36 protein-coding genes (1 of these 36 cut by a window edge) are annotated in these 41,348 nt (G+C 43.5%); 19 read left to right on the top strand and 17 right to left on the bottom strand.

Annotation, left to right across the window (positions count from 1 at the left end):
• Window positions 1-1,865: the 5' portion of a valine--tRNA ligase gene (locus tag DQQ10_RS22500; RefSeq protein WP_112749189.1), read on the bottom strand. The gene continues 769 nt to the left of window position 1, outside the view; 1,865 of the gene's 2,634 nt are visible here — the first part of the coding sequence; its start codon is at window positions 1,863-1,865; its stop codon lies beyond the left edge, outside the window.
• Between the two features lie 224 nt (window positions 1,866-2,089).
• Between DQQ10_RS22500 and DQQ10_RS22505 the strand changes: the two genes are divergently transcribed.
• Window positions 2,090-3,226, top strand: a complete 1,137-nt coding sequence (locus tag DQQ10_RS22505; RefSeq protein ID WP_165824062.1) for an MFS transporter — start codon at window positions 2,090-2,092, stop codon at window positions 3,224-3,226.
• Between the two features lie 149 nt (window positions 3,227-3,375).
• On the opposite strand, the gene DQQ10_RS22510 is transcribed toward DQQ10_RS22505, so the two are convergent.
• Together DQQ10_RS22510 and DQQ10_RS22515 are read right to left on the bottom strand one after the other, a co-directional pair.
• The gene (locus tag DQQ10_RS22510) at window positions 3,376-4,731 is read right to left on the bottom strand and encodes a methyltransferase RsmF C-terminal domain-like protein (protein ID WP_112749191.1); all 1,356 of its coding nucleotides are present in this window, start codon (window positions 4,729-4,731) and stop codon (window positions 3,376-3,378) included.
• Window positions 4,724-5,209, bottom strand: a complete 486-nt coding sequence (locus DQQ10_RS22515) for a MarR family winged helix-turn-helix transcriptional regulator (protein WP_112749192.1) — start codon at window positions 5,207-5,209, stop codon at window positions 4,724-4,726. Before DQQ10_RS22515 ends, DQQ10_RS22510 begins: the two co-directional genes overlap by 8 nt.
• 113 nt (window positions 5,210-5,322) lie before the next feature.
• Here DQQ10_RS22515 and DQQ10_RS22520 point away from each other — a divergent pair, with 113 nt between their 5' ends.
• From DQQ10_RS22520 to DQQ10_RS22555, 8 genes are all read left to right on the top strand, one after another.
• A complete protein-coding gene (locus DQQ10_RS22520; protein WP_112749193.1) occupies window positions 5,323-6,363 on the top strand; it encodes an HlyD family secretion protein in 1,041 nt (346 codons plus the stop codon).
• 1 nt (window position 6,364) lies between these two features.
• The gene (locus DQQ10_RS22525) at window positions 6,365-7,939 is read left to right on the top strand and encodes a DHA2 family efflux MFS transporter permease subunit (RefSeq protein WP_112749194.1); all 1,575 of its coding nucleotides are present in this window, start codon (window positions 6,365-6,367) and stop codon (window positions 7,937-7,939) included.
• A gap of 10 nt (window positions 7,940-7,949) precedes the next feature.
• A complete protein-coding gene (locus DQQ10_RS22530; protein WP_112749195.1) occupies window positions 7,950-9,230 on the top strand; it encodes a TolC family protein in 1,281 nt (426 codons plus the stop codon).
• A 125-nt stretch (window positions 9,231-9,355) separates the two neighbouring features.
• Window positions 9,356-10,627, top strand: coding sequence for a fumarylacetoacetase (fahA, locus tag DQQ10_RS22535; protein ID WP_112749196.1), 1,272 nt, complete (start codon window positions 9,356-9,358; stop codon window positions 10,625-10,627).
• Between the two features lie 18 nt (window positions 10,628-10,645).
• Window positions 10,646-11,107, top strand: a complete 462-nt coding sequence (locus DQQ10_RS22540; protein ID WP_112749197.1) for a hypothetical protein — start codon at window positions 10,646-10,648, stop codon at window positions 11,105-11,107.
• A 31-nt stretch (window positions 11,108-11,138) separates the two neighbouring features.
• Window positions 11,139-11,993: a flavin reductase family protein gene (locus tag DQQ10_RS22545; RefSeq protein ID WP_112749198.1), complete on the top strand. Its 855-nt coding sequence runs from the start codon at window positions 11,139-11,141 to the stop codon at window positions 11,991-11,993.
• 40 nt (window positions 11,994-12,033) lie between these two features.
• A complete protein-coding gene (locus DQQ10_RS22550) occupies window positions 12,034-12,678 on the top strand; it encodes an outer membrane beta-barrel protein (protein WP_112749199.1) in 645 nt (214 codons plus the stop codon).
• 1 nt (window position 12,679) lies between these two features.
• Entirely contained in the window at window positions 12,680-13,339 is a 660-nt protein-coding gene (locus DQQ10_RS22555; RefSeq protein WP_112749200.1) for an outer membrane beta-barrel protein, read from the top strand.
• Window positions 13,340-13,345: 6 nt separating this feature from the next.
• On the opposite strand, the gene purU is transcribed toward DQQ10_RS22555, so the two are convergent.
• Both purU and DQQ10_RS22575 read right to left on the bottom strand, forming a co-directional pair.
• Window positions 13,346-14,182, bottom strand: a complete 837-nt coding sequence (purU, locus tag DQQ10_RS22560; RefSeq protein ID WP_112749201.1) for a formyltetrahydrofolate deformylase — start codon at window positions 14,180-14,182, stop codon at window positions 13,346-13,348.
• A gap of 767 nt (window positions 14,183-14,949) precedes the next feature.
• Entirely contained in the window at window positions 14,950-15,723 is a 774-nt protein-coding gene (locus tag DQQ10_RS22575; protein WP_112749204.1) for a class I SAM-dependent methyltransferase, read from the bottom strand.
• Between the two features lie 251 nt (window positions 15,724-15,974).
• On the opposite strand from DQQ10_RS22575, the gene DQQ10_RS22580 reads away from it, so the two are divergent.
• From DQQ10_RS22580 to DQQ10_RS22605, 6 genes are all read left to right on the top strand, one after another.
• Window positions 15,975-16,604 carry an RNA polymerase sigma factor gene (locus DQQ10_RS22580; RefSeq protein WP_245970504.1) on the top strand — a complete coding sequence of 210 codons (630 nt, stop codon included), beginning with the start codon at window positions 15,975-15,977 and terminating at the stop codon, window positions 16,602-16,604.
• On the top strand, window positions 16,594-17,451 hold the full coding sequence (locus DQQ10_RS22585) for an anti-sigma factor family protein (protein WP_112749205.1): 858 nt from the start codon (window positions 16,594-16,596) through the stop codon (window positions 17,449-17,451). Before DQQ10_RS22580 ends, DQQ10_RS22585 begins: the two co-directional genes overlap by 11 nt.
• A gap of 33 nt (window positions 17,452-17,484) precedes the next feature.
• Window positions 17,485-18,684: a hypothetical protein gene (locus tag DQQ10_RS22590; protein WP_112749206.1), complete on the top strand. Its 1,200-nt coding sequence runs from the start codon at window positions 17,485-17,487 to the stop codon at window positions 18,682-18,684.
• Between the two features lie 209 nt (window positions 18,685-18,893).
• Window positions 18,894-20,240 carry an efflux RND transporter periplasmic adaptor subunit gene (locus DQQ10_RS22595; RefSeq protein ID WP_112749227.1) on the top strand — a complete coding sequence of 449 codons (1,347 nt, stop codon included), beginning with the start codon at window positions 18,894-18,896 and terminating at the stop codon, window positions 20,238-20,240.
• Window positions 20,241-20,244: 4 nt separating this feature from the next.
• Window positions 20,245-21,606 carry an ABC transporter permease gene (locus DQQ10_RS22600; RefSeq protein WP_112749207.1) on the top strand — a complete coding sequence of 454 codons (1,362 nt, stop codon included), beginning with the start codon at window positions 20,245-20,247 and terminating at the stop codon, window positions 21,604-21,606.
• Window positions 21,599-23,056 carry a TolC family protein gene (locus tag DQQ10_RS22605; RefSeq protein ID WP_112749208.1) on the top strand — a complete coding sequence of 486 codons (1,458 nt, stop codon included), beginning with the start codon at window positions 21,599-21,601 and terminating at the stop codon, window positions 23,054-23,056. The genes DQQ10_RS22600 and DQQ10_RS22605 overlap by 8 nt, the downstream gene beginning before the upstream one ends.
• 52 nt (window positions 23,057-23,108) lie before the next feature.
• On the opposite strand, the gene DQQ10_RS22610 is transcribed toward DQQ10_RS22605, so the two are convergent.
• Both DQQ10_RS22610 and purB read right to left on the bottom strand, forming a co-directional pair.
• Window positions 23,109-24,059, bottom strand: coding sequence for an IPT/TIG domain-containing protein (locus DQQ10_RS22610; protein WP_112749209.1), 951 nt, complete (start codon window positions 24,057-24,059; stop codon window positions 23,109-23,111).
• Between the two features lie 99 nt (window positions 24,060-24,158).
• Complete coding sequence (purB, locus tag DQQ10_RS22615; protein WP_112749210.1) at window positions 24,159-25,496, bottom strand: adenylosuccinate lyase; 1,338 nt, start codon at window positions 25,494-25,496, stop codon at window positions 24,159-24,161.
• 133 nt (window positions 25,497-25,629) lie between these two features.
• On the opposite strand from purB, the gene DQQ10_RS22620 reads away from it, so the two are divergent.
• Complete coding sequence (locus DQQ10_RS22620) at window positions 25,630-26,745, top strand: ferredoxin--NADP reductase (RefSeq protein WP_112749211.1); 1,116 nt, start codon at window positions 25,630-25,632, stop codon at window positions 26,743-26,745.
• Window positions 26,746-26,789: 44 nt separating this feature from the next.
• Here DQQ10_RS22620 and DQQ10_RS22625 read toward each other — a convergent pair whose 3' ends face one another.
• Genes DQQ10_RS22625 through DQQ10_RS22640 form a run of 4 tightly spaced genes read right to left on the bottom strand, consistent with a single transcriptional unit; the run spans window position 26,790 to window position 30,926 of the window.
• Window positions 26,790-27,776: a cation diffusion facilitator family transporter gene (locus DQQ10_RS22625; RefSeq protein ID WP_112749212.1), complete on the bottom strand. Its 987-nt coding sequence runs from the start codon at window positions 27,774-27,776 to the stop codon at window positions 26,790-26,792.
• Complete coding sequence (locus tag DQQ10_RS22630) at window positions 27,776-28,018, bottom strand: CBU_0592 family membrane protein (RefSeq protein WP_112749213.1); 243 nt, start codon at window positions 28,016-28,018, stop codon at window positions 27,776-27,778. The genes DQQ10_RS22625 and DQQ10_RS22630 overlap by 1 nt, the downstream gene beginning before the upstream one ends.
• A 41-nt stretch (window positions 28,019-28,059) precedes the next feature.
• Complete coding sequence (locus tag DQQ10_RS22635; RefSeq protein ID WP_112749214.1) at window positions 28,060-30,108, bottom strand: ComEA family DNA-binding protein; 2,049 nt, start codon at window positions 30,106-30,108, stop codon at window positions 28,060-28,062.
• The gene (locus DQQ10_RS22640) at window positions 30,105-30,926 is read right to left on the bottom strand and encodes a PorV/PorQ family protein (protein WP_112749215.1); all 822 of its coding nucleotides are present in this window, start codon (window positions 30,924-30,926) and stop codon (window positions 30,105-30,107) included. The genes DQQ10_RS22635 and DQQ10_RS22640 overlap by 4 nt, the downstream gene beginning before the upstream one ends.
• Window positions 30,927-30,961: 35 nt before the next feature.
• On the opposite strand from DQQ10_RS22640, the gene DQQ10_RS22645 reads away from it, so the two are divergent.
• Complete coding sequence (locus tag DQQ10_RS22645; RefSeq protein WP_112749216.1) at window positions 30,962-31,579, top strand: toxin-antitoxin system YwqK family antitoxin; 618 nt, start codon at window positions 30,962-30,964, stop codon at window positions 31,577-31,579.
• On the opposite strand, the gene DQQ10_RS22650 is transcribed toward DQQ10_RS22645, so the two are convergent.
• From DQQ10_RS22650 to DQQ10_RS22675, 6 genes are all read right to left on the bottom strand, one after another.
• On the bottom strand, window positions 31,576-33,039 hold the full coding sequence (locus DQQ10_RS22650; RefSeq protein WP_112749217.1) for a POTRA domain-containing protein: 1,464 nt from the start codon (window positions 33,037-33,039) through the stop codon (window positions 31,576-31,578). The genes DQQ10_RS22645 and DQQ10_RS22650 overlap by 4 nt on opposite strands.
• Before the next feature lie 62 nt (window positions 33,040-33,101).
• A complete protein-coding gene (locus tag DQQ10_RS22655) occupies window positions 33,102-34,220 on the bottom strand; it encodes a prolipoprotein diacylglyceryl transferase (protein ID WP_112749218.1) in 1,119 nt (372 codons plus the stop codon).
• A gap of 91 nt (window positions 34,221-34,311) precedes the next feature.
• The gene (gene nadE, locus DQQ10_RS22660; RefSeq protein ID WP_245970505.1) at window positions 34,312-36,156 is read right to left on the bottom strand and encodes an NAD(+) synthase; all 1,845 of its coding nucleotides are present in this window, start codon (window positions 36,154-36,156) and stop codon (window positions 34,312-34,314) included.
• A 461-nt stretch (window positions 36,157-36,617) separates the two neighbouring features.
• Window positions 36,618-37,352, bottom strand: coding sequence for a ribonuclease III (rnc, locus tag DQQ10_RS22665; RefSeq protein ID WP_112749219.1), 735 nt, complete (start codon window positions 37,350-37,352; stop codon window positions 36,618-36,620).
• Window positions 37,353-37,478: 126 nt separating this feature from the next.
• Window positions 37,479-38,726, bottom strand: a complete 1,248-nt coding sequence (gene fabF / locus DQQ10_RS22670; protein ID WP_112749220.1) for a beta-ketoacyl-ACP synthase II — start codon at window positions 38,724-38,726, stop codon at window positions 37,479-37,481.
• 37 nt (window positions 38,727-38,763) lie between these two features.
• Window positions 38,764-39,003, bottom strand: coding sequence for an acyl carrier protein (locus tag DQQ10_RS22675; protein ID WP_025537672.1), 240 nt, complete (start codon window positions 39,001-39,003; stop codon window positions 38,764-38,766).
• Window positions 39,004-39,117: 114 nt separating this feature from the next.
• On the opposite strand from DQQ10_RS22675, the gene DQQ10_RS22680 reads away from it, so the two are divergent.
• Window positions 39,118-39,540 (top strand): IPExxxVDY family protein, encoded by a 423-nt coding sequence (locus DQQ10_RS22680; RefSeq protein ID WP_112749221.1) that lies wholly within the window; start codon window positions 39,118-39,120, stop codon window positions 39,538-39,540.
• A gap of 57 nt (window positions 39,541-39,597) precedes the next feature.
• On the top strand, window positions 39,598-41,028 hold the full coding sequence (gene pyk, locus DQQ10_RS22685) for a pyruvate kinase (RefSeq protein WP_112749222.1): 1,431 nt from the start codon (window positions 39,598-39,600) through the stop codon (window positions 41,026-41,028).
• The last annotated feature ends 320 nt before the right edge of the window (window positions 41,029-41,348 follow it).

The following is a 41,348-nucleotide window of genomic DNA, read 5'->3' on the forward strand; positions in this document are numbered from 1 at the left end:
TTTAGCTGGCTATCAAACCACGTTACACTCGTTTTGTTTTCTTCAGGTGTTTCAATAGGTGCAGTTTTCCAGCCTTTCACCAACCTGAATGCATTCCAAATCTTGTTCGCGAAATTTCTACCTTGTTCGATCAACTTCTCATCATACAACAGGTCGTTTCCAGCAGGCGAACTAAATAACATGCCGGTGCGAACGGCGTCTGCACCATTCACGGCGATGAGGTCTAATGGATCTGGCGAGTTGCCTAACGATTTTGACATTTTTCTTCCCTGGTTGTCGCGAACAATACCTGTAAGGTATACATTCTTGAACGGCATTTGGCCGCGGTACTCATAACCGGCTATGATCATTCGAGCAACCCAGAAGAAAAGAATTTCTGGTGCTGTTACGAGATCGTTGGTAGGATAGAAATAATTCAGATCAGCATTCCCTTTATTACCATCTTTGAAAATACTAGCATCAAAAACTGCGATTGGCCATAGCCAGCTTGAGAACCAAGTGTCCATTACATCTGGATCTTGTGTTAGCCTTTGATTGCTCGCCGAGGGCTTTTTATCCTTCAGTTGTTGTCTTGCTTCTTCTTCTGTTCTGGCAATGTAATGGTCACCATCTTCGTCATACCACGCGGGTATACGATGCCCCCACCAGAGTTGACGAGAGATACACCAGTCGCGTACGTTCACCATCCAATGGTTATAGGTATTCTTGAACTTTGCTGGAATGAGCTGGATGTCATCGTTCATGACATGTTCGAGCGCAGGTTTTGTAATGGTATCCATTTTCAAGAACCATTGCAATGAAAGTCGAGGTTCGATAACAGCATCCGTACGTTCGGAGAACCCAACGCTTGAGTTATAATCTTCAACTTTTGCCAAATGACCCTTTGCATCTAATTCTTTTGCGATCTTCTTGCGTGCGATGAATCGATCGTCGCCAACGAAGATTTGCGCTTTATCATTGAGCGTGCCGTCTTCATTAAGTATGTCGAGTACCGGAAGATTGTGTTTTCTTCCGAGCTCATTATCATTCATGTCGTGAGCAGGCGTGACTTTCAAACAACCTGTTCCGAAGTCCATCGCGACATAGTCGTCTTCAATGAAAGGAATCGCGCGATTGATTAGTGGAATCAGTGCTTTTTTTCCTTTGAGATGTTTATAACGCTCATCATTTGGATTCACACATATCGCGCTATCGGCCATGATTGTCTCCGGTCTTACGGTAGCGACAGTTACGAAATCAGAACTTCCTTCAATTTGATATTTGATGTAATAAAGTTTCGATTGAACTTCTTTGTGAATTACTTCATCATCGGAAAGTGCAGTTTTTCCGAGCGGATCCCAATTTACCATTCGAAGTCCGCGATAGATATAACCTTTTTGATACAAGTCGACAAAAACATCAATCACAGCATCGTAGTATGCTTTGTCCATCGTGAACGTGGTGCGATCCCAGTCACACGATGCGCCAAGTTTTTTGAGCTGTTCGAGAATAATTCCGCCGTACTTCTCTTTCCATTCCCACGCATACTTTAAGAAATCCTCACGTGATAAGTCTGATTTCTTAATCCCTCTTTCACGAAGCATCGCTACAACTTTGGCTTCTGTTGCAATAGATGCGTGATCCGTTCCAGGAACCCAACATGCCTCTTTACCTTCCATGCGCGCCTTACGGATTAGCACGTCTTGAATTGTATTATTCAACATGTGCCCCATGTGAAGTACCCCAGTGACATTCGGCGGAGGAATGACGATCGTGTAGGGCTCCTTGTTCGGATTTGGCTGTGAACGAAAAAATCCATTATCCATCCAGTAGCGATACCATTTGCCTTCGACTTCCGATGGATTGTATTTGGTTGATAGAGACATGCTAGAATTTTCTTGAATCGGCAAAAATAGTTATCTGTTATCAGTTATCCGTTATCGCGCTTGGGTCGAAAATGAAAAAAAATAGGTATGCTCTATATTGCTGAAAGTCAGTGAGTTTTATGCTATCATACACGGGTCTTGGGAAAAGGAATCTTGGAAATGAGTACTTCCTCAAATCCGGGATGGGCTTGCGCTGCGTAGATGAAGGTGTAACCCACACAGAAATGAACACATTCTCAATACCCCAACAGCATTTGACATCGTCATCGACAGCGCGTTGGAAACAACTTTGGAGTTTGGTCGCGCTCTACGCATCGGTAGTCATTGGTTGGATAGCCTATCAAAACTATCAGCCAAAGCTTCTGGTTAAATTCAATTTTACCGATTTTACAATCTTACTGGTTGCTGTTGAAGCGATCATTTTGGTTATCACACCACCATTGGCAGGAAGACTTGGTGATCGATACCGTTTCAAACAAGGTCATCGAATACCGGTGATCATGGCGGGAATTAGTTTTGCCGCGATGATTTTTATGGCAGTAGCCTTCACGTTGTTCAGTAATCCTGGTGAAATTTTTAAGTGGATACTACCTGTGTTGATCGTGCTTTGGCTCATTGCGATGAGCATATTCACGAGTCCAGCGCTTTCAACGATGGAGCTATTTGTGCCTGTGGACAAACTCCCAAAGGCGATGGCGATTATGACCATCGTTGCTAATTTGATTTATGCCATTGAACCGGTTATTGTCGACATCATTGATACACTAGGCGCACCGTTGACATTTATTACGGGTGGCGTTGTTGTGTTGCTCTCAGGATATGCATTGAAGAAAAACTTATTTGATCTGTTCAGCACAACGAACAACAAAGAGTCGTTTCCAGTAGATTCTTTTCAAAAAGATAACCGAAAGTCGAGGTATGGTATGATCATGTTACTTGGAACTGCCCTGGGATTATGCACCACAATTCTGTTCAATGTATTTCCGCAAACACTCGATGCAAAGCTGTCGGACGTTACGGCACTCGATGGTAAGTTACAAGTGGTTATGGTCTTGCTGTTGTCTGCTGTTCTTTCACTACCGGTTAGTACTTGGGTAAATAAACTCGGACTGGAGAAATCCTTTTATGCAAGTGCTATCGTAAGTCTGTTGAGTATGGCGGGGATCATTTGGTTGCCAGGCGTGTGGGTTGTGTTGCTGGCAAGCGTGGTGTTCGCCATCTCTTTTACTGCATTGTCGATTAGTGCATTGCCTCTGGCTTTGAAGAATTCGAACTACTATGAAAAGGTGTTCTGCGTTGGGATATTTTTTAGTGGTGTGGCTCTACCGGATGGTGTAGTAGAACTCTTACAAGTCATTTGAAGGTTAGCTAGATAAATTTTTTAGGAGAAAGATTTTTAGGAGAGTTGCCTTCTGTCTGGCAACTCGGTGCTTGATGCACTGTGAGGTTGGTTCCTTAGGCCGGTCTACGAAAGTAGCCGGCTTTTTCTTTAGACACGATCAAGCGATCACTATTTCATCCTGATCCGCCACTCTGCAGGATAAAGATTGTTGATTCTGTTAGACAATACATTCGCCCAGCCGAGCGGTGTATGTTGGTAGGTGATTAGATTAAATCCAAGATTACTGCCATCCGACGGTAATGTCTCCTTTCTGAGATACTTCAGAGCTTGATCTAACGGCATATCGATCTTTCCAAAATGATCGCCATTTAGTGCATTCGACATGGCAAGTGCGTGCTCGGGAATGAGTTTTTCTTGTTTGACGTTCGCTGTAAACGTACCCGCGATGACGAGCTTGAAATTTTTGGAGAAGAATGCGATCTCATCGGTAAATGCTTTCGGGAAAAATTGAATGAGTTCGTCGCGTTGAATGAATTGTTTTTCTTCCGCATGACGGATCCATTTCACCAGCGAATCCATTACTTTCTTCGTTGGTGTGCCGAACGTGTTCTTAGACGCCTTTATTTTTGTGGTGTCTTCAGACTCCTTTTTTCGAATAATAGACATGAAGAATCCTTCTCCAGCTACTTTGTGTGGATAAAATCTATATCCTTTGACTTTGTCTTCAATAATTTCTTGGACACCCCAAGATGAGTCTGTGTCAACAGCAAGAAACTCGACATCATGTTCGTTTTTTATCCATTGGAGATTTTCTTCGTTCTCAAGCCTGTTGTATGTACAGGTCGAGTAAATCAGGATACCGTCTTGTTTCAGTGCAGGCCAAATGTCTGCAACAATTCGTCGTTGACGTTTCGAACAGAGGTCAACATTTTCTTCCGACCACTCTTTCATCGCGTCAGGATCTTTTCGGAAAAGTCCTTCCCCAGAGCAAGGCGCATCAACAACAATGACATCAAAGAATCCATTCAACGTTTGAAAATCTTCGGGATCGTTGTTGGTAACCACGATATTGTCATTACCCCATTTCTGGAGATTTTCCGCCAGTATAGACGCGCGCGATCGGATAACTTCGTTTGAAATCAATAGACTATTTTCGTTTATAAGGCTCGCAAGTAATGTAGACTTTCCGCCAGGCGCAGCGCAGAGGTCAAGTACATTTAATCGCTTTTGAAAATCTACATTTTTTTTCAGTGCATGTTCGATAAACATACTGCTTGCTTCTTGCACGTAATATGTTCCCGCGTGAAAAAGAGGATCGAGCGTAAATAGAGGACGTTCGGAAAGATAAAATCCAAGGGATGTCCAAGGAATAGGTTTTAGATTGGGGACCGATTCTATTTTTGAAGGATTGAATCTAATGCTAATCGGAGATGGTTTTTGAATCGCTTCTGCAAATTGCTTCCAGTTCGAACCAAGCTGCTGTTGCATAGTCTGCGCAAAAGCTGCCGGAAGAGTATCACTCATGATGTTCGCGTTGTAATTTCTGATCTGTGTACTCCAAAATACGTAATAATGTCTGTAATGTCTTGTCGTAATCTTCAGCGCCGATTAAAATTCTGTATTCATCCATTAAGTCCTTGACACACAAGCGCGCTTCAATCACTAATTTTTTTCCTTTTTCTGTAAGAATAAAGATGGTACTGCGCTTATCTGTCGGATCTGTTTTCGTCTTTATAAATCCCAGGTCGATCAACTCTCGTGATACTTTGCTCATCGCTTGTTTTGTTACGCGCGCTAACTTCGCCAACTCATTGTTGTTGGTACCATCGAGACTGATATTCATCAACACAGGCATATAACCGGTTTTGAATTCGTCGTAACCGTTTTCGGTGAGCTTTAGTGTTGCCCAATGATCAAACTGACGTTTTAGCAACGTGATTAGTTTGCCCCAACTATGGGTTCTTAAATACTCCGTATCCCTTAATTTCTGATCCAGACTCATTTTTCAATCGCTTGTGACAAAAGTAGTAAAAAAAATTTAGTCAATAAAGTTGACTAAAATAGTCAACTTGGTTTACCTTTGTCCGTATAACGGTTCAGAAAAGCAAAAAGTTTATGGAAAATACTACCCCTCCAAAAAAGAAAAGCCCAGCAATTTTTATCGTGCTTGGCGTATTGGCGATTGGAGCCTTCTTTGGCGTTCGATCATTAATTCACCGCATGCAATACGAGTCGACCGACAATGCACAGATTGAATCGCGGTCAGTTCCGGTCATCTCGCGTGTTCCTGGTTTTATCGATTCTCTGCAAGTAGATGACTATGGGCACGTACAGGCGGGTACTACCTTAATTAAAATAGACGATCACGAATATCGTCTTGCGGTTATGCAAGCAAAAGCAGACTTGATGAATGCCGAAGCAGATTTGGCGAATGCACAGGCTGCGTATCAAAATAGTTTAGCAGCGAAACGTGTTGCTGCAGCAAATGCCGCGGTTCAAAAGACGAGACTTGATAAAGCGCAAAACGATCTTAAACGCGATGAGGCACTCGTAAAAGAAGGGGCAATCACGCAAAAACAAAGTGAAGATTCACAATCGAATTTTGATGCAACAAGCAAACAATACGCCGTAACTTTGGAGCAGGTTAACTTAGCATCTACACAGGTTGCTACAGGAGAAGCACAGATCAAGAAAGCACAAGCGTTGATTGACATTCGTCGTGCGGCATTAGAAACAGCAACGTTGAAACTCACCTATTGCACCATTACGGCGCCAGTGTCAGGAAAAATCGGAAAGCGTAATGTTGAACGTGGACAATACATTAATCCTGGTGCGCCGTTGTTCTCTATCGTAAATGATGAACGCTTTTGGCTTGTCGCGAATTTTAAAGAAACGCAGCTCGAGAAAATGAAAGAAGGTCAGCATGTATCCATTAAACTTGATGGCTATCCGGACCTCGACATTGAGGGGAGCATCAGTTCGTTTAGTCAGGCAACGGGTGCAAAGTTTTCTTTATTACCACCAGACAACGCTACTGGGAATTTTGTGAAAGTAACCCAACGTGTTCCTGTTCGGATTGATATTGTACATCCTGAAAAATATAAAAGATTGCTTCGTGCCGGACTGAGTGCAGAAGTAGAAGTTAAAGTTAACTGATATGGCCGTTAAAGGTTTTGCAAGGGTTATCATCGTACTCACAACGATTTCGGCAGCGATCATGGAATTGATCGATACGTCGATTGTGAACGTTGCGCTTGCGCAAATTAGCGGTAACCTCGGTGCTACCATCGAGGATACATCATGGGTGATTACCGCTTACGCTATCGCGAACGTGATCATCATTCCTTTGACCGGATTTTTTGCACGATTGTTCGGTAGAAAAAATTACTACCTCTATTCGATCATCTTGTTTACGATCGCATCTTACATGTGTGGAAATGCGGGAAGCCTATTGTCATTGATCATCTGGCGATTTGTACAAGGTGTTGGTGGCGGCGCATTGCTTTCGACATCACAAGCAATTTTGTTTGATGCATTTGAGCCAGAAAAACGTCCGATGGCAGCAGGCATGTTTGGAATGGGCATTGTACTCGGCCCAACGATTGGTCCAACATTGGGCGGTATCATCGTTGACAACTACTCATGGCCATTGATCTTCGATATCAATATTCCTTTTGGAATTGTTGCAGCGCTGTTAACCTTACGTTTTGTTCCGAACGATACAGAAGAACAACTGGCGGCGCGGAAAGATGTTTACATTGATTACCTGGGAATAATATTCTTGGCTGTGGGCATTGGAAGTTTACAGTATGTGTTGGAGCGCGGTGAAGCAGAGGATTGGTTTCAAGATACAGGAATCATTCTCTTAACGGCAGCGGCAATATTTGGACTGGGTTCTTTTATCTATCGCCAACTTACAGTAGCCCAACCGTTGATCAACTTACGGGTATTGAAGAGCCAGAACCTGATCGCGAGTAATATCCTGACATTTGTTTTGGGATTCGGTTTATTCGGCTCTGTTTTCATCTTCCCAGTGTTGGTGCAACGTATCCTTGGATACACGCCAACGGATGCTGGGTTTGGATTGGTACCGGGGGCAATTGTTGCAATCTTTTGCATGCCCATTATTGGCAAAACATTGCAGAATGGCTTGTCGCCAATTTATTATGTCGTGGTCGGTTGTATTTGTTTCATTCTTCATGGTTATACTTCTTCGTTAGCGGACTTAAATGCTGGCTTAGAATTTTTCACCATGCCGCAAATATTTCGTGGTATCGGTACAGCATGCTTAACCGTTCCGCTGATTAACCAAGCTGTAATTGGTATCAATCCGAAGGACTTGCCATCGGGTATCGCGCTCACCAATATGATTCGTCAACTCGGCGGTGCTTTTGGTATCGCAGTGATGAACACCTACGTAGCACACCGCTACATTGCGCATCGCACTGACCTCGTGAGTAACCTTCAGGAATCAAGTCCCGAAATGTTAGAGCGACTTGCCGGTTATCAGGCGAATTTAGGTGTGCAAGGTTTCGATCCGTCGTCGGCACAACGGTTGAGCTATGGGATTTTAGATTCGGTGGTGATGAAACAGAGTTACTTGCTTTCATACCTCGATGGATTTAAACTCATTAGTATATTTTTCTTGGCTGCCATTCCAATCATGTTCTTGCTGAAGCGGCAGAAGATGGATAAAGCCACCATGCAGAAAATTTCAGAAGAAAGTCATTAGTCAAAAGATTATGAAAAAAATATTGTTTTCAATTGTCGCGCTAGCTTTTACAACCCATGTGTTGGCACAGACCAACGCAGAATTGCGAGCGCTTATTCAAGAGTCATTTCAATATCAACCGAAGCTGCAAGAGCTTAGCAAAGCTTCTGAGATCGGGGAGATTCGTGTAGGAATGGCAGAGAGTGGATATCTCCCCGTAATCAGTGGCAATGCATCGTATAGTTACATTGATCCGGTGGGTGAAACGAAATTCCCAGTGAGTGCAACGGAAACACGTACAATACAATTTCAGCCGAACAACAACTACAATGTTAATGTTGGTTTGAATCAAGTGATCTGGGATTTTGGTAGAACACAAGCTCAGATTGAAAAAGCAAAAGTTGATTTACTTGTTACGAAGCAAAACACAGAGGCCGCAAAGCTGCAACTCGCCACACAAGTTGTTAATATTTATTATTCGCTTGTTTACTTGAAGAAGGCGGTGATTCTTCAAGACTCAGTAATCGCGTCCTATACTAAGAACAGAACGCTTATCGAGAACAAACTTAAGCAAGGGGATGCGCTGAAAGTAGATCTTTCTAATATTGATAATACTATTCACCAAGAGTTGAATCGCAAAGTGGATTTTCAACGTCAGTACGATCGTCAGCAAGCGCTGCTACAGTATACAACAGGCAGAACTGCGGAACTTTCGGGCGTTGAGTTTGATTTTCAATTTGCATCCACTACTGAATTTTCGGCGGTTGCCAACCCTGATCTCATCGCCGCAGATCAGCGAATCACAGCATCTTCAGCGGATTTTAAATTAGCACAGCGTAACCGCATGCCCAGCTTAAATTTTCAAGCGAGTGCAGGTATGCGTAACGGATATCAACCCGATATCGACGAGTTCAGGTTCAACTACTTGGCGGGCGTCACCTTGTCGATTCCTATTTTCCAAGGAGGCCGTATTCGTCAGAATGTTTCGCTTGCGAGAAAGTCGATGGAGTTAAGCGAGATTTCAAAACAAAATCTGAATGCGACACTGCTAAAAGATTGGCAATCGGCCAATGCAGATCTGTGTGCTTATAATGAACAATTAAAAAATGCGATGATACAAATTGAAACCGCGCAAGAGGCGCAACGTCTTACCCAGGTGCGTTACGACCGCGGCGTGGCAACGTCTGTTGACCTGGTGTTTGCAACCACAAATTTGCAGCGCAGTCAGTTAAATCAATTGCAATATCAATATCAAGCTTGCCTTGCCAATGCGGAGTTGGCGAGAGTTGAAGGGCGAAAGTTTTGGGAATAGGGATAGCACATGCAAGGTGCGCTTATTACTAACAAGAGCGATTGTAAGTTGAAGAAAAGCAGCGGAATGTTGTACGAACCGTTAAAAGTTTGGAAAGCGCTCGCTGCTTTTTTCTATCTTTCCAAATGCTTTCATCAAACGATCCAAACCGCAAAAGCTGGGTGGAGGTACCACCGCTGTCTGATTTTCCTATTCAAAATCTTCCCTTCGGAATTTTTAAAACTTCCAATCGCAGTCCAGTTGCTGGTGTTGCGATAGGGGAGTACGTTGTTGATCTTGCTCATTTGCAAGACCATGGATTCCTAGATTCTGTGGATTTGCCCAATAAAGTTTTCCATCAAAAATACCTCAATGATTTTCTTTCGCTGGGAAGAAAAAAAATCCGAGAAGTTCGGGAATGTCTTAGCAATTTATTGAAGGCAGAGAATCATATTCTGCGCGATCATGCGTCACGAAAGATTGCCTTGGTTCCCATGCACGATGTAGAAATGATAATGCCGGTGCGCATTGGAAACTATACAGACTTCTATAGTAGCGAGGAACATGCTACCAACGTCGGCTCGATGTTTCGTGATCCTAAAAATGCGCTGTTACCAAACTGGAAACATTTACCGGTGGGATATCATGGGCGTGCGTCGTCAATCGTCGTTACAGGTACACCAGTTCGTAGACCGAAAGGACAAATTAAACCACCTGATGTAGCCTCGCCAATCTTTAGTCCTTCTCGGAAATTGGATTTTGAATTGGAGGTTGCATTCATTACCTGCGGCGAGAATGCACTGGGCGATCGCGTTACAACGGAAGGCGCGGAAGATATGATTGCTGGCTTGGTGTTATTCAACGATTGGTCTGCACGCGATATTCAGCAATGGGAGTACGTTCCGCTTGGCCCATTCCTTTCTAAAAACTTTGCGTCGACGATCTCCCCGTGGATAGTCACACTGGATGCGCTCGAACCTTTTCGTGTTGAAGGGCCAACACAAGATCCTCCTGTATTACCATACTTAACTTTTACCGGTATACGGAATTTTGATATTCATCTCGAAGTATTTGTTCTACCGAAAGCAGGGAAAGAGACCTCGATCAGCAAATCGAATTTTAAGTATATGTATTGGAACATGGCGCAGCAATTAGCGCATCATACCGTGAATGGTTGCAATATACAAGTCGGTGATTTGTACGCATCGGGAACCATTAGTGGACCAACACCGGGATCGTATGGATCGTTGCTTGAACTGAGTTGGAATGGTGAAAAGCCTTTGACATTGTCGGATGGCACGTCGAGAACATTTCTTCATGACAACGATACGTTAATCATTCGTGGCCACGCTGAAAAGAATGGTGTGCGTATCGGGTTCGGTTCGTGTTCGGGTAAGGTACTTGCTTCGCATGAGTAGCGTGATAATGTAAGTTGTATGAAAAATAGATTTGTGTTTTATCTGTTCGTAGCCGCATTGGTGGTTCTCGACAGTGTACTGCTGCGAAGTCCAAACGTGCTAGGTAAAATTGGATTGATCATTTACAAGTATCATTACCTCCGAACTTTTCCAAAGACCTTACTAACCGTGTCATGTGTGGTTGGCGTCGCGGTTTTTATTGGAGAAATCGTACGTTGGCTTGTGCGCAACGGTACCCTTAAGCGTACAGTATCGCTAGCTATATTTCTGATACTGATTGTTGCGGCATCGGCGGTTGTTGCGAAAACAGGTATCGACTTTTCTTCCTGGACTTACAGCCACACAGGAAGTCGATTCAAGTACGGCGCATACCTCTTGCCATGTATCTTGATTCTCATTTTTGTTTATCATCTAATCACCTTACCGAAAGCAGTGCAGCCAGTTGATGTTGTGGAAACAACGACGTCGGAAAAAATGTGATTGCAACTGCTTACTTCTAACTTCATTTCATATGACAGTCGATTTCAAAGATCTTTCAATTCCGAAAATACATGCCTTGCTTCTTGGTGCCGTAACGCCACGTCCAATTGCGTTTGCGAGTACCGTCGATAAAGATGGGAATGTTAATCTTAGTCCGTTTAGTTTTTTTAATTGCTTTGGGTCTAATCCACCATTGTTAATTTTTTCACCTGCGCGCCGAGGCCGAGACAATACTGTAAAGAACACATACGAGAACGTGCAGGAAGTTGCCGAAGTAGTCATCAACATCGTTTCGTATGATATGGTGCAACAGGCGAACCTTGCAAGCGCAGAATTTCCGAAGGGTGTAAATGAATTTGTAAAAGCTGGCTTTACAGAAGTACCGTCTCTAAAAGTAAAGCCACCTCGGGTGAAGGAATCTCCTGTATCGATGGAATGTAAAGTTTTACAAGTGATTCGCACTGGCGATCAGGGTGGCGCAGGCAACTTGGTCATCTGCGAAGTGGTAATGATGCATGTGAAGGATGAAATCTTAGATAACGACGGAAGAATAGATCCTTTTAAGCTTGATGCTGTCGCGCGACTTGGAGGCGACTGGTATTGTCGCGTGCAAGGTGATTCGATATTTAAAGTGCCGAAGCCATTGGACCGCGCGAGTTTGGGCTTTGATAATATTCCGGAAGCAGTTCGCAACAGTTCCGTTCTAAGCGGAAATGATCTCGGTATTTTAGGGAATGTAGAAAAACTTCCGACAGATATTTCGGTAGCGCATTTGCCTGCGTATGCAAATGCAAAAGCGCGGGGGACAGATGAAATTCATCGCTTGGCAAAACAATACATTGCTGAGGGGCGCGTTGAGGATGCGTGGAGGGTACTGCTTTCGTAGTTATTGTCAAATATCTATCTTTACGCATTATTGAACCCTAATGAAAAATAAAATCTTCTGGATGACAATCGTCATCATGATGTCCACGATAAGTCTAACGGTGGCACAACTTAAGCGTGTAGATGTGTTTGTAGGACCTGGATTAATGTCTATTCGCTCTGAAATTCCAATCGATCTTTACGACCCGAAAATTGGTATCGGCGGCGGCATAAGTGCTTCTTATGGTATATCCGATGACCTATCGCTTAATGCCCAATTGCTTTATGAAAGAAAGGGCGCACAGGAGAAAGTTGCATTTAGAGATAACAACAACATCTCGTTAGGCGAGGGTACGATTTATACCCGGTTGAATTCGATCTCCATTCCCGTTACACTTGGTTATGAGTTTGGCGGTAGCGTCCGAATGCAAGTCGCGGGTGGATTCTTTGTAAGTAGTCTCATTACTCAAAAAACCGTTACGAAAAACGGACATGGTGAGTCATTCAATGGCGACGGAAATCCGAATTTCAAGAGTTTTGATTTTGGTGCAACAATTGTGTACACGTTATACATTCCCGTTAGTGACAAATGTGACATTCGGATTGGGTTGCAAGACAACTTTGGATTGAAAGATTTATCAAAGGGAAACTGGAGCTTTAGAACAAACGCATTGAATTTATTTGTCGGTACGTCGTTTAAATTTTGAAATGATGTTAAGGGGAATTGTAAGTCTGGTTTTATTTTGCTCGACGGTCTCTGTGATTTCGGCGCAAGTTCGTGTTGAAGCTGTAATTGGCCCGAATCATAGTTTTACCTGGGGCGCCGACGGATCTGATGATGGTCCATCTTCAAAATTTGGTTTCACAGTTGGTGGTGGCGTTAGCTTTAACCTCCGTCGTGATGGAAGATTTCTCTATGGACAATTGGTGTATGAGCAGAAAGGCGATGTGTTAAAGTCTGGGCAGTACCGGTACATTGATGGTGGTGATCCAATGGTAGATGCAGGTACTGCTAAAATAATTCGTCGATTTAACTATTTGACTATCCCTATTAATTATGGTTTTGAGGGTGGAACGCGAGTACGATGGACGTTTTCATTCGGGCCTTATGTTTCCGTGCTGTTAAATGCTGTGAGCTTTTCGCGTGATGATCGTGGTAGTAAATCAAATCTCGATCTACAGTCGTTAGACGCCGGATTAAGTTTTAATGCCGGTATGTACATCCCTTTAAAACAAAATGTCGATGTTAAAATTGGGTTGCAACAAAATGTGGGACTCACGAACGTGTACGAGGATGTCAACTTAAAGAATCATAGCCTAAACCTGCAAGTTGGACTTTGTTACAAAATCAGTGATAAGATTTTGTAATGGAACTCAATCAAAAATAATCGTTCGGTTTTTGTAAACGAAAACACTGTCGCTTAAGACAAGCTTCAGTGATCTTGCCAAAACAATTTTTTCGACATCTCTTCCCGCTTGTGCCATTTCTTTTGCGCTGTGGCTATGTGCTACAGGAATGACACTCTGCGCAATGATTGGTCCTTCATCAAGGTTATCATTCACGAAATGAGCGGTCGCACCAATGATTTTCACGCCACGTTCATACGCTTGATTGTAAGGATTTGCGCCGACAAATGCCGGTAAAAATGAATGGTGGATATTAATGATTCGGTTGTTGAACTTGCCAATGAATGTCGGTGATAAAATTCGCATATACTTCGCGAGCACCAGAAATTCAGGATTATAATTTTCGATGATCTTTAGCAGCGCCACTTCATGTTCGGTACGCTCAAGACCTTCTGCCGGTACATAATGAAAAGGGATGTTGAACTTGTTGGTAAGGTCTTCGAGGTTTTGATGATTGCTGATGACGCATTTAATATTTGCATCGAGGTCGTTGAAAGCATGTCGTACCAAAAGGTCGCTCAAGCAATGGTATTCTTTGGTTGCAAGAATGGCGATGTCGCGTTTTTTCCGTGGAGAAATTTTGATAAACGCTTCGTCTGATAAAAACGCTTTTAGCTCTTGTGTGAACAATGCCACATCGACGTCTCCTGAGAACTCAGTACGCATGAAGAAATAGTTAAAATTTCTTTCCACAAACTCACCGTTACTAATGATGTTGAGGTTGTGTTTGAAAATGACTTGTGTGATTTTGTAGATGAGTCCGGGCTGGTCAGGACAAGCAATGAGGAGAATGGTAGCGTTCATAATGCAAGCTTCGCGTTTTGAGCTGCGAGCTTCGAGTTTTTGCAGCTGGTCGCGATAAATGCTTTGTTAATAATACGATGGGTTTACCTTATTGGCAAATGAGGTTGCTGGGATGTGGTAACGGATGCCTAAAAGACGCAGGTTTTTTGACCGCCATGAGTTGCCGGAGCGGAGTTGCGCTGAGTAATGCTGCAGAAAATGCAATAGGGATAGCAGCGGTACACCGCAGTAGCGCGAGAAGGCGTGCTGGCACGAGGAGTTTAGCGGATAGCCCGGCCCGCCGCGCGGGATTGCCCCAATTCATAGCTTGTAACCCACAGCTTGTAACTTGAAGCTATTAAGTGTCCGGAGAAAGTTTTTCATAGCGGCCCGAAAAACCGGATCGCAATCTACTCTTATCAACTTTTGAACGTTCTACTGAGTCCGTCTGATTATTTCATGCATCATCCTCTTCTTACTTTTCTTTTTGCTTCCCCAAATAGAAAAGTAACAAAAGAAAAAGGGGAAACTTAAACATGCTGCCCATCGCACATGCCGGGGCTCCCCCGCGTTTAAGTTGGGCCACGCGCACGCTGTATTAAATTTTAATTTTTTGAGCCCCTCTTTTTTACGCACTTCAAAAAACATCTATTAGTGATAAAAACGTGGGTTATTTGCAAAACTAAAAATTCACCGGACACTAGTAGCTTGAAGCTTGTAACTTGAATCTTTTAACTTGAAGCTTGTAACTTGAAGCTTGTAACTTGAATCTTTTAACTTGAAGCTCTCTACAACGACTTTCTGCCAACAAAAATGATTTCGCCTTTTACCAATCCAAATTTCTGACGGACGTCGTCGCTAAGTTCGTTCACAAACGGATCTTCAATTGCGTTCAAACCCGCCATTTGCATACGCTTGCCGTAGTCGTGACCATATTTCCGAACGTGATCATCTTGTCCGAAGATTTTTTCGCGTTCGCGTGGATCGGTGATGGTGTTATCTTCGAACGTCGTAGCAGGGACGGGATTAAAAAAAGGAACTTGTTGAATGGAGAATCCACCGGGTTTAAGTACGCGGTGAATTTCGCGCATCGCTTGGATGTCGTCACGCACATGCTCGAGTACGTGGTTGCAAAGTACCGCATCGAATGTGTTTTCAGAAAAAGGAATTGAATGGATATCCATCTTCACCTTTGCCAGCGGTGATTCAATGTCAGCGGTGATGTAGCCCTCGCCATGAATTTTTTCGAACGGCGTAATGAAGCATGCTTCAGGGGCAATGTGTAGCACTTTCAGCTTGCGTTTGAAAAAATCAGTTTTTTCATTGAGATACACCCAGATCAGTCGATGTCGTTCGAGGGAGAGGCAACTTGGGCACAAGGCGTTTGGTCTTGGATTGATACGCCCGTATGGGAGAAACGTTCTGAAACCAGTGTTGCATACAGGGCATTGAACGGCGCTTCCACGATAGAATAGGGATGCTATTTTTAAGCCTACACCCGCTACTCTTTGGAGATATTTCCGCGGTACATAACGGATAAGAAAGGCGATTATCTTTTTCATAAAGCGGGCAAAGATAATAGAAAGTGTTCAAGTGTTCAGGTGTTCAAGTGTTCAAGTTGGTTAGGGCGCAATAAGGGAATAGGAGCGGCACCCGCGCCCCGAGAATTCTGGGTAGCAGTATAGCGGATAGCCCGGCCCGGTTTGTCGCGGAGGATCGCCCTAAAAAATCTCTTTAGTGTTAAAACTTTCCGAGCAAGGTCATCATCTTTGTATTAGAAACCGGTAAAACGGCGCAAAATCAAACCTTTTCCATGGCGGAAACTTTAGTCGACATCGCGATGATGCATTCTGATACCCTTATTACCCGGGCAAAACAAGGGGACCAGAACGCCCAAGGAAAGCTGGTGCAGCTGTGGTACAAGCGAATTTATAACTTCAGCTATAAGTTCTTCTTGGATCACGACCTGGCCATGGAAGCAACTCAGAAAACATTTATCTCGATGTGCCGCAGTTTGGCAGGTCTCCAGGATGTGGCCCGTTTCAAGTCCTGGCTCTATAAAATCGCCGTAAACTACTGCCGCGAAGAAGCCCGCCGAAGAAAAGGTAGTCGCGCGTTATCATTCGACATTGTGTGGAATAAAGAAGCTGAAGATTCACCACAATGGGAAGGTTCCGGACACCGTCATCATAATCCTGAGAGTCAATACCATCAGTCTGAGCTTTCAGAAATCTTGCAAGAGGCCTTGTTAGAACTCAGTGAAGAGCAGCGTGAGGTGGTGATCATGAAAGAGTACGAGGGACTGAAGTTTCGGGAGATCGCTGAGGTGTTGAACATATCTGAAAACACAGTGAAGTCTCGAATGTATTATGGACTTGACGGATTGAAGAAAATTCTCGAAAAAAAGAACTTGACAAAAGATACATTAGGCTATGAGTTATAAACCACAAGAACACGATTGGCTGTCATACCTCTATGGCGAACTCGAAGGCGTTGAACGCGAAAAAGTAGAACAATACCTGCTAACGAATGCCGCGGCCCGAGAGGAGTACGAGTCTTTTAAAAGATTGCGCGGGGTAATGAGTAGCGTAAGCGACAAAGAAGTAATTGCACCTCCGATATTTGTGGGCGATAATAGTAGACAAGTCTACTTCTGGCAGTCGTCCGTATTTAAGACGGTAATGAGCATAGCCGCTACGTTGTTACTGCTGATGATCGTGGGGCGATTAACCGACATTCGTGTAAGCACTGCTGGGAATCAGTTTACCCTCAGCTTCGGAGAGCCGACGAAACCTCAACGAGAAGTTCCTGTGCAAGTAGCATCGATCAATGCTGAAGACGTGCAGAAGATGATTAATACATCGCTTCAGCAGAATAACGCGGCCATGCAAACATCATGGAATGCGTCGCAAGAAAAATTAGATGCATCGATTCGTCATAACTTAGCGACGAACTCCGGTAAGATCGATCGGTTGGTACGCGAAGCGTCGACAGCCTCACAGGATCAAATTCGATCGTATGTAACATCACTGCAAACAGAAAATGTTGCTATGGTGAAAAATTACTTCGAGCTCACAAACTCGGAGCAGAAGGAATACATCGAGAACCTACTTGTGGATTTTGCGAAGTATTTGAAGCAGCAACGTAATGACGACCTTCAATTGGTAGAAACCCGATTGAATAGCCTTGAGCAAAACACAAGTGTGTTTAAAGAAGAAACCCAGCAAATTCTATCGAGTATTATCACAACGGTAGGGGCACCGGTCCAAACAAAAGAAACAAAGTATTAAGCAATTATCAGAGCATTTAAGAATAAATTAAGTATGAAAGCAATGCGATTATTGATCAGTGCGGTTCTCTCGATTTTCATGGTGACTGTTGGATTGGCCCAACAAACGAATGACGATCGGATGAACCGTGATATAGAAGTAGCAGAAAATGTGTTGGCGACGTTGATCAAACAACAATTCAGTAAGGAACGCAATTTTCTTGCGATCGAAGTAGATGGCAACTATCAGGCTGGATACGGAATCACCTTTACAATTCCCACAGACTTTACAGTGCCGATAATTTTCTCGGATCCGGGCGATATGATGATCTACAACAGTGGTTCAAATGGAGGACAATTTCAGGTGAGTAATCCAAATAATGAAGACGTGATCATCGGCCAAAATCCAAGCAACAACAACGCTTCAGGGAAGGACACGGAAAAGTTACAAGACAGAGCTTCTAAGAAACGTAGACTTGATATGGACAGTGTACGCGAGTCGTATCATACACGTGTGCTTGACGCTGCGAAAACATTCCTTGCCGATTACAGTGACTTGCTAACGGCAGTGCCTACCGGAGAAAAGATCATGATTACCAATCAAGGTGCGCAGCAACGCATGTACAACTTGCGAATCTTTGGCGCACAGAAAAGAACATTGCTTTCAGCGGAAGCACAGAAGTCAGATCTCGTCGCATACAAACAAGGTAAACTAACCCGTCCGCAGTTGTTGGCGAAGATCAAGTTGACCAATACGCAAACTGTTGACGAAGTAGAGCCAGATCTTGAACTCCTGAGCAGCATCTTCAACAGACTTTACCGTGCAGATTTATCCAAAACCTATTTTACTGAGGATAACATCTATTACGAGCATTTGAAGAATTTCGGCGTGATCTTCTACATGCAAACCTTCAGCACCAATGGGCAACAAGGCTATGATCGATATGATATGCCAACGGTAGGGCTAAGCAATATTGACCTGGATACCCGTAACAAAAAGGTTACTGAGTTATATCCTAAGTTCGAGCAGGAATTAAAAGAAAATATACTTGAATACGGTAAAACGGTGAAAAGCTTAAAGGATGATGAATCATTGATCTTTCAGGCACGCATTACACGTTGCCCAGAATGCGGAATTCCAGCGTCGTTAGAGTTAAATATTAAAGCAACGGTGCTCAAAGATTTGGCCGCTGGTAAAATTGATAAGACCACAGCATTGTCTAAGATTATCGTCAAAAAGGGCGCAAACCAATAGTTAAAGTGTTCATGACGCTTAAAAGATGCCGGTTTGAGAAGTCAGACCGGCATTTTTGTTTAAGATTTGTTTACAAACGTTGCCGTTGAACGTTTCTTTCGGCCGATGGTTAAATATATTCTGTAACCTATACAATCTTTTTCAGTACTTAGAAGTTGTATATCCTAACGTTGTTCGGTTAACTATTTATGCCTCAACCTCAATTTGTCATGAAGAAAAAAAATCTAATCATTGGTGCAAGCGCGCTCGTCGTTGTCATTCTGGTCTTATTATTCTATTTCAGGAATAAGCAGGCAGGGGCGGCAGAGGCGTTAATGGCAACGGTGAAACGCGGGCCGTTTAAAGTTGAAATCGAAACTACGGGCGAGCTCGAAGCAAAGAACTCGGTTAAAATCTTGGGGCCGACTCAGCTTCGTGATTTCAGAATCTGGAATGTTACCATTCAAAATATTATAGACGAAGGTACGGTTGTTAAAAAAGGAGAATGGGTGGCCACACTTGATCGCTCTGAATTCCAAAACCGCTTTAATGAAAAACAGATCGAGCTTGAAAAGGCAAACTCCAAGTTCGTACAGACTCAGTTGGACACAACGTTGCAAATGCGCCAGTCACGTGATGAGCTGATCAATTTGAAATACGGCTACGAAGAAAAGAAGATCATCTTGGATCAATCGAAGTTTGAGCCGCCAGCAACCATCAAACAAAATGAAATCAATCTAGAGAAAGCGGTACGTGCATACGAACAGGCTCAAGAGAACTATAAAATCAAGAAGAAGCAGAATGTTGAAAAGATGCGTGAAGTTTCGGCTGAGCTAAAGAAAGTGCAAAATGAATTTGGCGCGATGATGAAGGTGATGGAAGCGTTCAATGTTACTGCACCTGAGGATGGTATGGTGATTTATGAAAAAGGTTGGGACGGAAAACCAATCAAGGCAGGATCTCAAATCAACATGTGGGAGCCTACTGTAGCGACGTTGCCGGATCTCACAAAGATGATGTCTAAGACGTATGTGAATGAAGTAGATGTTCGTAAAGTTAAGGCTGGTCAAAGTGTTGACATCGGCCTGGATGCATATCCAGATAAAAAATTGTCAGGCAAAGTGATTCGAGTTGCCAACGTTGGTGAGCAGCGTCCGAATTCGGATGCCAAAGTATTTGAAGTAGCTGTTGAAATTGCCGGCACAGATCCAACCCTTCGCCCATCGATGACGACCAGTAACCGTATCGTTGCGCACGTTATTGACAGCGCGCTGTATATTCCATTAGAAAGTCTGCATAGCCAAGCCGATACCGTCACATTCGTTTACAAAGTTGAAGGATTGAAGACTGTAAAGCAGGAAGTCATGATCGGTCACACCAATGCGAATGATGTTGTAATTCTGGGCGGACTGACACTTGAAGATAAAGTTTATTTATCCGTTCCTGCAGGTTTGGAGGAAGAGGAAGTTGCCTTGTTAAAAGAGATGAATGGTAAGCGGAAGAAGGAAGATCAGCAGGAGAAGCCTGCAGAAACAGAGCAGAAGAAAGTAGTACCGACAGCATCAGTCCAAAACTAATCGCATGTTTTCACAACGTGTCATGGCAAACTTTTCAATCGCAGTCGGTGCGGTTGTTGCCAATAAAGTTCGTTCACTTCTTACAGGTCTAGGAATCATCTTTGGTGTCGCGGCTGTAATTGCCATGCTTGCCATTGGTAATGGCGCACAGCGAGAGCTACAAGAACAGATCAAATTGGTCGGGGTAAATAATATTGTTATTAAACCCATCGCCGAGCAGAAAGAGGAGAAAATAGAAGAAGCTGTTGGGCAAAAGGAAAAGAAGAAGTTTTCTCCTGGGCTCACCACGCGTGATATGGAAAGTATCACGGACGTGATTCCAAGTGTGACGAGTGTAAGTCCAGAAATCATCTTAGATACCTATGTCATCCGCAAGGGGCTTCGTCGGTCTGCGAAACTTGTGGGTATTGAACCGTCATATTTTGAGATCTTTAACTTCTCGCTGCAAGATGGGCAAATGTTCAATGAAGAGCAGTTGAAAGTAGGCGCGCCAGTATGTGTGATCGGCAGTTCGATCAAAGCGAAATTTTTTCCAACAGAGTATCCGATCGGAAAGAATATTAAAGTTGGCCAACATTGGCTTACCGTTATTGGCGTATTGACGGAACGCGCTGTTTCATCCAACAGCATAAGCAAGCTTGGTATTCGCGATTTCAATATGGATGTGTACACGCCTGTCCAATCTGTTTTGGTTCGTTATAAGAATCGCGATAAAGTTACGGCTGAGGCAATCCGTAAAGAGTCGATGCGTAGTCGCGGCATGTTTAATAGTGGAACGCAGTCTTCTCCCGAGTCGGAAGCAGAAAAGAAAAATTATCATCAGATCGATCGTCTTGTTGTACAAATAGACAACACCAAACAGCTATCGATCACGGCGGAGATTATTTCTCGATTATTGCAGCGCCGACACTACGATGTCATTGATTATGAAATCGAGATTCCTGAGTTGTTATTAAAGCAAGAGCAACGTACCAATGAAATTTTCAATGGTGTATTATTGGCGATTGCATGTATCTCTTTGTTGGTAGGAGGTATTGGCATTATGAATATTATGTTAGCATCGGTATTGGAGCGCATCAAAGAGATAGGATTGCGGCTTTCTATCGGCGCAAAGAAAAGTGACGTTGTACAGCAGTTTTTGTTTGAAGCGATTATGATCAGTGTAACAGGGGGTGTGATAGGCGTGATGCTTGGTATTGGTATCGCTGTAGGCGTGTCTTTATTTTTAGGAATTCCAACAGTCATTACTTTTTTATCTATTCTCATTTCATTCGGTGTAGCGGCATCTGTCGGGTTGATCTTCGGGATCGCCCCCGCAAATAAAGCTGCTAGTCAAGATCCTATTACTTCATTGCGTCATGAGTAAAAAATTGGTGTATTTATTTTTTAGCGTCGCTGTTAGTATGACTACGCTTCAAGCCCAAGATTCTTTATCGTTAGATGATATTATCATTCGCGCGAAAGGAGAATCTCCCGCAGCCAAACAGGCCGAGACACGCAAGGAGAACCGTTACTGGCAGTTCCGCGTGTTCAAGACGAATTATAATCCGCAGCTGAGGTTGAACGGTTCGCCGAGTTATCAAAAGGCTGTAGTAGAGGCGCCGCAGCCTGATGGAACAGTTGAATATCCCACAGTGGAACAGACCAATAACTATCTGAATCTCGGTCTTCTTCAACCTATCCCATGGACAGGTGGCACGATATCTGCGAACAGCAACCTGAATTACTTCAACAATTTTGCTTTGGATGACGGTCAGTTATGGCGGGGCGATGTAATGAACCTGCGCCTAGACCAACCGTTATTTTCATTCAACCCACTCCGGTGGGACAAGAAGACAGAGCCTTTGCGATATGAGGAATCGAAGCGTGAGTTTGTGGAGCAAATGGAGTTTATTTCTCAGGAGGCAGTTGACCGTTTTTTTGATGTAATGCAAGCGCAGGTAAGTCTTCAAATAGCACAATTCAATTTGGCTAACAACGACACGATCTATAAAATAGAGCAAGGTCGATATAATATTGGTACGACTTCTTTGGATAAACTTTTACAGGTAGAACTTCAGTTGCTGCGCTCACGACAAGATGTAGCACAAGCGAATCTTGATATGGAGACCTCCTCTTTATTGCTACGTTCGTTTATTGGACTTCGAAAGGAGGAGAGTTTGCAATTGTTGTTACCTGAATTGATACCACAATTCACATTGACGGTCGATGAAGCGCTAGAACATGCAAGGGGGAACCGTGCTGCCTATATCGCGTTTGAGCGTCGCAGGATTGAGGCAGATAGAGAAGTTGCTGTGGCGCGTGGGCAAAGGTTCTCAACTAATCTTTCTGCGACGTATGGTTTGAATAATACCGGTCCGAGATTAGACGACATCTACGTTAAACCAGAAGAGCTTCAGCAATTTAACCTCACCCTAAGTGTTCCGGTTCTCGATTGGGGACGTAACAAGGCAAGAATGCGTACAGCTATTGCAAATAAAAAGCTTAACGATTATGTGATTGCCCAAGATGAGGTGACCTTCGAGCAGGAAATAATGACGCAAGTTCGACAGTTTGAGATGCTTCGATTACAGATTGATATCACCCGAAAAGCAGATGAGGTTGCAGCGGAGCGATATAACGTCGCGCAGAATCGCTACTTGATCGGGAAGATTGATATAACAAACTTAAATATCGCGCTCACAGAAAAAGATGACGCGAAACGTAGTTATCTACAAGCATTGAAAAGCTTTTGGACAGCGTATTACAATCTTCGAAGGTTAACCCTTTTCGATTTTGCTTCCAAAAAGCTTTTGTATACGCCTGAAGAAAAATAAAAGGTGTGCCGATACGCTCGGACACACCGCCATTTGCCATAGCGTCAAATGTTTATTTTTCCAAGGGAACGATGATGGAGTTGTTGTCACTGTAACATTCCGCTACTGTTTCTCCATTGGGAACATATAGGTTGATGATAAAATAGTTGTACAGGCTACTGTTAGACAAGCCTGCATATGCATGTATCGTGTATTGTTCACCAGTTTCTAAGGTCACATTCTCAAAGATGAACGATCCGCCACCACCGGCATCATCGCCAACCATGTTGTCTTTCGAAGCATAATTTTGATAAGCCCACTGCGTAAGATCGATCGTTTGTTTTCCTACATTTTTTACCACGATAATCGCATGTGTGTTGGTGGCATCCGTGAGTTCTGCTGTAGCACTCACAATGATCAGTTCAGCATCATTGCAAATCTCAAACTCTTCAGCACTGGTTCCTTTGTTCACGCCAACTTCTACCGTCACCTTTCCTGTTGTTGCTCCCGCAGGTACGGCGACTTCCAATGCATTCGCAGAGGCGTTCAAGACTTCAGCTATTGTACCATTGAATTTTACAATGTTAAGCGTCGGCGTTTTTACCGAGAAATTCTCACCCGTGATGACTACAGGAAGTCCTTCTCCGCCAAGCAATGGAGTCACGTCGATAATTTCAGGTGTAGGCACCATGAAATCTGTCTCACTTTTGCCCACCTTTTGTAAGACCTCTACCGTGATCGGCCCAGTAGTAGCAGAAGCAGGAACCGCGACTTTAAGTTGTGTGGGGGAAAATGTTAACACCTCGGCGATGATGCCGTTGAATTTGACAATGTTGAGATCTTTTGAAGTGTTGAAGTTTTTACCATTGATAGTAACTTCATCCATGAGGATGCCGGATGTCGGTGAGAAACTCTCGATAACAGGAGTGTCTACTTGTGGCTCGTCGTCGTCAGATTTGCAACCATCGAACAGCAAGATGACGCTGACGATGACTACCATTGAAATGGCATAACGTAAATTCATAAGGTTTGCTTTACTATAATTTAGTACAAGTTCCTATGAATTTACGCTTGCTTTGGACTGATATGTTTAAATGAACGATAGAACGATTAAATCGGCTTACTAAATGCCGGTGTATGTAAACGGAGTGATTGCCTTTAACCTTGTTTTTAAGGTATCAGAAATCTTCAGCTCATCGATAAATGTAGCCAAGCTTTCTTGTGTTACTTTTTCATTCTTGCGTGTCAGTGCTTTCAATGCTTCGTAAGGATTGGGATATCCTTCTTTACGCAAAATAGTTTGAATAGCCTCGGCAACGACAGCCCAGTTTTCATTGAGATCGCGCTCGATAGCTGCTCTGTTTAATTCTAATTTGTTGATGCCTTTCAATAATGAATGAATGGCCACGTAAGTGTGCGCCATCGGCACGCCGATGTTTCTTAATACCGTCGAGTCGGTGAGGTCACGTTGCAAACGCGAGATAGGAAGTTTACCCGAGAGATATTCAAATATGCCGTTGGCAAAACCGAGATTCCCTTCCGCATTTTCAAAGTCAATAGGGTTCACTTTATGAGGCATTGCTGAAGAACCAACTTCGCCCTCTTTGATTTTTTGTTTGAAGTATTCCATCGAAATGTACTGCCACATGTCGCGACTGAAATCAATCAAAATCGTATTGATGCGTTTGATGTTGTCAAACAATGCAGCAAGATTATCGTAGTGTTCGATCTGCGTCGTCGGATAACTTCTCGAAAGCCCGAGGTGTGTACAGAACTCATCGCCAAACTTATTCCAATCGATGTCAGGATAAGCAACGTGATGGGCATTAAAATTACCTGTTGCGCCTCCAAATTTAGCCGCGTGTGGTACAGTTTTTAGTTGCTGCAATTGTTTCTCTAAACGTTTTGCAAAAACCATGATCTCTTTACCAAGACGTGTTGGTGAAGCAGGCTGTCCATGGGTGAATGCAAGCATTGGGATATCTTTCCAATCTCTGCCCAGGAGGTTAAGTTTGGTGAGGAGGCTATCGATGATATTGTAATATTCTTTCTCCATGAACTCTTTCAGCAACAACGGGATTGCCGTGTTGTTGATATCCTGAGAGGTTAATCCGAAGTGAACAAATTCTTTGAACTGATCGAGCTTCAGTCGATCGAACTCGCGCTTGATGTAGTACTCAACCGCCTTCACGTCGTGGTTGGTTGTTTTTTCGATGTCTTTAACTTCCTGCGCGTGGAATTCTGTAAAATTCTTGTAGATCTTGCGAATCTCTACCAGTTGGTGAATAGGGAAGTCTTCCAACTCTTGAACGGTTGCCGACATGTTGATGAGGTATTCAATCTCAACCTGGATGCGGTACTTGATCAACCCTGCTTCAGAGAAGTAAGGCGCGAGCGGTTTTACAGTCTCGAAATATCTGCCGTCAACGGGCGAGATGGCAGTAAGTGGATTTAATTGCACGGTAATTCAGTTAAAGTCCAAAATTAACCTTTTCCTCCTTACTTTTGTGCCTGTTTCAGAACCGGCATAGGTTTTCTTTGTTGTTAATTAGCAGGGACTTATGTTGAATAACTTAAAAAATTAGCAATTCAGTATGGCATTTAGCTTTTTCAAGAAATCAGAAAAGAAAGAGGCAGCACCAGCGGGCCCGCATTATTATGACCTTAAGGTTAAGCAGATCGTTCAGGAAACGAAAGACGCCATTAGCATTGTTTTCGAACAGCCTCAAACGAAGATCAATTATAAATCGGGTCAGTTTTTAACACTCATTACTACGGTTCAAGGTAAAGAGGTGCGCCGTGCTTATTCGCTTTGCTCTTCACCATTTACAGACGCCGACCTTGCTGTTACCGTGAAACGCGTAGATCAAGGGTTGATGTCTAACTGGCTTCCTGATAATTTGAAGGCCGGACAAACGATCAAAATCATGGAGCCGATGGGACAGTTTACCACGGAGTTTGATGCGAAGCGTAAACGCCACCTCATCATGTTTGCCGGCGGTTCTGGTATTACGCCCATGATGTCGATCATTAAAAGCATTCTTACACAAGAACCTGAAAGTATTCTTTCGCTTATCTACTGCAACCGTGATATCGATAGCATCATCTTCAAGCAAACGCTAGAGAAATTAGAGACGCAGTATGAAGGGCGTCTACACGTCATCCATGTGCTCGATAATGCACCGATGAACTGGCAAGGTTACTCGGGCTTGCTGAATCACGATATGCTCACAAAGCTTTTTGAACGCATTCCTGATTGGGGTATTGATAAGACAACCTACTTGATGTGCGGACCAGAGGGCATGATGAAGAACGTAGAAGGTTTACTCGCTGAACGCAAAATTCCGCAAGACAAGATCTTTAAAGAAAGCTTTGTCCAGGGTACGATCAAAGATGCGAAGAAGGATGAGGTTGCCGCCGCTGGAGGCGCACTGCAAGCGCGTGAGGTAACTGTTCGTTACGATAACCAAGAATTCAAGTTTGTCGTGCAGCCAGATGCTACCATTCTTCAAACTGCATTGGATCAGGGTATCGATCTTCCTTATTCATGTCAGAGTGGTTTATGTACAGCGTGTCGTGGTAAATGTCTATCGGGTCAGGTGAAACTTGATGAAGAAGAGGGATTATCTAAATCGGAACGCGCCGAAGGATATGTACTCACCTGTGTGGGACATCCTTTGACAGATGATGTTGTGATTGAGATTGGATAATCTCTTGGTTATCAGTTATCCGTTATCTGGAGACATCGGCCAAATTAGTCTAGCCGATGTTTCTGGTCAGAGGAAATATTTTCGACGGTCCATTCGATTTTTTTCTCGAAAGCGTGATGGCGGACAGCACAGTCACCCTTGTCACAAAGCCGACATTGGAAGGGTAGGCATCCGTCTGTGTGAACGAAAAATTCGATCGTTCTACCAAAACGCGCTCGTACTAATCCCGTCAGCTCGTCAATCTCGCGGTGAGCTTCGTGCACGTTCAAAAACCATGGCACTGTAAGATGACAATCAATATGAAGTACGTTCCCGTATTTGATGATACGCACGTTGTGCAGGTCCACCCAGTTGTAGTGGCGATGGTTGTTTAACATGCCAACCATTTTCACCAACAGCTCGCGATCAGATTCGTCCATAATACCTGCGATGGATGTGCGAATAATTTTATAGCCCGTTCTAACGATAATGACGGCAACGATGATCGCGATTACACTGTCGAGCCAAATGACTTTCGTAAAGAACACAATGATCAATCCAGCAACAATTCCAATGGTGGTGTAGGCGTCGGACTGCAAGTGCTTTCCACTGGCAATAAGTGCAATGGAATCGCTTCTTTTTCCCGCGCGTAAGCAGATAGCGCCCACGAAAAAATTGATAATCGCGGTGATGCAAATGAGGATCATGCCCACGTCGAGTTGCTGCATTTCGGCTGGGTAAAACAGATTTTTGATAGCGTGGTAAAAAATAATTGCACCAGCGACCAGAATCATTGAACCTTCAAGCGCAGCGGAGATAAATTCAATTTTGCCGTGGCCATAAGGGTGATCTTCGTCACGCGGCTTTGCGCTGAGATATAAACTGTACAATCCCACGAATCCTGCAATGATGTTTACAATGCCCTCCATCGCGTCGGTGAGGATGGCAACGGAGTTCGTCAAGTAATAAGCGCCAATCTTTACAACGAGCAGTAAGATCGAAACACCCGCTACGATTTTTTGAATCCAAATATTTTTTTGTGCGAGCTGCATTACACTTTTCGAAATGATTTAATTAAACCGGGAATGGCAATAATCACCCAAACAACGTTGATAAACACATTTGGGTACGCCTCCTTGTAAACTGAGAATAAGATCAACAACAGACCACCTGCCAAATTCATGATGTAGAAAAGCGGCGACGTCGTTTTGATGACTTGAAAACTATTGAGACCGTATACAGCAACTACACAAATTGAGCCGACCCACCCCAGTATGTTCATCCAAAGATCCATAGGTAAAATCCCCGATGCAAAATGGACTTTTAATTGGAGAACTAAAACTTCAATCGTGCCTGAAACTTTACATCACTTTCCAAATCACCTTTTATCATCTCCAAATCTGTTCCAATCTCCTCCCGGTGCGCGTAACGTGTTTGTGTATACCGAAACCACAACGTTAAAGATCGGCTAACTTTGTATTCGAGCATAGCCAGGTGACGGACACCACGTCCGTAATACGATGGTAGACTGTAGGCCAGTAGAACATCCTTTTCATAGGCGTATTGTCGATTGTCAAAATCATCGGTGTCGAACAGCGCATAGCGTGCGGAAAATTCAAATTTACCGGCTTCAAAACTAATGTCTTGCATGACTGCTATTCCTCCGCTGTAGTCACTATTGAACTTGAAGTTACTGCCTTGCAGCCTTGTTTGTAATCTTAATTTCTGACCGATACCAAACACTGAACTGACTACCCAATTTTGTTTGCGTGTAGCAGACGATATATACAATGGCCCCTCATTCGACTGATTGCGGCTCTTTTCCTCTTGCCGAAACTGCACAAAGAATTTTACTTTGCGATTGGGCGTGTAATCTATTTTCGCGAGCCATTCACTACCGCGAGAGGGTTGATAATTTCTGAACTTTATCCATGGAAATACAAATAGATCGATGTATCCGCTCGCGGTCCATCGTCGGTTCATTCGGTATTTCCATCCCCAATATAACGCTTGTTCATTTTGTGCTGTCGTATTTTCCGCAAGAGCATTTCCATACAACGCATGGTAATTGCGTTGGTAAAATCTGCCGACCAACGACAAATCGAAAGTTGGGTGAAGACTTGCCAATACACCGGTAATGAAGCCACTGCCAGCCTGCATCGAATTTGCAATCTCCGAGAAGAAGGAAATATTCTGCCAATTGTAGTTCAAATAGATGCTATTGTTAAGATTCGTTTTTCCTGAAAAAGAAAATTGGTTGTAGAGTGCTGCTTTTTTAGTCAGTGGTTTGTCGTAGGACAAGTAATGAGAGATGATGCCCGCTTCCAATCCTTGATGCTTGAATTGCAAAACGATGCCGGCATTTGTTTCCGTGCTTTGCTTTCGCATGGCCATTTCTTTTTCATTGCGATGAAGTCCGGTGGTCTGAAGCGTGGTGATGAATTCAGCGTCTTCATTTTCTACTACGCGCGCATCACGGTTGTTACGTGCGACAAAATTGGTAATTATGAATTTCCGTGAGAGTTCTACTGTTGCAGCGATGCCTCGGAAAGCGCCAGCTTCATAGAATGAAGTATACGGAAGTAACCCAATATTGCTTTTGCGAACACTCGTAATCGTCTCTCCGCCTTTACCCATACCGAAGCCGCCACCGAGAACAAGCCCTTGTCCAAACTGTACTTGAAAATCACCAAGGATTATATTTTTTAGTCGTCCCTTGTTTACAAGTTGTAAATGAAAAGAAGAATAGTCAAAACCATATTGTTTGTTTCGTGTCGACCATCGCATGGGTTCTCCTTCATCTTTTTCAAAGGATAAACCAAAACTAAAATCGCCAGGCCTTGATGATCGCAGACGAACCGCAAGTTTTCCTGTCGAGCCTTTAAATTGCTTGCTGCTATCACTTTCTGTAAAGCCAGCTTTGCGTTGCAGAGATTCGCCATAACGCAGTAGTAGATAGTGATCACCTTCCTCGCGTATTCTTTGAAACAGCCCGCGTGAAATTACCGCGGAGGGGTCGGGCACAAACACAAAAGGAATGAGCTTGTAAATAATCGGTAAATCAAAATCGGGAACAGCTTGTAATTCATAAATAGAAACAAATTCACCGACGTTGGCGCGATAAGTCAATAGACTTTGTATCTGTGCCGGTGTCAACACATGCAACTCAAGCAGACCGTCTGCGTCTATTTTATTAAGATTTTTCGGATGCGAGCGAAACTGTAAAAGATTTTCATAGAGCTCATCGTAGTTCAAGACTTCTTCTTGGTAGCCATACGCGTCATCAATAATGTTTTGGATATCGATTTGGTAACGCGGATAGTCTTGTGCATGACAGTAGTAACAAGCAATCAGGAATGAAAGAAGGATAGGAAATGTTTTCATTCTTTGGCGGCGCGAAAATGATAAATGATGGAAGCCTGATGCGATACACCAGCGCGACGTAAAAAGGTAGCCGCATAGTCGAGGTGCATTTTTTGGAATCTTGCACCGAAGCCAGCAAAAGCTGCATCGGGATGGATGTTAAAGCCTGTCCTGAATAAGAATTTTTTGAAGGGCTGGTATTCAATACCACCTTTCCAAAGTGCGTCGTACTCTAAATCTTTTTGTACCTCGGTGACTACAGTCAACTTTGTGAAAGCTTTGAAAGCAATCCCAACTTGAAGGATGGTAGGAATTCGGTCTATTCCGTCTTCCGTTAGTTTCCCTTGGTTGATGTTGATGATGTGCGCCCCCACGGATAGTTGGTCGGTGAGTTTTGCAATCCCTCCAAAGTTGAAACTGAAGAGGGACTTATTTCCGGAGCCTTCCACGTGGTATTGAATGTAGTTTATCTTTACACCGATTGAAGCGAGTCCGAAAGTGCTTGCGAATGCGGTACTTACAACGTGTTCGTTATAGAGATGATCACCAAATCGCTGTGCACCCACGCCAAAGGCACCGAATTTGATTGGGATGCTTGTAACGAAAGCAGCGCGATTAAAATAGCTAAATCCGGGATTAGCTTCATAGGTGAAGCCTGCGGCAAGGTGCTTGATATTGGCAACTCCTGCTGCGTTGTTGAACAATGACCATTCATCGTAAAGGCACGCGGAGGAATATCCAAGGGCCTGAGCACGAGAACCAATAAGGGTGTTTGCGCTTTGCGAAAACAAAGCAATGCCAGTGCACACGAAGTACACAACGGGAATGTATTTTAACACAACGGGTAATAATTACTTTTTAAATTTAAGTAGAAATGAACCACATACTCAACTATGTTTTCCTGATCATTTTTTGTCAGGCTGCGCTGGCACAGGAAAACAAAATCGATCGGTATTCGTCGGGCAAAATTCGGTCGGAAGGTATGGTCATGAACAACCAGAAAGAAGGGCCATGGACTTACTATTATCCCTCTGGAAAAATCATGGCGCGCGAGAATTTTAAAGACGGCGTACTTGACGGTTTGATCGAGTATTTTTTTGAAAGCGGTGTGAAGCAGGGTATTGAGCACTGGAGGCTGGGCATGCTTCACGATTCATCACATTATTACTTTGAGAATGGTGCACTCGATCACAAAGGAATTTTTGTAGAGAGCAGTTATCAAGGTGAGTGGATCTACTTTCACAACAATAGCAAGTTGAAAAAGATCGTTCATTACCAGAACGGCTATCCGGAAGGTGCCGTGAAAGTTTATAACGAAGAAGGCGTTTTAATTCAAGAAGGAAGTTACCACCGCGGAATGGAGCATGGCGAATGGAAGTTTTTCGACGATGACGGTAAGCTTACCTACTCGGGTAATTATGACGCCGGTAAACAAGTAGGCGCGTGGTTGAAATACGATAAGAAAGGAAAAGCGAAACCGTGGAAATATTAGAACTCGCGCTTCAAGTGAATAAAAAATCCACCGACGCCCATCACGTTAAATGAATATTCGAATCGAATCACGGCGTCATAGGATCCTACGACGTCAAGTCCTACACCTGCACCTGTTAAGAATCGATTGCTCAGTAGCGTATTCTTATTCGTTTCTTCGTAGATCGGATAGTTTTGCACATAGCCGAAGTCACCATACATCTTGATGTAGATCGATAGTGGTATGTGTCTGAATTGACGTATCGCTATCGACTTCCAGTCATACGTCTTGCTGAAGATTCGTTTTTTGAATGTCGTCTTATTGAGGAAGTAAGTAGGGCCTTCGACAACGTATACTTCATAACCGCGAATAAATTGTTTTCGATACCCCATGGCGCCGAAAGCATTGTAAGGTTGTCTATCCGGCGTACTCCAGAATCCAATGATGTTGTTGGAGAGGTAATAATTCTTGCCGAGGTTAAAGAATTTTGCGTATGAAGCTGTAATCTCAAATTTGTCTAAATCATCTCTTCTAAATATTCCTGATTTCGATACAATGGTATTGAAGTAGTATCCATTCAAGGGATATCCAAAGTAGTCGCGATGATCGGACGTAAATTGATAGGAGAGCACAGTGTATCGTTGTAATCTTTCGCCTTCACCAAAATAATTGGGGTTGACTTCAGTAACCGTGTCAGCAATGCTGTTGCTTCTAAATTCAGCCTTGAGTACATGGTGATCGTAGAATGAATTTCTGTACGTGTATGCCACGGAACCGCCGCGATGAACCCGGATGACATGGTCGTCTTCCAGAAAATCCAGTTTGTGCTCATCGGTCAATACTGGAGCATTTTTGGTTTCCGAATATTCGAAATCGAAAATGAGTCCTTGTTTTTGCTTCTTGTCGAAATAAGGAATCTTATAATTGATTTCGAATTTTCGATAGAACCCCAACTGTGCAACCAATCGTAGCGTTTCATTTCGTCCACGCATATTGAATTGATAGAGACGTAATCCATAATTGACGCGCCTAAAATCGTGCTCATAGTTTTCCCACCATTCATTAAAATTTCGATCGGCTAACTCGAATATGGGCGAAGGAAATGTATACCACCTTTCGTTAACACTCACCACAAGGTCAACCTCCTCTTTGCTGAACGGAAGGGATTTAATTTCAACTGTGTTGAATAAGCGTGTGTTAATTAGTTTCTTCTTGTCGAGGTCAAGTATATCTTTCAGGTCGTTGCTGTAAACAACGTCGCCTGATTTAAGACTCAACTCACGTAACAGGATACGATCACGTGTGATGGCATTCCCAACTAAAACGATGCGATTTACTTTCAGGAAATGTCCTGTGGAATCTGTAAGACGGCGTTGAACATTACTTTTCCAAACAGTATCGGCAGCCTCTACCGAAGAAGCAGGCGTCGGTGCTTCTTGCAACGAGAGGAAACTGAAAAGACTAATAAATACTGCCAGCATACAAAAATCCTAGGTCCACACTACCCATCAAGATAAACGTTTCGGGAGTATGATTCGGATTTCTAGGCTTCCTTTTTTCGATAGGAACGCACGAGGATGATGATACCCGCGATAATTAGCGGAATACTCAAAGCCTGCCCCATGTTTAACCCGAAAAAGCTAGTCATATCCTCCTCGAACGTCACCTGAGGTTCCTTAAAGAACTCGATCAGGTAGCGCATTGGCCATAGCCAGAGTAAGAATATTCCGAAAATACGGCCAGGAACGAGCTTTTCTTTGTGTTTAAACCACATGCCCATCAGTAACAGAAACAGGGCGACACATGAGATTGCCTCATAAAGCTGTGCCGGGTGACGCGCAATACCGACAAGGGAAATTTTAGAGACAACACCTTCCGCTGTCTCTACCGTACGTTGTTGTGCTATCGGCTCAAAATGATCACGATTATCCGATACACTGTTTACGGCATTATAGGCGATGCTAGTCGCTTTGGCGAGTGAGGTGCCAGTCTTGTAGGTGATATACGCATACATGGGCCGTTGTCCAGGCTCCCGCGATGATGTAGAGGCATCTGAAGAATCGTTCTGAACATAGCTGATCGATTCGATGTCTTTGTTGATGTCGTTACGCTCGATGTCTTTTGTTAATGGATTCACCATCACTACCGCCCAAGGTGCATCGGAAGGCTTTCCAATGATTTCAGAGTTGAAATAGTTACCGAGTCGAATCATGGCGCCTGTAAGCGCGATCAGAATTACAATCCGATCTAACACATACAGATAAGTCTGTCCAGGTTTACGCTTTCGACTATAAATGTATAAAGCGAGCAAAATCCCAATGGCTGCCCCGTGACTTGCAAGTCCTTGCAGACCGGTGAATTGAAAGTTTGGCGAGAACTCAAAGGGAAGAAAAATGCTCAGCGGTTTTTCCCAAATGATATGCGGTTCGTAAAATATAACGTGGCCCAATCGTGCACCAAGGATAGTGGCAATGACCATGTAAATCGTTAGGGTATCCACATCGCTCTCAGGCTTGCCTTCTTTGCGATACATGTAATACAGAATCTGCTGCGTGATCAAAAAACCAAGCGCGAATAATAAACCGTACCAACGTAGCGAGAACCATGTAAAGGAAAAGATCTCAGGACTTGCGTTCCAGATGAAATAGTTGAGGATACCCATAGGCGGCAAATATAGTATTAAAGCTAAAAGCGGAAAGCAGAAAGCTCAAAGCTGAAGCAGAAAGTTTGACCTTTAATCGATTTCTACCCTTCTAAACCGTATTGTCTAACAGCATCAGTTCTTCCGAGAAGCCTGATGACAGAATGGGGAATCGGCACCATGTTCTTGGATCAACATTGAGGTCATCTAAATGGAATGAAGGCGCGATACGTTCGCGTTTCCATTGATTGATGGTCCAAAGTCGGAAGAATTTTTTGATGTAACCCTTCAGCGCGGTTGGGTCATGCTGGCCCTTCAGGGAATCAAATACCTGTAGGGGCGACTTTCTTTGGAAGATGGCGTGATGCTCGATTTCTGCCAAGAGGGGATAAGGCATCAAATCCGCTTCATCGGTTTGGTTACGCTCGAGAGGCCGAAGCTCCGCCGTCGGCTGAAGATTGTTAACAGGGGCAAGGCCTGCATATCCCAACGTTTTTTCGGCCCATCGTAGCCACTGTAAAATGAAAACTTTACTGAGTCCCGCGATCGGCGCAAGACTACCACTCGTATCGCCGTCCATGGTGGCGTAACCAACATCACCCTCACTGCGATTTGACGTTGTTAGCAGTACCGCGCGGTTGATGTTTGCGAGCATCCATATGATGGGTGAACGCGATCGAGCTTGAATATTCTGCAAGGTGATGTCGTCGGTATCCCACGTTAGACTTCGACCTATGGTGTTCTCTATTTTTTTCGTGTACGAATTTACTTCATCATCGATCGTCCATTGATGGAAACGTGCGCCGATGGAATCCGCTAATGTCTTGGCCGCGTGAAGCGTCGTATCAGATGAATTTTTTGTTCCCTGGTAAGCACATGCTAAGATTTGTGATACAGCATCCTTCCAATGCGCTATCGGCTTCTCCAAACTCAACGCTTTTGTGAACGCTTCTGCACCAAGTTCCTTCACGCCACGTTGCACCATCTCGGCAACAAAGATTGCGCAAATGGAAGAGTCAGCGCCACCACTTAATGAAAGCACATATCCCCTCGATTTGCTCTTGCGCATGTAGTCGAACAGCGCCAGTGCAAGCGTTTTACTGAGTTCCTCATTTTTATCTTTGCTGTCTGTAAGGGTGATCGTTTCGCTATGTTGAGGATTGCTAAAATCAACCTGACAACTAAGTACGTTATATGACTTAAATGAAAAGCGTTCGTTTACCGCGAGCAGTTTTCCTTTTTGTGCGATAATGATATCGCCGTCGTAAATCATTCGGCCCGCTTCGTTACCAAGCAAGTTGGTAAAAAGATATACGCAGTTAAACATGCGTGAGCCATCCATGACCACCTCTGATTCTCGCAGCAAACTCTTACCCATCGCAAAGTGACTGGCACTTGGATTCAGAATTAATTGCACGCCACGCTCTTTCAATCGATAACCCGGACGTCGTGTTTTTCGCCAACCATCTTCGCAGATTTCAAAGCCGAATGAAATTCCTTCGGCGTGATAAATCAGATCGCCTGCTTGAACAACTTCGCTTCCGATATAAATCTCTACTACTTTGCCAGGCTGCCATGGTTCAAACCAACGTGGTTCGTAGTGAACACCATCATTGGCAAGATTTTGTTTCAACGTAACACCGAGTATTTTTTTATTGCTAATAACACACGCGCCGTTATACGTGGTGTTGCCAATGCGTATTGGCAGACCAACCGAGATCGTGATGTCCGCTGTATAATTGATAAACTTGTCGATCTCATGTTTCGCGCGCTCGCTAAGCCAGTCGCTTAAGAACATATCTTCACAGCCATAGCCTGTGACACAAAGCTCAGGAAGACACAGGATTTTAATCTGCTGCCGTTTCGCTTCTTCAATCGCTTGAATGATGTTCTCTGAATTATTCTTCCAATCGAAAGGAATTTGGTTTACCGTGGCGCCGCCGATTTTTAAAGTCATAATGCAAATATCGAATATCGAACACTGAATATCGAACATCGAAATGAATGAATAACGGTTACAACTTCAAATTTTGAGCGCTGTTTGAATACTCTTAACGAAGATGGAAATGAGTTCATTCGTTTCATTCAGGATGCTGTTTAATGAATCATCCGATTGTACTTCATCTGAATTATTCTCAGGTTAATCCTAGATTCTCGTAACTCTTTAAGCGCAATTTTCATTTTATGACGAAATCTCATCTGGATTCAGCGGATCGGGCTTCTCCATACAATAGTGCAGGAGCTGGTCCAGAACTTGCTATTTGTCCTGAAAGATGAATTCCTCCCTTGGTTGCGGGCAATACTTCTGATAGCTCCAGAATAGCTACGGCATAATGAACTAGTCGTTCTTCTAAATCAAATTTCATAACAGCTAACGGTTTGATGAAAACAAATATTTCTATTCGATATTCGGATATTTTACGGCTCCATCAGATTCAGCAGCTCACACGTCTTGAACGCAGCATCTTGCTCTGCTTTCTTCTTGCTATTTCCATACCCGGTGCCTTGGGGGGCATTGTCGACCATCACCTGTGCGGTGAATTCTTTGTGATTTTTTCCTTTCTTAACGTTCAAGATTTCGAAGCGTACTTCCTTTCCTTCGCGTTGTGCCCACTCGATGATTTTACTTTTATAGTTGGAATTAGAATTGACTAATTCGTCGAGATCATAGTTTGGATTGATAAGCTTGTCGATGACAAACTTTTTGGTGCGCAGATAGCCCTTGTCCAGGTAAATCGCGCCCACGATCGCCTCCAAGGTATTGCCGAGAATAACTTGTTGAAGGTGAGCGTTCTTTTGATCGTATTGGACAATGTTACCGACGCCAATTTTTCGCGCCAGTAAATTCAGCGCCTCACGATTAACGATTCTGGAGCGAATCTCTGTCAGAAATCCTTCGGTACGGTAGGGGAATTTTTTGAAAAGATAATCGGCAACGGCAGCACCAAGAATAGCATCGCCGAGGTACTCGAGACGTTCGTTTGACTCTTTAAAACCTTCACCATTTTCTTTGGCGATAGAGCTATGAACCGTAGCAAGTCGGTACAATTCGATATTTGACGGAGACAAACCAGCAATGTTTTCAATTGCACGGATGAGTTTCTCATCTGTCTTCGCTTTTCTCTTCGGTATCTTTAGGATTTTCCAGACCAAGCAGTGTGTGTTGTATTCCTCAATGCTAATTTAATAAGTTATTCCATATCCTCATGTCACTGTAAGATTGATAACCAGTGGGATAGGTAACTTGATCCGGCGAACCGTTAGCCACGCGCGTCGAGCTTAAATTTTCTTAAGAAGAACTGAGAAATTGTGTCCACCAAAACCGAAGGTATTGCTGAGAGCAATGTTCACTTTTCGCTCTTGTGCTTTGTTAAAAGTCAAATTCAGTGATGGATCCAATCCTGGATCATCTTCAAAGTGATTGATGGTCGGTGGAATGATTGACTCGTTAATGGCCAAGAGACATGCGATCGCTTCAATAGCGCCTGCTGCTCCGAGCAAGTGACCAGTCATAGATTTGGTTGAGCTGATATTGATCTTCTTGGCATGATCACCAAACACCTTTTGGATCGCCTTGATTTCGCCAAGGTCACCCAGTGGTGTTGATGTACCGTGTGTATTTACGTAATCAATTTGATCAGCCGTGATACCTGCATCTTCAAGGGCGTTGTACATCACTTGAATGATACCTGCGCCGTCAGGGTGAGGAGCAGTAATGTGATAAGCATCCGATGACATACCGCCACCGATGATTTCACCATAGATTTTTGCACCACGCTTTTTAGCATGCTCATATTCTTCGAGGATCAGTGCACCAGCACCCTCGCCAAGTACGAAACCATCACGATCCTTATCATAAGGACGCGATGCTGTTTCAGGGGAGTCGTTTCTTTCCGAGAGCGCTTTCAACGCATTGAATCCACCAACACCGGCTTCACAAACAGCAGCCTCAGAGCCGCCAGACACAATGATGTCTGCTTTTCCAAGACGGATAAATGTGAAAGCGTCATATAGGGCATTCGTTGATGACGCGCACGCAGAAACCGTAACATAGTTAGGGCCTCTGAAACCGTACTTAATTGAAATATGACCCGCGCTTAGATCGGGGATCATTTTAGGAATAAAGAAAGGATTGAAGCGCGGTGTGCCGTCTCCTTTCGTATAGCTTTTAACTTCTTCTTGGAAAGTGAGTAACCCCCCGATACCAGATCCCCAAATAACGCCAACGCGGTTTGGGTTAAGATCCGCTAACGGGAGGTTTGAATCTTTTATCGCTTCATCAACAGCCACCATCGCATATTGTGCGAACGGGTCCATCTTACGCGCTTCTTTTCTGTCCATGTAATTGCCGACATCGAAATTTTTAATCTCGCAGGCAAACTTGGTCTTGAAGTTTGTCGCATCAAAGCGTGTGATCGGGGCTGCGCCACTCGTTCCTTTCTTTAATCCGTCCCAGTATTCCGGTAAAGTATTTCCGATGGGAGTGAGTGCACCAAGTCCTGTAACGACAACTCGCTTTAATTGCATGATGGATAGTATGTGGTTGTGATGAGACGCTCGTCAATTATTTCTTCACGTTCTGCTCCAAGTAAGAGATAGCTTGGCCTACTGTAGAGATATTCTCTGCTTGATCATCCGGAATAGAGATGTTGAATTCTTTTTCAAATTCCATGATCAATTCTACAGTGTCAAGTGAGTCAGCGCCTAAGTCGTTAGTAAAGCTAGCCTCGGGAGTAACTTCAGATTCTTCAACACCAAGTTTCTCGATGATGATCTGTTTTACTTTTTGTGCAATTTCAGACATGTTTTTAAGGTTTATGATTTAAAAATCTGTGCAAAGAAAGAGATTTGCGTCAATATTGTCAAACTTTTTTGATCTTGCCTAGAATGACCAAAAACAGCCTTTTTAATATACCAGATGAAGAAAAGCAAGCTGATCATCGACTATGAGTTCAACTTTGACCTCCTCGGTCTCACTTCTACGGTGAAGGGATACAAGCTGGCGTGGGACTTGAATCAAGCACTCCACATTAACCTCATAAAACAGCCCGATTTGGTCGTCGGATTCAAAAATAATGAAGAAAAGTGCTTTTCTTTCTATGCTTATGAAACACAACTCAATCGTTTGAAATTATTCAAAAACAAAGCTTTTGAGAATGACCCCGGAAAGTATTTTTTAATCCCTGAATTTCCTCACTTCGATTTTATAATTTTGGCGGCTATGGAAGATCAGTACGCTCATCAGCAATTGCTTAATTTGATCAAGTCTATCCCATCTGTTCAGTTCGTTGCCACGATTCCTTTGGAAGGGCTGAAATCCAAATCAAACTTTATCTTCTGATCGAATGCCGTACAACGCTTACCATACCACTCAATATTACGACTTACCATAAACCCTATGTCAGACAAAGTATCGTACAACAAGACTAAAATTGTTGCCACTGTAGGCCCTGCATCAAACTCTAAAGAAATGCTGGCTTCCCTCATTAATGAAGGAGTCGACATCTTTAGATTGAACTTTTCGCACGGCAAACACGAAGACCACCTGAAAGTAATTCAATTTGTTCGTGAACTCAATAAAGAACTCGGAACAACAGTCGGCTTGCTTCAAGATCTTCAAGGTCCTAAAATCCGCATCGATGAAATGGCGCCAAACATTATCATTGAAGCCGGACAAGAACTCGTCATTACCACCAAAGACCTGATCGGTAATGAGAAAATTGCCAGCACATCGTACAAAAATCTCCCTAACGATGTTAAGGTTGGCGATATGATCCTCGTCGACGACGGCAAAATCGAATTGAAAGTAAAAGAAGTTCGTGGCGAAGAAGTTGTCACCGAAGTAGTGTACGGAGGCCCATTGAAATCTCGCAAAGGTATCAACCTGCCGTTCAGTAAAGTGTCGGCTCCTTCACTCACCGAGAAAGATCTTAAAGACCTTGAATTCGGGATTGCGAACGACGTTGATTGGATCGCGCTCTCTTTCGTAAGAAAAGCGTTCGATATCCAGTCGATGCGTAAAATGATCGATGATAAAAAATCGTCAGCAAGAATCGTGGCTAAAATTGAAAAGCCAGAAGCGCTGAGCAATATCGATGAGATCATCGAATGTACCGACGCCATCATGGTTGCCCGCGGTGACCTCGGGGTTGAAATCTGGCTCGAAGAAGTTCCAATGGTGCAGAAAATGCTCGTGGAGAAATGTAACAAAGCTGGTAAACCTGTGATTGTTGCTACGCAGATGATGGAAAGTATGATCGAAAATCCTCGTCCAACACGTGCGGAAACAAACGACGTGGCCAATGCTGTAATGGATGGTGCGGATGCCGTAATGCTTTCTGCTGAAACTGCTGCCGGAAAATATCCAATCGAAGTAATTCGAAGCATGGTGCGTACAATCGCTTCCGTTGAAAAAAATCCAAACATGTATTTCCGTTTCCGTGATGTAGATCCAAAATCTCCAGTGTACGTAAACGATAGCCTTGTACTTGCCGCTTGTAAGTTGGCAAAAGACGTAGGCGCGAAAGCCATCGTCGGCATGACAGCGTCTGGCTACACAGCCTTCAAATCATCTTCGCATCGCCCGAATACAAATATTTTCGTATTCACATCTAACAAGTCACTCATCAACAAAATGAACCTCGTGTGGGGATCACGCGCTTATCATTACGATAAGACAAACTCTACCGATGAAACGATTGCCGATGTAGAAGCGAAGTTGAAGGCTGAAGGTCACGTTAAATCCGGCGACATCTTCATCTTCATGGCCAGCATGCCAATCCAAGATCGCGCGAGAACAAACACGCTGAAAATTAACGTCGTGAAATAATCGCGACAAGTAATATTATTCGTTAAAAGAGAAGACCCCAAAAGGTCTTCTTTTTTTTATGATAGAATATTTATTAATCAACGATTAACGATTAACGATTAAGGGCATCTCTAAAAACCCGATTTTGGAGATGCTTCGTTTTTTTAATCATTTTTAGAGGCATCATCCGTACGGTTTTTATGTCGACGTTGATTTTTTTTCTCCTCTATAGGAGGATTCTTGCCCTCATCGAGCGGATATCTACCTTTTTAGACTAACGTTCAGTTGAGTTAGCCTGAATAAATTGTATGTGATGTTCATTAAACCAATTGAAGTCTCGA

Source organism: Pseudochryseolinea flava, assembly GCF_003286915.1.
Classification (GTDB): Bacteria; Bacteroidota; Bacteroidia; order Cytophagales; family Cyclobacteriaceae; genus Ohtaekwangia; species Ohtaekwangia flava.

What these genes read in the sequence shown, in the direction of transcription:
- DQQ10_RS22650 (WP_112749217.1), bottom strand. Translation starts at nt 33,039, where the DNA reads ATGCTGGCAGTATTTATTAGTCTTTTCAGTTTCCTCTCGTTGCAAGAA.
- fahA (WP_112749196.1), top strand. Translation starts at nt 9,356, where the DNA reads ATGCTTTCATCAAACGATCCAAACCGCAAAAGCTGGGTGGAGGTACCA.
- fabF (WP_112749220.1), bottom strand. Translation starts at nt 38,726, where the DNA reads ATGCAATTAAAGCGAGTTGTCGTTACAGGACTTGGTGCACTCACTCCC.
- DQQ10_RS22655 (WP_112749218.1), bottom strand. Translation starts at nt 34,220, where the DNA reads ATGGGTATCCTCAACTATTTCATCTGGAACGCAAGTCCTGAGATCTTT.
- DQQ10_RS22610 (WP_112749209.1), bottom strand. Translation starts at nt 24,059, where the DNA reads ATGAATTTACGTTATGCCATTTCAATGGTAGTCATCGTCAGCGTCATC.
- DQQ10_RS22675 (WP_025537672.1), bottom strand. Translation starts at nt 39,003, where the DNA reads ATGTCTGAAATTGCACAAAAAGTAAAACAGATCATCATCGAGAAACTT.
- DQQ10_RS22595 (WP_112749227.1), top strand. Translation starts at nt 18,894, where the DNA reads ATGAAGAAAAAAAATCTAATCATTGGTGCAAGCGCGCTCGTCGTTGTC.
- DQQ10_RS22645 (WP_112749216.1), top strand. Translation starts at nt 30,962, where the DNA reads ATGAACCACATACTCAACTATGTTTTCCTGATCATTTTTTGTCAGGCT.
- DQQ10_RS22630 (WP_112749213.1), bottom strand. Translation starts at nt 28,018, where the DNA reads ATGGATCTTTGGATGAACATACTGGGGTGGGTCGGCTCAATTTGTGTA.
- DQQ10_RS22505 (WP_165824062.1), top strand. Translation starts at nt 2,090, where the DNA reads ATGAACACATTCTCAATACCCCAACAGCATTTGACATCGTCATCGACA.
- DQQ10_RS22515 (WP_112749192.1), bottom strand. Translation starts at nt 5,209, where the DNA reads ATGAGTCTGGATCAGAAATTAAGGGATACGGAGTATTTAAGAACCCAT.
- DQQ10_RS22540 (WP_112749197.1), top strand. Translation starts at nt 10,646, where the DNA reads ATGAAAAATAGATTTGTGTTTTATCTGTTCGTAGCCGCATTGGTGGTT.
- DQQ10_RS22635 (WP_112749214.1), bottom strand. Translation starts at nt 30,108, where the DNA reads ATGAAAACATTTCCTATCCTTCTTTCATTCCTGATTGCTTGTTACTAC.
- DQQ10_RS22585 (WP_112749205.1), top strand. Translation starts at nt 16,594, where the DNA reads ATGAGTTATAAACCACAAGAACACGATTGGCTGTCATACCTCTATGGC.
- DQQ10_RS22545 (WP_112749198.1), top strand. Translation starts at nt 11,139, where the DNA reads ATGACAGTCGATTTCAAAGATCTTTCAATTCCGAAAATACATGCCTTG.
- purU (WP_112749201.1), bottom strand. Translation starts at nt 14,182, where the DNA reads ATGAACGCTACCATTCTCCTCATTGCTTGTCCTGACCAGCCCGGACTC.
- DQQ10_RS22625 (WP_112749212.1), bottom strand. Translation starts at nt 27,776, where the DNA reads ATGCAGCTCGCACAAAAAAATATTTGGATTCAAAAAATCGTAGCGGGT.
- DQQ10_RS22620 (WP_112749211.1), top strand. Translation starts at nt 25,630, where the DNA reads ATGGCATTTAGCTTTTTCAAGAAATCAGAAAAGAAAGAGGCAGCACCA.
- DQQ10_RS22530 (WP_112749195.1), top strand. Translation starts at nt 7,950, where the DNA reads ATGAAAAAAATATTGTTTTCAATTGTCGCGCTAGCTTTTACAACCCAT.
- nadE (WP_245970505.1), bottom strand. Translation starts at nt 36,156, where the DNA reads ATGACTTTAAAAATCGGCGGCGCCACGGTAAACCAAATTCCTTTCGAT.
- DQQ10_RS22520 (WP_112749193.1), top strand. Translation starts at nt 5,323, where the DNA reads ATGGAAAATACTACCCCTCCAAAAAAGAAAAGCCCAGCAATTTTTATC.
- DQQ10_RS22580 (WP_245970504.1), top strand. Translation starts at nt 15,975, where the DNA reads ATGGCGGAAACTTTAGTCGACATCGCGATGATGCATTCTGATACCCTT.
- DQQ10_RS22680 (WP_112749221.1), top strand. Translation starts at nt 39,118, where the DNA reads ATGAAGAAAAGCAAGCTGATCATCGACTATGAGTTCAACTTTGACCTC.
- DQQ10_RS22555 (WP_112749200.1), top strand. Translation starts at nt 12,680, where the DNA reads ATGATGTTAAGGGGAATTGTAAGTCTGGTTTTATTTTGCTCGACGGTC.
- DQQ10_RS22600 (WP_112749207.1), top strand. Translation starts at nt 20,245, where the DNA reads ATGTTTTCACAACGTGTCATGGCAAACTTTTCAATCGCAGTCGGTGCG.
- DQQ10_RS22605 (WP_112749208.1), top strand. Translation starts at nt 21,599, where the DNA reads ATGAGTAAAAAATTGGTGTATTTATTTTTTAGCGTCGCTGTTAGTATG.
- DQQ10_RS22510 (WP_112749191.1), bottom strand. Translation starts at nt 4,731, where the DNA reads ATGAGTGATACTCTTCCGGCAGCTTTTGCGCAGACTATGCAACAGCAG.
- DQQ10_RS22590 (WP_112749206.1), top strand. Translation starts at nt 17,485, where the DNA reads ATGAAAGCAATGCGATTATTGATCAGTGCGGTTCTCTCGATTTTCATG.
- DQQ10_RS22550 (WP_112749199.1), top strand. Translation starts at nt 12,034, where the DNA reads ATGAAAAATAAAATCTTCTGGATGACAATCGTCATCATGATGTCCACG.
- DQQ10_RS22525 (WP_112749194.1), top strand. Translation starts at nt 6,365, where the DNA reads ATGGCCGTTAAAGGTTTTGCAAGGGTTATCATCGTACTCACAACGATT.
- DQQ10_RS22575 (WP_112749204.1), bottom strand. Translation starts at nt 15,723, where the DNA reads ATGAAAAAGATAATCGCCTTTCTTATCCGTTATGTACCGCGGAAATAT.
- pyk (WP_112749222.1), top strand. Translation starts at nt 39,598, where the DNA reads ATGTCAGACAAAGTATCGTACAACAAGACTAAAATTGTTGCCACTGTA.